The sequence below is a fragment of the Pseudomonas sp. YY-1 genome (assembly GCF_002843095.1).
Classification (GTDB): Bacteria; Pseudomonadota; Gammaproteobacteria; order Pseudomonadales; family Pseudomonadaceae; genus Aquipseudomonas; species Aquipseudomonas sediminis_A.
In genome coordinates, this window is sequence record NZ_PJLX01000010.1 from 1 (window position 1) to 57,671 (window position 57,671).

The window sequence follows — 57,671 nt, forward strand, 5'->3', positions numbered from 1 at the left end:
TTCGATAGTCATGGCATTGATCCTTGTCGGTAAGTTAGGGATGGGTTGGTTTGCTAATCTTTTGTGCGCTAACCGTTTCCATGGAGCGAACTATATTTCGCAAAACATTGGCGCGCAAGATAAATGCATGGAAGATTTAGCTATACCCCCTTGCGCTCATTGGCATAAGCGCGGCGCGGGTCGATGTTTGCTCTGGCGCTCGTCGCGGATATTGAGTGTTTCGCAGGCAGGTCGGTGCGCTGTGTGCACCTGATCAGCTGCCTGGGGCGCCATCTGTGGTAGGCTGTGGCGATTTTCACCGGTCCGTCTTTCGACAGGAGTGTTCATGTCCCTGACCCGTATTTCCCTTGCTCTGGCGCTCGCGCTGGGCAGTAGCGTCGCTCTGGCTGCCGACCCCGATCAGGCCATTCGCCAGTCGCTCAAGTCGCTCGACGCCAACCTGCCTATCGAGGCCATCGCCGAGAGCCCGATGACCGGTATCTATCAGGTTCAACTGGAGGGAGGGCGTCAGCTCTACACCAGTGCCGATGGTCAGTTCCTGATCCAGGGCTATCTGTTCCAGGTCAAGGACGGCCAGGCCGTGAACCTGACCGAGATCGAAGAAAGCCGTGCGGTGGCACAGCAGATCAACGCCATTCCGGCCAAGGAGATGGTGGTGTTTGCGCCCAAGGCGCCGAAGACCCATATCACCGTCTTCACCGATACCGACTGCGGTTACTGCCAGAAGCTGCACAGCGAAGTGCCGGAGCTCAACCGTCTGGGCGTCGAAGTGCGTTATGTCGCCTTCCCGCGCCAGGGGCTGAACAGCCCGGCGGCCAAGGAGTTGGTCAGCGTCTGGTGCGCCAAGGATCAGCAGGATGCGATGAATCGCGCCAAGACTCGCCAGAGCGTTGCTGACGCTACTTGCGATAACCCAGTGGCCAAGCAATATCAGCTTGGTCAGATGATTGGGGTTAACGGCACGCCGGCCATCGTCCTGGCCAACGGCAAGATGATTCCGGGTTACCAGCCGGCGCCGCAGTTGGCCAAAATAGCTTTGGAGTCAAACGACTGAGTGCGGATTGACTAACAAACAGCCGCTTCGTAAGGTGCGGCTCTTTATCTGCGGCCGGGGCATGCTCCGGCCGTTTCGTGCAGTGCTGATGGGGAATTGAGTGTGAAGCCGGTCAAAGTAGGCATCTGTGGGTTGGGCACCGTCGGTGGCGGTACGTTGAATGTACTCAAGCGCAATGCCGAGGAGATTACTCGGCGCGCCGGTCGCGGCATCGAGATTGCCCAGATCGCCATTCGCTCGCCCAAGCCTCAGTACGACACCACCGGCATTACCATGACCAGCGATGTGTTCGAGCTGGTCAACAACCCTGAGATCGATATCGTCATCGAGCTGATCGGTGGCTACACCCTGGCCAAGGAGCTGGTGCTCAAGGTCATCGAGAATGGCAAGCACGTGGTCACCGCCAACAAGGCGCTGATCGCCGTACACGGTAACGAGATCTTCGCCAAGGCACGCGAGAAGGGCGTTATCGTCGCGTTCGAAGCTGCCGTGGCTGGCGGTATCCCGGTGATCAAGGCGATCCGCGAAGGCCTGTCGGCCAACCGCATCAACTGGTTGGCTGGCATCATCAACGGTACCGGCAACTTCATCCTCACCGAGATGCGTGAGAAGGGTCGTGCCTTCGAGGATGTACTCAAGGAAGCGCAGGCGCTGGGTTATGCCGAAGCGGATCCGACCTTCGACGTCGAAGGTATCGATGCCGCGCACAAGCTGACCATCCTGGCCTCCATCGCCTTCGGTATTCCGCTGCAATTCGACAAGGCTTACACCGAAGGCATCACCAAGCTGACTACCGCCGACGTGAATTATGCCGAGGCGCTGGGTTATCGCATCAAGCACCTGGGCGTCGCTCGTCGTACCGAGGCAGGTATCGAGCTGCGCGTGCATCCGACGCTGATCCCGGCCGACCGTCTGATCGCCAACGTCAATGGCGTGATGAACGCGGTGATGGTCAATGGCGATGCGGTTGGCAGCACGCTGTATTACGGCGCTGGTGCCGGCATGGAGCCGACTGCTTCGGCAGTGGTGGCCGATCTGGTGGACGTGGTGCGTGCGTTGACCACCGACCCGACTAATCGCGTGCCGCACCTGGCGTTCCAGCCGGACTCGCTGTCCGATCACCCGATTCTGCCCATCGCCGAGTGCGAAAGCGCTTATTACCTGCGCATCCAGGCCAAGGATCATCCGGGCGTGCTGGCTCAGGTGGCGAGCATCCTGTCGGAGCGCGGTATCAACATCGAGTCGATCATGCAGAAGGAAGTCGAGGAGCAGGACGGCCTGGTGCCGATGATCCTCGTGACCCATCGTGTGGTCGAGGCGCGTATCATCGAGGCTATCGCCGCCATGGAAGCGCTGGATGGCGTGACCTCGCCGGTCATGCGTCTGCGCGTCGAACAGCTCAACTAATCCCGTGTCCACCCGCAGGCGCAGGCCTGCGGGTGCAGCCGAACGAAGGTTTATCCCATGCGCTATATCAGTACCCGCGGCCAGGCGCCGGCCCTGAATTTCGAAGACGTGCTGCTGGCTGGCCTGGCCAGTGATGGCGGCCTCTACGTGCCGGAGAATCTGCCGCGTTTCACCGTCGAGGAAATCGCTTCCTGGGCTGGTCTGCCGTACCACGAGCTGGCCTTCCGGGTGATGCGCCCGTTCGTTGCGGGCTCCATCGCCGATGTCGATTTCAAGAAGATCCTCGAAGAAACCTACGGTGTATTCGAGCACAACGCCGTTGCGCCGCTGCGTCAGCTCAACGGTAACGAGTGGGTGCTCGAGTTGTTCCACGGCCCAACCCTGGCGTTCAAGGATTTCGCCCTGCAACTGCTCGGCCGTCTGCTCGATCACGTATTGGCCAAGCGCGGCGAGCGCGTGGTGATCATGGGTGCCACCTCCGGTGACACCGGCTCGGCGGCCATCGAAGGCTGCAAGGCCTGCGATAACGTCGACATCTTCATCATGCACCCGCACAACCGTGTGTCCGAGGTGCAGCGCCGGCAGATGACCACCATTCTCGGTGAGAACATCCACAATATTGCCATCGAAGGCAACTTCGACGACTGCCAGGAGATGGTCAAGGCCAGCTTCGCTGATCAGGGCTTCCTCAAGGGCACGCGCCTGGTAGCGGTCAACTCGATCAACTGGGCGCGGATCATGGCCCAGATCGTTTACTACTTCCATGCGGCGCTGCAGCTCGGCGCGCCGGCGCGCTCCATCGCCTTCTCGGTGCCGACCGGTAACTTCGGCGACATCTTTGCTGGCTACCTGGCGCGCAACATGGGCCTGCCGGTCAGCCAGTTGATCGTCGCCACCAACCGCAACGACATCCTGCACCGCTTCATGAGCGGCAATCAGTACGTCAAGGAAACCCTGCACCCCACCCTGTCGCCGTCGATGGACATCATGGTCTCGTCCAACTTCGAGCGCCTGCTGTTCGACCTGCACGGCCGTAATGGTGCCGCCATCGCCAGCCTGATGGACAGCTTCAAGCAGGGCGGCGGTTTCAGTGTCGACGAAGATCGCTGGACCGAAGCGCGCAAGCTGTTCGATTCGCTGGCGGTGGATGACGAGCAGACCTGCGAAACCATCACCGAGGTGTACAAGGAATGCGGCGAGCTGCTCGATCCGCATACCGCCATCGGTGTGCGCGCCGCGCGTGAGTGCCGTCGCAGCCTGGCGACGCCGATGGTGGTGCTGGGTACCGCGCATCCGGTCAAATTCCCTGAGGCAGTGGAAAAGGCCGGCATCGATGCGGTCCCTGCATTGCCGGCGCACCTGACCGATTTGTTCCAGCGCGAGGAGCGCTGCACGGTGCTGGCCAATGACCTGAAGACCGTGCAGCAGTTCGTTGCGGCTCACGGTAATCGCGGCAAACCGCTCTGAGGTGTTCTGCTTCGATGAAACCGGCGCCCTTGTGGCGCCGGTTTCGTTTGTGGCTGGCTCAGAGGGCGAAAATCAGTGCCAGCAGCGCCATCAGAATGATCAGGATCAGCCAGATCAGTGCGTTCAGGCGACTGGCTCGCACGACGCCTGCGCCGCGCAGATGCACGGGTGGATCGTCTTCCAGGTATTGATCGATGCGGCGTTCGGCTTCCTGCTGATCGTTGGCCAGGTATTCGCTCAGCAGGTCGATGGCGGCCTGACGTTGGCCTGCATGCACGAGCTGGCGTACTGCGGGTGGGAGTTCATTCATGGCACTGTCTGTCTCTCGGGTTGGCGGTCATAACTGAGACCCGGTTAGCGCTTTTTTGCGTGCGCAACGAAGGTACCTGAGGTTTAATTCGACACTTCGCGAATGGATGCGTTTTAGCCGAATCATGGATGAGCCCAGGTGCCTGCCTCTCTTCTTCCCATTCCAGTCCGCTTTTCGGTTGCCTTGCGCCGAGGATGACGGCTGCGCGCTCGTCTGACGAACGGCATCACATTTATCACATGTGAGTTCTTTACATGTTCACATGTAAGGGTCTAGTCTGCGTTTCATGGACAACAAATCATCAGCCCATTACCAGCGTCTTTATCGTCAGCGTCTGCGTGAGCAGGGGTTGGTCAAGAAGGAAGTCTGGATCTTGCCCGAACATGCACCGTTGTTGGTCGCGTTCGAGCGCAAACTGCGCCAGCCACAGTCACTGCTGGCTTCGATGGAGAAGGAGGAGGGTATGAGCATGCCTCAAGTTTGGACCGCCCAGGCGCTGCATGAAGCGCTGGCGGCAACGGAACTGTTCCAAAGCGCTCAGGCCAGTATCGAACTGATTCAAGGTGCCGATGCCAGCCTGCACATCACCATGCGTGAGTACGGCGACCTGCCGTTGTTCATCGCTGTATTCGGTGAGCAGATCATCGTCGAGGCACTGCTTTGGCCGGCGGCGGACGTCAAGGATGCGGCGACCTTCAACGAAGAAGTACTGCGTACCCACAAGCTGTTCCCGCTGTCGTCCATCGGCCTGGAGAAAATGGTCGACGGGCGCGATTGCTACACCATGTTCGGCGCGTTGAGCTCGTCCTCGACCTTGTCCGATGTGGTGTTCGAAATCGAGTTGCTGGCGGACAACGTGATCAAGGCCACCGAAGCCTATGAAGGCTTCCTCAAGTCCGGCGCCTGAGAGGAGAGAAGACGATGAATGTCTGGAGCAAAATGCTGACGGCGCTGCGTGGCGGCGCCAATGAAGTGGGTGAGGCGGTGGTCGATAGTCAGGCCCTGCGCATCCTCGATCAGGAAATCCGTGACGCTGATGTCGAGCTGCGTAAGTCCAAGGAAGCGCTGGCCGAGATCATGGCCAAGCAGAAGTTGGCCAGCGACAAGGTGAACAAGAGCGCGGCGAGCATTGCCGAGTACGAACAGTACGCGCTGAAGGCGCTGGACGCGGGCAACGAAACCCTGGCCAAGGAAGTCGCCGAGAAGATCGCCAACCTGGAAATCGAACAGGCCAGTGAGCGTGAGCAGGCTGAAGGCTTCGCCGCCAGCGTAGCCCAGTTGCGCAAGGCCGTGACCCAGGCTGAAGGCAACATCAAGCGCCTCAAGCAGCAGGTGGATACGGTCAAGGCCACGGAAAGCGTGCAGAAGGCGCAAATGGCTGTGGCTCAGCGCTACGGTGGCTCGCAAGCCAAGCTGCAGACGGCGGTCGAGTCGCTCGAGCGCATCAAGCAGAAGCAGGCCGAGCGTGCGGCGAAGATGGAGGCTTCGGCTGAACTGGCTGCCACCAGCGCGCCGGACGATTCGCTGGAAGCCAAACTGCGTGCTGCCGGCATCAAGGCCGACAACGCCAGCGCCGACAGCGTGCTGGCCAGGCTGAAGGACAAGTCCAAGGCCTGATCAGAGGCGCATGAACCGGCAGGTGCGAACCATCGCACCTGTCGTATGGATTCGGGAAAAGGAAAGCCATGGAACTCTTCCTGCAGACAGCTCTGTCATTCCCCACCGCTATCTACAGCTTCCTGCTGTGCGTGGCGGTCATCTACTGGTTGGTCGTCGCCGCCGGTCTGCTCGAGGTCGATTTGCTCGACGTCGAGGCCGACTCGATGATGGAAGGCAGCGGCCAAACCGAAGGCCTCGCCGGCCTGCTCTACAAGCTCAAGCTCGACGGTGTGCCAGTCACTCTGGTGCTGACGCTGCTGTTCTTCTTTGCCTGGTTCGCCTGCTACTTCATCGAGCTATGGCTGCTGCGGCACCTGCCGTTGGGCATCCTGCGTTATCCGCTAGGGCTGGTGATCATCGCTGGCGCCCTGGTGCTGGCTGCCCCCCTGTGCGCGGCAATCTGCCGGCCGCTGCGGCCGCTGTTTCACAAAATCGAGGCGGTCAGCAGCAAATCGGTATTGGGCCAGGTGGCCGTGGTGCGCAGCGGCCGTGTTACTGCCACTCATGGTGAGGCGGTGCTGGAAGATGGCGGCGCTGGTTTGATCCTGCGGGTACGTGCCGACGAGGCACTGGGTTTCAAACGCGGCGACCGCGTCGTGCTGCTCGAGTACCTGGCGGCCGAACACGCCTATCGCATCATCACCGAAGAAGAGTTTCGCGGCATCTAGCCGACCATTCGTACGTAACAGAGGGCTGGCAGAGTGGGGCGTTGCCTAACCTGCCTGCACAACTAGCAAAGGAGTAGAGCTGTAATGGAAAACGTCATTCCCTTTATCGTCGGGGCAGGGCTGGTCGTCCTCTTCATCATTGCCCTGATCGCCTTGTTCAAGGCCTTCTACATCAAGGTTCCGCAGGGCACCGCGCTGATCGTCAACGACATGAGCTCGACGCCCAAGGTGCACTTCACCGGCTCCTTGGTTTACCCGGTGATCCACCTCAAGGAGTTCATGAAGATCTCCCTGATTACCCTGGAAGTCGATCGCCGCGCGAAGGATGGCCTGATCTGCCGCGACAACATGCGCGCCGACATCACCGTAGCCTTCTACCTGCGCGTCAACGAAACCCAGGAAGACGTGCTCAAGGTGGCCAAGGCCATCGGCGTGGAGCGTGCTTCCGACCGTGCGGCGGTCAACGAACTGTTCAACGCCAAGTTCTCCGAAGCCCTGAAGACCGTCGGCAAGCAGTTCGATTTCGTCCAGTTGTTCGAGAATCGCCAGGACTTCCGTGATCGCATCGTCGAAGTGATTGGCAACGATCTGAACGGTTACGTGCTCGAAGACGTGGCCATCGATTACCTGGAGCAGACGGCCAAGCACTCGCTGGACCCGAGCAACATTCTCGATGCCGAAGGTATCCGCAAGATCACTGAGCTGACCGCTGCGCAAAACGTCATCACCAACGAACTGGAGCGCAACGAAGAGCTGGCGATCAAGAAGAAGAACGTCGAAACCCGCGAAGCGACCCTGTCGCTGGAGCGTCAGCAGGCCGATGCCGAAGCGCGCCAGAAGCGCGAGATCGAGACCATCCGTGCCCGTGAGGAAGCAGAAACCCTCAAGGTGCGCGAGGAAGAGCGCCTGAAGGCCGAGCAGGCCCGCATCCAGACCCAGCAGGAACTGGACATCCGCGCCGAGAATCACCAGCGCGAAGTGGAAGTGGCGCAGCAGAACCGCCAGCGTGCCGTGGTCATCGAGGTGGAAAAGGTTACCCGCGCCAAGGATCTGGAAGTGGTCTCCCGCGAGCGCGAGGTCGAGCTGCAGCGCATCGAGAAGGAAAAGGCGCTGGAAGAAGAGCGCAAGAACATCGCCGCCGTGGTGCGCGAGCGTGTTGCGGTCGAGAAGACCGTGGCGCAGGAAGAGGAGCGCATCAAGGAAGTGCGTGAAGTGTCCGAGGCCGAGCGTTTGAAGCAGGTCACTGTGCTCAACGCCCAGGCCGAAGCCGAGCAGGAGCTGGTGCGCCAGGTCAAGCAGGCCGAAGCCGACGAAACCCGTTCCAAGCACAAGGCGGTGGAAATCAACAACCTGGCCCAGGCCGAACTGGAAGCAGCCGCCAAGAGCGCCGAAGCCAAGAAGAAACTGGCCGAAGGTATCGAAGCCGAACGCGCCGCACCTGGCCTGGCCGATGCGCGTGTGCGTGAAGTCACCGCTGCCGCCAAGGAGAAGGAAGGTCTGGCCGAGGCTCGCGTGCAGGCCGAGCGCCTGATCGCCGAAGCCAAGGGCGAGCAGGAGAAGGGGCTGGCGCAAGCGCGTGTTACCGAAGCGCAGGCAGCTGCCAAGGAAAAAGACGGCCTGGCCGACGCCAAGGTGCTGGAAGAGAAACTCGGCGCCCAGGCGCGCGGCGAAGAGCAACTTGGCACCGCCAAGGCCAAGGCGACCCAGGATCTGGGTATGGCCGAAGCGCAGGTACTGCTGGAGCGTCTGAACGCCGAAGCGGAAGGTCTGGGCAGGAAGTTCGGCGCTCTGGATTCGCTCAGCGACAACGCCCGCCAGCACGAAGAGTTCCGCATGCAGCTGGAGAAGAGCTTCGAGGAGGCCATGGCCGCCATCGCTGCGAACAAGGACATCGCCAAGGATCAGGCCGAGGTGCTGGCTACCGCGCTGGCCAAGGCGAAGATCGAGATCGTCGGCGGCGAAGGCGACTTCTTTAATTCGTTCGCCAAGTCGTTGTCGGTGGGCAAGGCCATCGAAGGTGTGGTGGGCAAGAGCCCGGTGGTGCAGGACGTGCTGTCGCGCTTGCTGGCCGGCAAGGCGGCGCCCGCAGCGCCGGTGGCCGCGCCAAGCGCAGGGCCTGATCAGGCCTGAGCGCGTTGCCTGTAGGGTGGGCTTCAGCCCACCACTGGCGACACGAGCGGCGGACAAAAAGAGCGTTGTCCACCCTACCGGCCACAGCATGCCGAGCCTTGTGGGAGGGGCTTTAGCCGCGAACCTCCCACGCATTTTCCAGACCCTTGCCCTGCTGATCGGGCGAGGGTGCTCGATGCCGAATATCCAGGAAGAACACGATGTCGGACGCACAAACACAGGACGTATTGGACAAGGCTGTCGCCGAAGGCGGCGCCTACGAGGTGCTGCAGCGGCGCCTGCAGGAGCAGGGTCAGCGCCTGCGCAGTTTGACCGAGACGCTCAATGGTCAGCGTCTGGCCGAGTTCGGCAGCAGCGCCATGGAGGCTATCGGTCGGGTGCGTATCCGCACCGAGAACAACTGCATCGCCCGCGATATCGTCCAGGTCGGTGAATGCCTGCTGTTCGGCTACAACGTGTTCCTGGGGCTGAAGAAGGAAACCAGCGTCGCCGACGTGTTCTCCCTCTACCGCCTGGTGGAAACCCCTGACGGCTTCGATGCCGAGTCAGTGCCGCTGGAGGGCAGCTTCCTGGCTCAGGCCAGTTTCGTCGCCGATTTCAACGAGCTGTACACCTACTACAAGAACACCCGTCTGCTGCAGCTGGCCATCCGTGACGGCAAGCTGCTGGCGAGTTTCCAGATCGGTGAGCGAATCACCGACATCCGCGTGTTCCGCTGGTCGATCTCCACCGACGGCAAGGACGTCCGCTACATCGACAACCGCGGTGAGCGCGATATCGCGTTGCCGGCGCCGTTCGACTTCGAGTGGCAGAAGACCACCCGCGAGATGGTGGTCATGGGCCGCCATCCGCACGTGAACATCCTCGACAGTGTATTCGTCGAGACCGTCGGCGGCGATCTGACCATCAAGGTCGAGAACAATACCCAGGACGGCCAGGGTATCTACCGCGAAGCCGTGGTCGACAAGACCCAGTCGCTGGATGACGCGCAGATCGAATACGCGCGCCTGGGCAGCCTGATCCTTTTGAAGATCCTGCCGTACCGCGAGGAGCAGTGGCGCTACCTGGTATTCAACAGCCTGACCAATCAGGTCGAGCGCATCGACGCCATCGGCCTGGCCTGCGTGCAGCTGCCGGAAGACCACGGCATCATCTTCCCCGGTGGCTATTACCTGCAGAACGGCGAGCACAAGACCTTCGAGCAGTCGATGGTCGGCATGCGCTTCAAGCGCTCGGTGCGCTCGCCCAACGGCGAAGACGTGCAGTACATCTTCTACCACCCGGAAGAAGGCCGCGCGGCGCTGTTCACCTACAACATGATCAATCGCCAGTTGCACAACCCGATCTTCGGCCACGGCTATGCGCGCCTGGAAGACGGGCGCATGGTGATCTTCTCCGCCGAGGGCAGCGAGCCGACCCGCATCCATCCGATGCAGATCTGGCAGACGCCGTTCGAGAGCGAGGACTACGCCGCTCGCCAGCCGGCGCGCAGCGGTTTCTTCGGGCGCATCGGCAATGCTGAACTGGTGCGTGGTGTGTCCGATCTGCTCAACCTCAGTCGCGAGATCGACAGCCGCGAAGTGTCGGTGGCGCGTTACACCCAGCTGTGCCAGAACACTCGTCGTTTGTTCGACATCTATCACTGGCTGGGCGACGCCCAGTGCGCCGAGCTGGCGCCGCTGCTGCGCGAAGTGGCCGCCACTTCCGAGCTGGTGCTCGACGAGTTCGAGAAGGTCGAGAGCATTCGGCAGCAGTCCAGCCGGGCCATGGCCGAGGCCGAGTCGCGGCAGAAGAGCCTGCTCTCGGGTCTGCTGGTCGACAGCTGGGACGAGGTGCAGCACTTCGTCGAGGCGCTCAACGCCATCACTGCGCAGCGCGGCCAACTGCTGACCATCCGCGACTACCGCTATATCGACGTGGCGCGCATCGATGCCATGGAGACCGAGCTGCTCGAAGCGCAGGAACGCGTGGCCACTGCCACCTCGGCTTTCCTCGCCAGCGATGCGGCGCTGCAACCCTATGTGCAGCGCCTCGGCGAGCTGGACACTCTGGCGCAGAAGGCCGAGACCGTCACCCAGCTCAACGAGCCGCTGGTCGAGATGCAGGAGATGGCCGGCAACCTCGACATGCTGTCGAGCCTGATGGCCTCGCTGAAGATCGACGATGCCACCCAGCGCACGCGTATCGTCGAGTCGATTTCCGAGGTCTACGCCCGGCTCAACCAGGCCAAGGCGCGCGCCGAGCAACGGCGCAAGGGCCTGGGTTCGGCCGAGACCGTGGCGCAGTTCGGCGCCCAGTTCAAACTGTTCGGCCAGGGCATCACCAACGCCCTGGCACTGGCGCAGGATCCGGAGAAGTGCGACGAGCAGCTGTCGCGCCTGCTGGTGCAGCTGGAAGAGCTGGAAAGCCAGTTCGGCGATCAGGAACAGTTCCTCAGCGACATTCTCGGCAAGCGCGAAGAGCTGCTGGAAACCTTCGAGGCACACAAGCAGAGCCTGCTCGACGAGCGTCAGCGCCGCGCCCAGGGCGTGCTCGATGCCGCCCAGCGCATCCTCGACAGCCTCGTCCGGCGCACCGCACGCCTGACCCAGATGGAAGAGCTCAACGCCTTCTTTGCCGCCGACCCGCTGATCCTCAAGCTGCGCGAAATGGCCGAGCGCCTGCGTGAGCTCAAGGACAGCGTCAAGGCTGACGATGTCGAAGCGCGTCTGAAGGCCGCACGCGATCAGGCGGTACGTGCCCTGCGCGACAAGAGCGAGCTGTTCGAAGAGGGCGGCAACGTCATCAAGCTCGGCCCGCGTCACCGTTTCAGCGTCAACACTCAGGAACTCGACCTGACCCTGATGCCGCGCGGCGATGCACTGTATCTCCACCTGACCGGTACCGATTTCCTCGAACCGCTGCGCGACGAGACGCTGGAAAGCCTGCGCGATTACTGGCAGGTCTCGCTGGAGTCCGAGTCGTCCGCGCTTTACCGCGCTGAATACCTGGCGGGGCTGGTGCTGGACGCGGCTCTGGGCGGGCGTGAAGGACTGAGCCTGGATCTGCTCAAGACCCATCTGGCGCAACCCGATGACCTGACCCGGCTGATCCGCGACTTCGCTGCGCCGCGCTACAAGGATGCTTACGAGAAGGGCATCCACGACCACGATGCGGCGCTGATCCTGATCCAGTTGCTGCCGCTGCGCGAAAGCGCCGTACTGCTGCGCTACGCGCCGGCCGCGCGGGGTTTCGCCGCGCTGTTCTGGAACCGTTGGGGGCAGGACATCGAGGCCGAGCTGTGGCCGGAGCGGGCGCGCAGCAGCCTGCACCTGCGCCAGTTGTTCGGCAGCGAGGATGGCGTGCAACGCCTGCGCGAAGAGATCGATGCAGCCATGCAGCGCTTTTTGGGCCAGCACCCGCTGCCGGTGGACGCAGCGCAGCGCCAGGCGGCAGCGGTTTATCTGGTGGAGGAACTGGCAGCCAAGCCGGTCGAGTTCAGCTTCAGCAAATACGCCCGGCAACTGCTCGATACCCTGCAGCAACGCATGCAGGCTAGCCATGTCTGGGACGACTACCGCGCTGCGCTGGACAACCTGCGTGGCCGTCCGGTGCAGCGCTGGTCGCTGGCGCAGACCTGGTTCGACGGCCTGTGCGCGCAGGACGCCGCCATGAATGAACTGGCCGACTACGTGCCCGAGGCAATCGCCGTCAGCCTGCTGGATGAAGAATTCCCGCGGCGTTTCACCGAGGTCGATCTGCGTTTCTCCGTCAGCGGCCTGCTCGGCGATCACCCGCGCGTGCAGGACGGTACGCTGCTGCTGGCCATCGACGACTACTTCGCCCGTCTGCGCCAGCATCTGGATCATTTCGTGCCGCAGCTTTCGCGCTACCAGGCGCTGCGCCAGGAGGTCATCAACCGCGAGCGCGATGCACTGCGTCTGAGCGAATTCAAGCCACGGCCGCTGTCGTCCTTCGTGCGCAACAAGCTGATCAACGACGTGTACCTGGGCTTCATCGGCGACAACCTGGCCAAGCAGATGGGCACCGCCGGCGAGAACAAGCGCACCGACCTGATGGGCCTGCTGATGCTGATTTCGCCGCCCGGCTACGGCAAGACCACATTGATGGAGTACGTGGCGCACCGTCTCGGCCTGATCTTCATGAAGATCAACGGTCCGGCCCTCGGTCACGAGGTGCGCTCGGTGGACCCGGCGCAGGCCCCGGACGCCACCTCGCGTCAGGAGCTGGAAAAGCTCAACCTGGCGCTGGAAATGGGCAACAACGTGATGCTCTATGTCGACGACATCCAGCACACCCATCCCGAATTCCTGCAGAAGTTCATCTCGCTGTGCGACGGCACGCGGCGTATCGAAGGCGTGTGGAAGGGCAAGACCAAGACCTACGACATGCGCGGCAAGAAGTTCTGCGTGGTGATGAGCGGCAACCCGTACACCGAGTCCGGCGACGTGTTCAAGATTCCCGACATGCTCGCCAACCGCGCCGACATCTACAACCTCGGCGACACCCTGGGCGGCATGCAGGAGGCTTTCGCGCTGAGCTACATCGAGAACAGCCTGACCTCCAACCCGGTGCTGGCGCCGCTGGCCACCCGCGACATGGCGGACGTCTACCGTTTCGTCGCCAAGGCCGAGGGCAAGCCGTTCTCCGCCAACGAGCTGAGCCATACCTACAGCGCCGCCGAGATCAACGAGATCACCGCCACCCTGCAGCGCCTGATGCAGGTGCGTGACGTGGTCGGTCGGGTCAACCAGCAGTACATCGCCAGCGCCGCGCAGGCCGACAGCTACCGCACCGAGCCGCCGTTCAAGCTGCAGGGCAGTTACCGCAACATGAACAAGATGGCGGAGAAGATCAGCTCGGTGATGAACGATGCCGAGCTGCTGCAACTGATCGCCGACCACTACCAGGGTGAGTCGCAGCTGCTCACCACTGGCGCCGAGGAGAACCTGCTCAAGCTCGCCGAATTGCGCGGCAACATGACGCCCGAGCAGGCCGAGCGCTGGGCGCAGATCAAGCGCGACTTCATGCGCAACAAGGCCATGGGCGGCAGCGATACGGATGTTGGCGGGCGCGTGGTGGCGCAGCTCAATGACCTGGTCGAGAGCGTGCGCGGCCTGGGCGCTACCGGCAAGCCGGCCAGCGAGGCGCCGGGCATTCCCTGGGAGCAGCTGCTGGCTGGCCTGGACAATCTCGGCAAGCTGCGCCCGCAGGTGGAGGTGGTTGCGCCGCCACAGCCGGGCACGCAAAAATTGCTCGAAAGCCTGGCCGATAGCCTGGAAAACAGCTTCCTGCCGCTGATCAGGGCGATGGACAAGAAGATCGACATCGATTTGCGCACCCACAACCGCATGCTGGAAATCTCCACGCAACTACGTGATCTCGGCACGCTGCTCGGGCATGAGCAGCGCAGCGACGCCGCGGACGACGAGGCGCCGTGAGGCGAGGCAGGCTTGTCGAGTTGCGCCCGCTGATCGTGATCAGCGGCGCGATGTTGCTGGTGCAACTGGTCAATGGCGCCCTCGGCGGCGCCTTGAACCTATGGGGTCTGGTGCCCCGGCATATCGAGGCGCTGCCCGGCATTTTCCTTGCGCCCTGGCTGCATGGCAGTTGGGCGCATCTGCTCAGCAACCTCAGCGGCCTGCTGGTGCTCGGTAGCCTGGTGCTGCTGCGCTCGCGCCGCGATTTCTTCTTCGCCAGTGCCTTCATCATCATCGGCAGCGGCATGCTGGTCTGGCTGTTCGGCCGCACCGGCCTGCACGTCGGTGCCAGCGGCTGGCTGTTCGGCTTCTGGGGGCTGTTGCTGGCTCGGGCCTGGTTCGAGCGCAGCCTGCTCGACCTGTTGCTGGCGGTGCTGGTGTTCTTCCTCTACGGCGGCTGGTTCTTCGGCCTGCTGCCGCGTGCCGGCGTTTCCTTCGAATACCACCTGGCGGGGGCTTTCTGCGGTGTGTTGTACGCCGCGCTGACTCGTCGCCGCATTCAACGATAAAAAGGGACTTTTAATGGATTTCAATCGCCTCGATCAGCAACTGCGTGAGAGTTTGGCCGACCTGCGCCTGAGCAATGAGGAGCGCGACGAGCTGCGCCAGCTGGGCAGCGAGCTGAGTAGTGATCAGGTGCGCTTCATGCGCAACCGCGCCTTCGCCCTGGCTCGCGAGTTGATGCGCGAGCCGGCCAACATCGAACCGGTGCTGAAGTGGCTGGAGCAGGTGATCAAGACCCTCGACAGCGTCGGTAGCGCGCCCCGCGTGGAGCATGCCAGCGCTCACTTCAGCCCGGGGGAGAGCTGCCGGCGCAAGATTCGCGAGCTGTGCCGCCAGGCACGCAGCAGCGTGGATATCTGCGTCTACACCATCTCCGACGATCAGCTCAGCGAGGAGGTGCTTGCCTGCCATCAACGCGGCATTGCCGTGCGGGTGATCACCGACAACGAAAAGCAGTTCGACGAGGGCAGCGATATCCAGTGGCTCCGCGACAAGGGCGTGCCGCTGCGCATCGATGCTGGGCCCTTCCACATGCATCACAAGTTCGCCCTGTTCGACGGGCGCCTGCTGCTCAACGGCAGCTTCAACTGGACGCGCAGCGCCACCACCAGCAACGAGGAAAACCTGCTGGTGATCGATCATCCGCAGCTGGTCGCGGCCTATGGCCGTGAGTTCGAAGCACTCTGGGCGCGCTACGCAGGCAACTGATGGATCACCCTCACGCCCGCCAACTGCTCGGCTTCTATCGCAGCTGCTACCTGGCCGATAGCCGCGACCTGGATCTGGACAACCTGAGCAAGCTGCCCGCCAATCGCTGGGCCTGGCTCGATGGGCGCGAGGAGCTGGCCAGCGGAGGCTTGCCGCTGCTGCCATTGGCGGCCGAGCTGGGCCGCAGCCTGGCCGAGGCGCAGGCGCTGTATCAACGCGAGCTGCAACTGGTCTACGGCGTGTTGCCGATCTGTGGCCGGCTGCAACTGGAAACCGGCGCCGCGCAGACGATTTGCGGTCCGCTGTTCTATTACGAGGCCAGCCTGCAGACGACGGCCGACGGGCAGAGCCAGATGTTCGCCATCGACGTGCAGCGCGCCCATGGCAACTGGCGGCTGCTGCGCCGTCTGTTCGATGAGAGCGGCAGTGCTAGTCTCGATGATCTGCCGCTGCCGAGCGGCATGCTGGACGGTGCCTTGCTGGGGCGACTGCTGGCCTGGGTAGAGCGCAATACGCGGGTGGGCGAGGTGAGCGAAGCCGCAGGCTTCCCGCTGTTGGCCGAGGCCGATACCTTGGCCAAGGCGCAGCGTCGTCGCAGCCTGTCGCTGCAGTCCGGTGCCTTCGTCGCCCTGGTGCCGCGCGGCAGTGGCAGTCGCGGTATTGCCCATGAGTTGCAGCTGCTGCAGGAGGCCGAGCAGCTGTCGCCGGCCTTGTTGCAATTGCTCGGTGAAACGCCAGCCGTGCAGACGACCGGCTCGATCAGCACGCCGCAGCGCCTGCCGGCGCAGCTCAGCACGGCGCAATGCCGGGCGCTGGATAATGCCGCGCGTTATCCACTGAGCCAGATTTCCGGTCCACCCGGCACCGGCAAGAGCTACAGCCTGGCGGCCCTGGCGCTGGATCGCTACCTGCAGGGCGAGACGGTGCTGCTGGTCAGCCGTAGTGCGCAGGCGGTGCGAGTGATCGCGCACAAGCTGCGCGAGGATTTCGGCCTGCGTGACGGCGTGCTCGAAGGCGATGGCCAGAGCCTGCGCCAAGCCCTGCGTGAGCGACTGCAGCGCATGCTGCAGGGCGAGATTTCCGAGGTTTCCGAGCAACTGGAGGCGCGTCAACGTAGCGAGCTGGAGGTGCTGACCCAGGCCGAGGTGCGCCTGTCGGCTGATTTTCGCAAGCGCTGCGAGCAGGCCGTGCGCTGGAGTCGCCTGCTGCTGCGCGCCGAGCGCGGCAGTCTGGCGTTCTGGCAGCGCTGGCTGCAGGTGCCCTGGGTACGCAAGCGCATCGATAACAGCGTCTGGCCCTGGGTGTTGCTGGATGAGTTGCGCGATTGTCAGCGCCGTCGGCAGGCGCTCAGCCGCGAGCACCTCAACAGCCATCGCAGTCTGGCACTCAAGCGTCTGCTGGTGGCTGACCGTGGGTTGTTCGTGCGCTACAACCAGGCCATCCGCGCGCGCAATTCGCAGCGTCAGCTGGCCCTGTTCGAGGATATCGACCCGGCGCGCCTGCTCGCTGCCTTCCCGATCTGGGTGGTGACATTGGACGAGCTGCATCGGCTGCTGCCGCTGCGCCCGGAACTGTTCGACGTGATGGTGATGGACGAAGCGACCCAGTGCGACATCGCCTCGGCGCTGCCGGCCTTCCAGCGCTGCAAGCGCGCGGTGGTGACTGGCGATGCGCGTCAGTTACGGCATATCTCCTTCCTCTCCCGCGTGCGCGAGACGCAGCTGCTGCAACGCGCCGGTCTGCAGGCCGAGGAGCGCGAGGCCTGGAGCTACCGTGACAACAGCGTGCTGGATCTGGTCGGTCTGCAACTGGCCAGTCAGGACGCCGTGGTCTTTCTCGACGAACACTTTCGCAGCCGCCCGGCGCTGATCCGCTTCAGCAACGAGCGGTTCTACGACCAGCGCCTGCGGGTGATGAAGGAGCGCCCTGGCTTCGATGCCTGTGACAGCCTGCAATTGCTGCGCATCGAGGGCCGGCGTGGGCGCAACGGTGCCAACGAGGCGGAAGTGGAACGGGTGCTGGAGCTGATCGCGGCGCATCTGGCCGAGTATCGCGGCAGCCCGCTCAAGCCCAGCATCGGCGTGCTGTCGCCGTTTCGCGATCAGGTCGAGCGCATCCGCGCGCGTATCGGCGAAACCCTGCCGCTGGAGCAGCTGCGCGAGTTTCGCCTGCTGGTGGATACGCCTTATGGCTTTCAGGGCGAGGAGCGCGATCTGATGATCCTCAGCTTCGCCATCGATAGGGAATCGAGCCAGGCTGCGGCCTACCTGAATCGTGCCGACCTGTTCAACGTCGCCATCACCCGCGCCCGCGAGCGCCAGGTGTTGCTGTTCAGTGGCGACGAGCACCAGTTGCCAGCCACGCACCTGCTGCGCCGTTATCTGGAATACCTCGAGAAGCCCGGCGCGCTCTGGCAACCCGGTGCCACCGACGCGGCACGGCAGACCCTGTGCGAAGCGCTGCAGGCCCAGGGCGTCAGCGTCTGGAACCACTATCCGCTGGCTGGCCAGGTGCTGGATCTGTTCTGCCGCCGTGGCGACAAATGCCTGGCCATCGACCTGATCGGTTTTCCGGGGGAGGGCGAGGGCTTCCTCGAACTGGAGCGCTATCTGGTATTGACGCGCGCCGGCCTGGAAACCCTGCCGTTGAGCTGTGGCCTCTGGCATGAGGCGCCGCAGCAGGTGTTGGAGGCCGTATTGGCAAGGCTTTGACCGTGTTCCCGGGGTCGCTTTCAGCTATCGTACAGGCCATGTCTGGTAAGTCAGGAAGGCTTACTGAAAAGCCCTGGAAGCTCTTCGATGTCGATGTTGCAGTTGCACCTGCCCACCCTGTTAGTCGCCAGTACGGCGGTAATCGGCTTGTGCGGGTTGTTGTTGATCTTCAGCTGGTTGCAGGGGCGCCAGCAGCGGGCCCTGTTATGGACTGGCGCGATGATGCTGTTGGCCGCGCTGGGGCTGGTGCTCAATGCCTTGCGCGGTGGAGGCTTCGATTGGGTGCCAATTGTGCTGGGCAATATCGTGCTGCTGCTGTGCATCGCCATGAACTGGTCGGTGATGCGCGTGTTCTGCGGTCGCCCGCCATCCTATCCCTGGGTCTGTGCGGGGGCTGCGTGCTGGGCGCTGTTGTGTCTGTGGCCGACCTTCTACACCAGCCTGCCGGCGCGGGTCGCCGTGCATACCCTGATTGCCAGCCTATACCTGCTGGCCGCCTTGGTCGAACTTTGGCGTGCACGGGGCGGACTCGAGGTCTCGGTAGTGCCCATGGCGGTGCTGATCTGCCTGCACTTGCTATTTCTGCTGTCTCGCCTCTTCCTCGGCCCCAGCACGACGACCCACGGTGATGTTCAATCGAACCCGCTGTTCACGTTCGTACTGATCGAAAGCATGCTGTATGCCGTCGGTGTCGCCTTCATGGTGCTGTCGATGGTCAAGGAGCGCGCTGAAAAGCAATTCCGCCAGGCTGCCTATTCCGACGAGTTGACCGGTGTCGGTAATCGGCGAGCCTTCTTCGAAGCGGGCGAGCGCCTGCTCAGCCTGTGTCGGCGTCAGCGCCGTCCTGTGGCGCTGCTTTCCTTCGACCTGGATCATTTCAAGGCGATCAACGATGAGCTCGGCCACCAGGAAGGCGACCGGGTGCTCAAGGCCTTTGCCTGCGGTGTTGCGCAGAACCTGCGCCGTAGCGACGTGTTCGGGCGCATCGGTGGCGAAGAGTTCGCCTGCCTGATCGACGGCAGTGGTAGCGATGCCCTGGCGCTGGCCGAGCGTATTCGTGTCGGCTTCTCCGCGCTGGCGCCCAAGGGGCGTGAGCAGAGCGTGAGTATCGGCCTGGTGGCGCTGGAATGGGGAACCCATGACCTGCAGTACCTGCTGACCCTGGCTGACAAGGCGCTTTACCAGGCCAAACGCGACGGGCGTAACCGGGTCGAGATCTATCAGTGTGACGCTGGCGCTTCAGCGGGCGGCGCAGAGGTGCGCTAATCGCGGTAGACTTGCCGCCTTTCCGACCAGCCAAGAAGCCCGCCATGGCCCTGCCATCGACCACCTACAAGATCGACCTGAACCTCACCGACATGGATCGCAGCGTCTACGAGAACCTGCGTTTCACCGTTGCCCGTCACCCCTCGGAAACAGAAGAGCGCCTGGCCGCGCGGCTGATCGCCTACGCGCTGTTCTATCACGAGCAACTGGCGTTCGGCCGCGGCCTGTCGGATGTCGACGAGCCGGCGCTGTGGGAGAAGAGCCTGGACGATCGCGTGCTGCACTGGATCGAAGTGGGCCAGCCGGACAGCGAGCGCATCACCTGGTGCTCGCGGCGCACCGAGAAGTTCAGCCTGGTGGCCTACGGCAACCTGCGCGTCTGGCAGACCAAGTGCCTCGATCCGGTGCGCAGCCTGAAGAACATCAATGTAGTCGCCCTCGCCCAGGAAGCGCTGGCCGACCTGGCCCTGGACCTGCCGCGCTCACTGACCTGGAGCGTGATGATCAGCGATGGCGAACTGTTCGTCACCGACGAGCGTGGTCAGCATGAGATCCCCATTGAGTGGCTCGTTGGCGAGCGTTGAAGCCGTAACCCGGTACGGTTCAGTTCCCTCTCCCCTTGGGGAGAGGGCTAGGGAGAGGGGGATTTCGGCGACGCGGTGTTGCAGGATGAGCCCTCTCCCCCAGCCCCTCTCCCATAAATGGGAGAGGGGAGAAAAGCCACTCCCATGCGAACATGAAGAAGCACCATGCGTATCGAAGCCCGTCCCTTACCCACACAACTGCCTGACCTGGGCAATCTGCCGCCTTTGCTGACCCGTCTCTACGCCGCTCGCGGCGTGCAGTCTGCCGAAGAGCTGGACAAGGGGCTGGCGCGGTTGATCCCTTACCAGCAGCTCAAGGGCATCGACGCCGCGGTCGAACTGCTGGTGCAGGCGCTTGAACAGCGCCAGCGCATCCTCATCGTCGGTGACTTCGATGCCGATGGCGCCACTGCCAGCTCGGTCGGTGTACTCGGCCTGCGCCTGCTCGGCGCGGCGCATGTGGATTACCTGGTGCCGAACCGTTTCGAGTATGGCTACGGCCTGACCCCGGAGATCGTCGCCGTGGCTCTCGAACGCCAGCCTGATCTGCTGCTGACTGTCGACAACGGCATTTCCAGCGTCGATGGCGTGGCAGCCGCCAAGGCCGCCGGGCTGACGGTGCTGGTCACCGACCACCATCTGCCTGGGCCGGAACTGCCGGCCGCCGATGCCATCGTCAACCCGAACCAGCCAGAGTGCAGCTTCCCGAGCAAGGCCATGGCCGGCGTCGGGGTGATGTTCTACGTGCTGCTGGCACTGCGCGCTCGCCTGCGTGAGACCGGCTGGTTCGCCAGCCGTGTGGAGCCGAATCTGGGCGAGCTGCTCGACCTGGTGGCGCTGGGCAGCGTCGCCGATGTGGTGCCGCTGGATGCCAACAACCGCATCCTGGTCCATCAGGGCCTGGCGCGTATTCGTGCCGGCCGGGCAAGGCCGGGCCTGCGTGCGATTCTCGAAGTAGCCGGGCGCGATCATCGGCGTATCACCTCCACCGATCTCGGTTTCATCCTCGGCCCTCGGCTGAATGCGGCAGGGCGGCTGGATGACATGAGCCTGGGCATCGAATGCCTGCTTTGCGACGACGAGGCGCTGGCGCGCGATATGGCGGTGCAGCTCGACCAGCTCAACCAGGATCGCAAGGCCATCGAGCAGGGCATGCAGCGCGAGGCGCTGGCCCAGCTCAAGGACCTGTCACTGGACGACATGCCATTCGGCTTGTGCCTGTTCGAGCCGGACTGGCACCAGGGCGTGATCGGCATCCTCGCTTCGCGCCTGAAAGAGCGCTATCACCGTCCGGCCATCGCCTTCGCCGATGCTGGCGAGGGCATGCTCAAGGGCTCGGCGCGTTCGGTGCCGGGGCTGCATATCCGCGATGCGCTGGACGCCGTGGCGGCGCGTCATCCGGGGCTGATCAGCAAGTTCGGCGGGCATGCCATGGCTGCCGGGATGTCGCTGCCGCAGGAGAATTTCGGTGCGTTCGCCGTCGCCTTCGATGCCGAGGTACGCCGCCAGTTGTGTGAGGATGACCTGACTGGCCGCCTGCTCTCCGACGGCCAGCTCGATGCCACTGAGTTCCACCTGGAACTGGCCCGCGCTCTGCGCAACGCAGGGCCCTGGGGGCAGCATTTTCCCGAACCGCTGTTCCATGGCGTGTTTCAGATCGTCAATCAGCGCATCGTCGGTGAGCGTCACCTGAAGCTGGTACTCAAGACCGAGTGCGGCAGCGTGCAGCTCGACGGCATCGCCTTCAACATCGATCGCGAGGTCTGGCCCAATCCGACGCTGCGCTGGGCCGAAGTGGCATACAAACTCGACCTCAACGAGTTTCGTGGCAATGAAACCGTGCAACTGATGGTGGCGCATATCGCCCCGCGTTAATCCGCCAGGCCGGCCAGCACCTCTCGCAGTCGCTCGCGTGTTGCCGCCGTGCAGGGCAGCAGCGGTGCCCTCGGTTCCTCGCCGATCAGGCCCTGAAGCGCCAGCGCCGCCTTGATCGCCGATGGGTTGGCTTCGGCAAAGGCGGCTTGCATCCAGGGCAGCAACTGATAGTGCAACTGACGGGCGCCCTGTAGGTCACCGGTAGCTACGCACTGTTGCATGCGTACGTACAGATCGGCGCGGACATGTGCCGACGCTGATATGGCGCCAGCGCCACCCAGGCACAGTGTGTTGAATATCTGCGTGTCCTCGCCGGCCAGCACCTGCACTTGGCCTTCGGCGATCAGCGCCATGGTGGTTTCGGCGTCCCCCGCACAGTCCTTGATGGCCTGGATATTGGGATGGCTGACGATGCGGCGCAGCGTGTCGCGCTCGATACGTATTCCGGTTCGATAGGGAATGTCGTAGAGCACCAGCGGCACCTCGGCTGCATCTGCCAGCGTGGTGAAAAAGTGCTCCAGCCCGGCCTGGGACGGACGGATGTAGTAAGGCGCCGGCACCAGCAGGCCTGCCAGCGGGCGCCGCTGGATTTCCCGTTGCAAGTTGAGCAGGGCATTCAACTGGTTGCCAGCCAGGCCCATGATCACCCGGTCTGGGGGTACCCGCTGGAGCACGGCATCCAGCACGGCGAGCTGCTCGCTCTGGCTGAGCGCAGCGGCCTCGCCGGTGGTGCCACAGACCACGAAGCCAGCGACGCCATCTTCCAGCAGCTTCCCCAGCAGGCGGTCGAGGCTGGTGAAATCGATCTCACCGTTACGCAGTGGGGTGACCAGCGCCACCCAGATACCCTGAAAATTGGACATGCAAAAAACTCCTTGCGACTGACCGTCTGGTCGCCGTCAGGGAGGGTGCGGGAATCGAGCGGGAGGGGAGATACAACCTGGCGCTTGTCCTGTCAGCCCATCTGACGGGACAGTGCCCCGGTCAAATGAGCGACTGTTTCTTGGATTTCTTGGCAACGACGACGCACGCGCACTGGCAGGCAGTGAAGCCTGGGCTCAGTGGTAGGTGGTCGTAGGTGGCGTACATGGAGAGCCCGTTGCATAAATCGTTCGGCGATGGTGCTTGTCCGGCAACTCGGCTGTCAAGGCGGCTGTCGGTAATATCTGGAAGCATTCAGCTGGCTGCTGGGCCAATTGCCGAAGCCTACACTCGGCGAAATTTCCTCTGGAGGATGCTTGATGAACACTCGTGGCTTGCTCGATCAACTGCTCAAATCCGGGCAGGACTTGCTGCAACAGAAAGGTGCCGGTGGTTCGTCCTCCGGACTGGGTGGTGCGTTGGGTGGCTTGCTCGGCGGTGGCGGCGGTGCAGGCAAGACGGGTGGTAGCGATCTTGGGGCGATGCTCAAGGGCGCCGGTGGCGGTGCCGCGTTGGCCATGCTGCTGGGCAACAAGCGTGTGCGCAAGGTAGGTGGCAAGATGGCCGTTTATGGCGGTCTGGCCGCGCTCGGCGTGATGGCGTACAAGGCCTATGGCAACTGGCAGGCGCAGCAAGCCCAGCAGGGTGGTGCGCAGCCGGTCGAGCCGCAAACCCTGGATCGTTTGCCGGCGCCGCAAGTCGAGCAGCACAGCCGCGCCATTCTCAAGGCGCTGGTGGCGGCGGCCAAGGCCGATGGTCATGTCGATGAGCGTGAGCGTCAGTTGATCGAAGAGGAGTTGGGCAAGCTGGCACAGGACGGCGAACTGCAGACCTGGCTGCACACCGAACTGAACAAGCCGCTGGACCCTGCCGATGTGGCACGCGCCGCAACGACCCCGGAAATGGCCGCCGAAATGTACCTGGCCAGCGTGCTGATGGTCGACGAAGAGCACTTCATGGAGCGCGCTTACCTCGAAGAGCTGGCGCGTCAGCTGCAGCTGGCGCCTGCGCTGAAGAGTGAACTGGAAGCTCAGGTGCGTATCGAGGCGCAGCGCGTCTGACGCGCTGCCTCAGACCAAAAGATCATTCATCCTCGCACCCGGCTTGTTTTAGGCTATTGGCCAATGACAAGAACGACACGCGAGGATGCTTATGTCGCAAGCGCCACTGGATGCCTATGACTATCTGATCGTCGGCGCCGGCCCGGCCGGCTGCCTGCTGGCCAATCGACTTTCCGCCGACCCTGGCGTCAGCGTGCTGCTGATCGAGGCGGGTGGGCGCGACAACTATCCCTGGATTCACATCCCGGTCGGCTACCTCTACTGCATCGGCAATCCACGCACTGACTGGTGCTACAACACCGAGGCCGATCCCGGCCTGCATGGCCGCTCGCTGAAATACCCGCGTGGTCGTGTGCTCGGCGGCAGCTCCTCGATCAACGGCATGATCTACATGCGCGGCCAGGCTGCCGACTACGATGGCTGGGCCGCCGCGGGCAATCCCGGTTGGGCCTGGCGTGGTGTGTTGCCGTTGTTCAAACGCTCGGAGAATCATTTTTCCGGCACCGGCGAACTGCACGGTGGCGACGGCGAGTGGCGGGTGGAGCGTCAGCGCCTGTCCTGGGAAATTCTCGAAGCCTTCCGTGGTGCCGCGGCGCAAAGTGGCATTGCCAGCGTCGAAGATTTCAACGGTGGGGACAACGAAGGCTGCAGTTACTTTCAGGTCAACCAGAAACGTGGCGTGCGCTGGAATGCCTCCAAGGCGTTTCTGCGAGATATCCGCCAGCGCCCTAATCTGCAGGTACTGACTGGTGCCGAGGCCGAGCGTCTGGAACTGGAGGACGGGCGCGCCAGTGCGCTGCACCTGCGTTGTCAGGGCCGCGCGCTGCGCGTTGCGGCGCGTCGCGAGATCGTCCTGTGTGCCGGCGCCATCGGCTCGCCGGCCTTGCTGCAGCGCTCCGGTATCGGCCCAAGGCCGCTGCTGGAAAAGCTGGGCATCGGCGTCAGGCACGAGCTGCCAGGTGTTGGCAGCAACCTGCAGGATCACCTGCAGTTGCGCTTGATCTATCAGGTGGAGGGCGTGAAGACGCTCAATCGCATCGCGGCCACGCCTTGGGGCAAGCTGGGCATGGGCCTGGAATACCTGCTCAAGCGCAGCGGGCCGCTGTCGATGGCGCCCAGCCAGCTTGGCGCCTTCGCCAAGTCCGACCCCGGGCAGGCGCGCGCCAACCTGCAGTATCACGTTCAACCCTTGTCACTGGAGCGCTTTGGCGAGCCCTTGCACGACTTCCCGGCGTTCACCGCCTCGGTGTGCAACCTGCGCCCGCACAGCCGTGGTAGCGTCGAAATCGCCTCGGTCGATGCCAGCGTCGCCCCGCTGATTCGCCCCAACTACCTCAGTGACGAGCGGGATTTGCGTGTGGCCGCCGACGCCATTCGCCTGACCCGGCGTATCGTCGCTGCACCGGCATTGGCCGGTTACCGACCTCAGGAGTACAAGCCCGGCCCGGACTATCGCAGCGAGGAGGATCTGCAGCGTGCGGCAGGCGAGATCGGCACCACCATCTTCCACCCGGTGGGTACCTGTGCGATGGGGCAGGGGCGTGAGGCCGTGGTCGATGCCCGCTTGCGCGTGCATGGCATCGCCGGTTTGCGCGTGGTCGATGCGTCGATCATGCCGAGCATCACCTCGGGCAACACCTGCTCGCCGGTATTGATGATCGCCGAGAAGGCAGCGCTGATGATCACTGAGGACGCGCAGCCGCAACGACAGGCGACCCGGGTAACCGAGCCCGCGCTCAGCTGAGGCTGGTTTCCTGGCTGCTGTGGAATATCGCGCGGTTACGCCCACCGTGTTTGGCTTTGTACAGCGCCTCGTCAGCCAGTTGCAGGACGACGCTGAGCTCGATGTGGTCCTCAGGCCAGAGTGCTCCGCCGACGCTGCAGCCGATGCGCACCTCGCCGACTTCCAGCAGTACCGGCTGGCCGAGTGCGGTGATCACGCGCTCGGCCACCTGGTGGGCGTGATGCTGTGCATCCTGTCCCGGCACTTGCAGCACCATGAGAAACTCGTCGCCGCCCAGGCGCGAGACCATGTCGCCGTCACGCAGGCAGCCGCGCAGACGTTGGGCTACCTCCCGTAGCAGATGATCCCCTGCTGCATGGCCATGGGTGTCATTGACTGGTTTGAAACCATCGAGGTCGAGATAGAGCAGGGCCAGGCAGCCATGCTGCAGGCGGCTGCGTTGTTGGGCCTGAGGCAGAAATTTCTCCAGCGCCATGCGGTTGGGCAGGCCGGTCAGCGCGTCGTGGTGAGCGAGGCTTTCCATCATGCCCAGCGCGGTCTGCTGCAGGGTCAGGCTTTCCACCAGGTGACGGATGGATTGACTCAGCTGATGAATTTCACGGCTACCCCGCAGCTCGGGGATTTCGGTGATTTCACCCGCGCTGAGACGGTCTGCTGCGTTAGCGATGTCGCGCAGTGGCCGGGTGAAGTAGCTGCTGACCAGCCAGCCGATCACCGCGAATACCAGTGCCAGGCCGCTGCCCCAAAGCAAGATGCTTTGCAGCAGGTTCTGCGCTGGGGCATCGGCGACCTCGAGCGATTGCCGCGCCACCACTGTCCAGCCCAGCCCTGGGTAGTCCTGATGGCCCTGGCTCAGCGTCAGGCCGGTGAGGTAGTCGTTACCGTCCGGCCACTGCTGCACTTGCCAGCGACTTTGTCCAGGTTTCAGCCCTTCCAGTGCCGGTAACTCCAGTTTCTGACCGATCATTTCCTGCGGGCCAAGCAGGATGCCGCGATCCTGACCAATGACGAAGAATTCGACCATATGCCGATCCTGGCTCGGGCCGAGAATCGACTCGCGTACCTCGTCGGCCCAGGCCCAGGACAGGTGGCTGGCCAAAACGCCGGCCAGGCTGCCGTCGCTGGCGAAGATCGGCAGGCTGATGTCGACGAATTTCATCGCCTCGCCGCTTGGGTTGGGCAGCAGCTTGGCCAGCAGTACCGCTTCATGCACGTCACCGATGAACAGTCCGTTGCGCCCCTCCAGATAGACCGGCCTCTGCGCAATGCTGACGCTCTCCAATATGCCGTTGCTGGAGGCCAGCACCAGGCCGTGCGGGTCGGTGAAGCCGATCCAGGCGATGCTGGGGATTTCCTTCTGCAGGCTGTCGAGCAGGCGCCGCACCTCGGCGATGTCATCAGGCTGACGCAACGCCTGCAGATTGCCGAGCACCTTCAGCACCGCGGCGCGCGAGGCCATGTCGCGATCCAGGCGATCAACCATTGCGTAGGACACCTCGGCCATGTCACGGCCCACGTCCTCGCGAATCTGCTGGCTGGTGTACTGGCCGATCAGTGTGCCCAGAAGCCAGCTGAGGGCGCAGACCAGAAGGGCAACGAAGAGGGCGATATGGCTACGCATGCTTTGCGCTGGGGGCATGTTTTGATTCCCGGGTAGGCCACTGCAATCGGCTGTGTGACCAGTATAGTGCGCCGTTGATCCATTGAGCTGTGATCACCTGCCGATAGTGGGCTGCCAGCCTGGGCTGGCTCGGGTATAATCGCCGGCTTTTCCGTCCGATTTGCCGCGAGCGCCGACTACCATGGAAATCAATCCGATCCTCAACGCCATCAAGGACCTGTCCGAGCGAACCCAGTCAATTCGGGGGTATCTTTGACTACGATCACAAGCATGATCGTCTGGTCGAAGTAAACCGCGAACTGGAAGACGCCAGCGTCTGGAACAAGCCCGAGTACGCGCAAGCGCTGGGCCGTGAGCGCGCCATGCTGGCGCAGATCGTCGAAACCATCGACGACCTCACCGGCAGCCTGGTCGATTCCAAGGACCTGCTGGAAATGGCTGCCGAAGAAAACGACGAAGGCGCGGTGAGCGATATCGTCGCCGAAGTAGACCGCCTGCGCGAAATCCTCGAGAAGCTGGAATTCCGCCGCATGTTCAGTGGCGAGATGGACCCAAACAACTGCTATCTGGACATCCAGGCCGGTTCCGGCGGCACCGAGGCGCAGGACTGGGCCAACATCCTGCTGCGCATGTACCTGCGCTGGGCCGACAAGCGTGGCTTCGACGCCACCATCATCGAGCTGTCCGAGGGCGAGGTCGCCGGCATCAAGGGCGCCACCGTGCATATCAAGGGCGAGTACGCCTTCGGTTGGCTGCGCACCGAGATCGGCGTGCACCGTCTGGTACGCAAGAGCCCGTTCGACTCCGGCGCCCGTCGTCACACCTCGTTCTCGGCGGTGTTCGTGTCCCCTGAGATCGACGACAAGGTCGAGATCGACATCAACCCGTCCGACCTGCGTATCGACACCTACCGCTCCTCCGGCGCCGGTGGTCAGCACGTCAACACCACCGATTCGGCGGTACGTATTACCCACGTGCCGACCAATACCGTGGTGGCCTGCCAGAACGAACGTTCCCAGCACGCCAACAAGGACACCGCCATGAAGATGCTGCGGGCCAAGTTGTACGAGCTGGAGATGCAGAAGCGCAACGCCGCCTCGCAGGCGCTGGAAGACAGCAAGTCCGATATCGGTTGGGGTCATCAGATCCGCTCCTACGTGCTCGATGACTCGCGCATCAAGGATCTGCGTACCGGCATCGAGCGTAGCGACTGCCAGAAGGTTCTGGATGGCGATCTCGACCAGTATCTAGAGGCCAGCCTCAAGCAGGGCCTTTAACCGCAACCCTGTAGGAGCCAGCGTGCTGGCGATGCTCTTCGCGGCCAGCTGGCTCCTACCAAACCTCATTTGCATATACACGCCAGGCAGATAAAACGACCATGAGCGACCAACAACTCGACCAGAACGAACTGCAACAGGAAGAAAACAAGCTGATTGCGCTGCGCAAGGAAAAGCTTGCTGCCATCCGTGAGCAGGGCAACGCCTTCCCCAACGACTTCCGCCGCGACAACTACTGCGCCGACCTGCAGAAACAGTACGTCGACAAGACCAAGGAAGAACTGGAAGCCGCTGCCATTCCGGTCAAGGTTGCCGGGCGCATCATGCTCAACCGCGGCGCTTTCATGGTCATTCAGGACATGACTGGCCGTATCCAAGTCTACGTCAACCGCAAGACCTTGCCGGAAGAAACCCTGGCAGCGGTCAAGACCTGGGACATGGGCGACATCATCGCCGCCGAAGGTACCCTGGCCCGTTCTGGCAAGGGCGACCTGTACGTCGAGATGACCAGCGTACGTCTGCTGACCAAATCGCTGCGTCCGCTGCCGGACAAGCATCACGGCCTGACCGATACCGAACAGCGCTATCGCCAGCGCTACGTCGACCTGATCGTCAACGAAGAAGTGCGTGACACCTTCCGGGTGCGTTCGCAGGTCATCGCTCATATCCGCAAGTTCCTTGCCGAGCGTGACTTCCTCGAGGTGGAAACGCCGATGCTGCAGACCATCCCTGGCGGTGCCGCAGCCAAACCGTTCGAGACCCACCACAACGCGCTGGACATGGCCATGTTCCTGCGCATCGCGCCGGAGCTGTACCTCAAGCGCCTTGTGGTCGGTGGTTTTGAAAAGGTCTTCGAGATCAACCGCAACTTCCGTAACGAAGGCGTCTCGACCCGGCACAACCCCGAGTTCACCATGCTCGAGTTCTACCAGGCCTACGCCGACTACGAAGACAACATGGACCTGACCGAGGAGCTGTTCCGCGAGCTGGCTCAGGCTGTTCTCGGTAGCACCGACGTGCCATACGGCGACAAGGTGTTCCACTTCGGCGAGCCGTTCGCGCGCCTGTCGGTGTTCGATTCGATCCTCAAGTACAACCCCGAGCTGACCGCTGCCGACCTGCAGGATGTCGACAAGGCCCGCGCCATCGCCAAGAAGGCTGGCGCCAAAGTGCTTGGCCATGAAGGCCTGGGCAAGCTGCAGGTGATGATTTTCGAAGAGCTGGTGGAGAGCAAGCTGGAGCAGCCGCACTTCATTACCGAGTATCCGTTCGAGGTATCGCCGCTGGCCCGCCGCAACGACCAGAACCCCAACGTCACCGACCGCTTCGAGCTGTTCATCGGTGGCCGCGAGATCGCCAACGCCTACTCCGAGCTCAATGACGCCGAAGACCAGGCCGAACGCTTCCTGGCCCAAGTGGCCGAAAAAGACGCCGGTGACGACGAAGCCATGCACTACGACGCCGACTTCGTCCGCGCTCTGGAGTACGGCATGCCGCCTACCGCCGGTGAGGGCATCGGCATCGACCGCCTGGTGATGTTGCTGACCAACTCGCCGTCGATCCGCGACGTCATCCTGTTCCCGCACATGCGCCCGCAGGCTTGATGCCAGACAGAAAGCCGCCTTCGGGCGGCTTTTTGCTATTTGTCGTTATGCATTTCGCGGCGATTTCGCTGGGTGCCTGGCCTGGAAGCGAAACGGAGCCTTTTGCTTGCATGTCCAAGCCATTACTCTCCCTGTCATAACTAGAACGTAGAGGGTCGACCCACCGTGAGCTCCGTGTCTGCGCCCCCCAATGCCACACAGGCAGCCAACGCTGTCGCCGAAAGTGTCCAGTATCAGGGCCGCAAGGCCAGTCGCCAGGGCAGTGAGCAGCGCCGCCAGGCGATTCTCGATGCCGCCATGCGCATCATCGTGCGCGATGGCGTGCGCGCCGTGCGTCACCGCGCGGTGGCGGCCGAAGCGCAGGTACCTCTGTCGGCCACGACCTACTATTTCAAGGATATCGATGATCTGATCACCGATACCTTCGCCCAGTTCGTCGAGCGCAGCGCCGCGCAGATGGCGGCGTTCTGGAGCGGTACTCAGGGTGCGCTGGAGGCGATGGTCGGGCGTCTGGATGGCAGCGAGCAGGCACGCAGGCAACTGGCCGATGAGATCGCCGGGCTGGCGGTGCAGTACGTGCAGCGCCAGTTGTGTGAGCGTCGTGATCACCTGATCGCCGAGCAGGCGTTTCAGCAGGAAGCCTTGCTCAATCCACGACTGCGCGAGCTGGTGCGAGCTCACCGGCAGATCCTGCAGCAGGGTGTCACCCACTTTTTCGAAGTGCTGGGTTCGCGCCAGCCCGAACAGGATGCCGTGCTGTTGACGGCCGCCATCGTGCGGATGGAGTATCAGGGCCTGCTAGACGGCATAGAGCACTTGGACAGCCAAGGAATGCTGGCCATCCTTAAGCGTTACATGAATCTGGTTCTGGGGTTGTAAACCGTCGATCATCGGGTCGAACGGTCTTCACAAGGAGAGCGTAATGAAAGCCTGGCGCGCATTGGTCGCCCTGTCCTTCCTGCTGTTGAGTGGCTGCCTGGTCACCTTCAAGGACCCGATTCCGGCCAACGAGGCTGCGCCCATACCGCTGCTGGGCGTATGGACCCGGCAGGACGAGTGGGGCGATCAGTTGTTTCTGGAGATCACCCGTGCCGGCTCCAATCTCTACCTGGCGCGCATTTACGAAGGTAGCGCGGACAACCTCGGCAGCCTCGAGGAGTTCGGCTTCACCGTCGCTCACCATGGTCGCCGCTGGTACCTCTCCGCGGGCTTGCCGAAGAGCCTGGGCGCCAACTTCGCCATCGCCGGTTTCGAGTTGACCAAGGACAACGAACTGGTGCTGTACAACCTCGACACCGACCGCATTCTTCAGGATATGGAAAAGGGCCTGCTGCAAGGGCAGACCGTTTCCATGCCCGAAGCTGATGGTGCATTGATCACCAGCCCGCTGGACAAGGTGTTTGCCTATCTCGACGACCCGGCCAATGCCGACCTGTTCGTCGAGGTGGCGCGTTATCAGCGAGCCGCCGAGTAGGAACTGCAATGAATAGCCAGCAAAAACTGGACGACTATCAGCTCTGTATCCGTGCCCTCAGTGACCGCATCGTCGATGCGCAAACGCCCATCCGCGTACTCGATGCGGTGAAGTGGGATGATGGCATCCGTGATGGCTTTCTCAAGGCCAAGGGCAAGCAGCCGCCAGCCGTGGATCGCGACTACTACCTGAGTCGACCGCTGGCTTTCGATGCCACTGCGAAGAAGTTGGAATTCCAGAACATCGAGCGCGACATCACCCGTCAACTTGGCCAGTTCAATCCGGTCGGGCAGATCATGCGGCGCATGTGCAAGGAATACCGCATGGTCATCCGCATGCTCGAGGCGCGTGGCACCGAGGACTTCGGCCTGATCAGCCAGGAACTGTATGGCGCTGCCTCCGACGCCTTCCATGCGGGTGATCCGACCTTGGCCGATCTCGGCCTGATGCTTTCGGACTACCTCAACAACATCGCCGCGCGTGGCGACCTGGAAGACGAGGCCAAGACCCTCGGTGCCAGTGATGCGGTGAACATCCTGCAGCAGCGCCTGGCTGGCGTATTTGGCGACGAAACCATTCGTGTGTTCGAGTCCGACGGTATTCTCGCCGATGCCGCCGCTGGGGCCGACTACATCAAGATCCGCAGCGACGCGCGTTTCAACGAGCGTGACGTCAAGGCGCTGGAGGTGCACGAAGGTCTGGTGCATGTCGGCACCACGCTCAATGGGCTCAACCAGCCGATCTGCACGTTTCTGGCCAAAGGGCCGCCCTCATCGACGGTGACCCAGGAAGGTTTGGCCATTCTCATGGAGGTGATCGCCTTTGCTTCCTACCCCACGCGTTTGCGCAAGCTGACCAACCGCACCCGCGCTATCCACATGGCCGAAGAGGGCGCGGATTTTCTCGAGGTATTCGAGTTCTTCCGCGAGCAGGGCTATGGCCTCGAAGGCGGCTACAGCAACGCCAGCCGGGTGTTCCGTGGCTCCTTGCCGACGGGCCTGCCGTTCACCAAGGATCTTTCCTACCTCAAGGGTTTCATCCTCATCTACAACTACATCCAGCTGGCGGTGCGCAAGGGCAAGCTGGAGCAGATTCCGCTGCTGTTCTGCGGCAAGACCACCCTGGAAGACATGCGCACGCTGCGCAAGCTGGTGGATGAAGGACTTGTGCAGCCACCCAAGTATCTGCCGCCGCAGTTTCAGGACATGAACGCGCTGTCGGCCTGGATGTGCTTCTCCAACTTCCTCAATCACTTGAGCCTGGATCGCATCGAAGCGGACTACGCCAATATCCTTTGATCGCAGTCCGGTAGGGTGCGCTGCGCGCACCGCTGCCGTAGCCCGGATGAAATCCGGGAAGCCTTGGAGACCGCCCCGTGCCCAGCCATCAACTCGAATACGAAATCCTCGGCGCTTCGGCGCAATCGGTGGAGATCATTCTCGACCCCGGTGAGACGGTGATCGCCGAAGCCGGGGCGATGAACTACATGACCGACGGCGTGCGCTTCGAGACGCGCATGGGTGATGGCTCGTCAAATGGTCTGCTGGGCAAGCTGTGGAGCGTCGGCAAGCGCATGCTCACCGGTGAGTCGCTGTTCATGACCCACTTCAGCAATGCCGGCAAAAGTCAGGCACGGGTCGCCTTCGCCGCGCCTTATCCGGGCACCGTGGTGCCCATCGACCTGGCAAAGATCGGCGGTCGCTTGATCTGCCAGAAAGACGCCTTTCTCTGCGCCGCGCATGGCACCAGCATCGGCATCAGCTTCGCCAAACGCCTGGGCGCCGGTTTTTTCGGCGGCGAGGGCTTCATCCTGCAGAAGCTCGACGGTGACGGCCTGGCTTTCGTGCATGCTGGCGGCACCGTGATCCGCAAGGAGCTGAACAACGAAACCCTGCGCCTGGACACCGGTTGCCTGGTGGCTTTCAGCAGCGGTATCGATTACGACATTGCCCTGGCTGGCGGCCTGAAAAGCATGCTTTTTGGTGGCGAAGGCATTTTGCTGACCACGCTCAAAGGTACCGGTACGGTGTGGATTCAGAGCCTGCCGTTCTCGCGCCTGGCCGAGCGCGTCTATGCGGCGACCGTTCAGGCTCGCGAAGAGGTGCGCGCCGGTGGCAAGTAGCCTGCGGGCGCTGGTGTTGCTGCTGGCCAGCCTGTGGCTGGCTGGTTGCAGCGGCCTGCTGTTCTACCCGGAACCAGGGCTGCCGATTACCCCGGAGCGTGCCGGGCTGGAATACCGCGACATCGAGCTGCGCGCCGCCGATGGCACGCGTTTGCACGCCTGGTGGCTGCCTGCCAAGGCTGGGGTGAGGGTCAAGGGCACGGTACTGCACCTGCATGGCAATGGCGGTAACCTGGCATGGCACCTGGGCGGCGTTCACTGGCTGCCGGAACAGGGCTATCAGGTGCTGATGCTGGATTACCGGGGGTATGGCCTGTCCGCTGGCAAGCCGCGTTTGCCCGAGGTTTACCAGGATATCGACGCGGCCTTCACCTGGCTCGATCAGGCGCCGCAGGTACAGGGCACGCCGCTTTTCGTGCTCGGGCAGAGCCTCGGCGGCGCCCTGGCCGTGCATTACCTGGCGCAGCATCCTGAGCGCCAATCGGCCTTGCAGGCCATGGCGCTCGATGGTGTGCCGGCCAGTTATCGCGATGTGGCTCAGCATGCGCTTAGCACGTCCTGGCTGACCTGGCCGCTACAGGTGCCGCTGTCCTGGCTGGTACCGGACGGCGACAGCGCGATTCGCAGCATCGAGCAACTCGAAGGTGTGCCCCTGCTGATTTATCACAGCATTGACGATACGATCGTGCCGCTTTCCAATGGCCAGCGCTTGTATCAAGCTGCGCGTCCGCCGCGCGCCTTTCAGGCGACCCGTGGCCCGCACGTGCAAACCTTTGCCGAGCCCGCCTGGCGCCAGTCACTGCTGGCGTTCTTCAGTGCGCCGCAGGCTTTTGTCGAGCGCCAGGCGCCGACCATCGAATCCGCAACAGAGAGTCCGCAATGACCGAACGCAATCCTATCCCTCTGATCCTCACAGGTGTCGCCAGTATCGTTGGTACCATCGGTGTGCTCTGGTTCTACGGCTATGTGCATTTCGCCAAACCGGAGGATGCACTGCTGCTCTCCGACTTCACCATGCTCAAGACCATTCCCGGCGAGGACTACAAGGTCTCGCTGAAACCGGCCGATCAGGTGGCGCAGTGCATCGATGGCGTGCTGGTGTTGTTCGATCTGCAGCAGAAAGGGCTGACTGGCGTGCTGGTGGACAACAAGAAGCAGGCTGTGCGTTGCATCGGTCAGGAAACTCCGGCGCTGGAGCAGTAAGGCAAAACGCTTACGTAGGGTGTCGCGGGGCCGCCTAGGCCGTGCGTATCGAAACGTCGGCGTGAGTCTCGGTTGCACCAAAAAAGAAACCCGCCTGATGGCGGGTTTCTTCATTGCAGCGGTGCTATCAGGCGCCGGCAGACGAGCGCGGAGCGACCGGCTGGTTGTCGTTGGAGATGGTCACCTCCACGCGACGGTTCTGCGCACGACCAGAGTCGCTGGAGTTGTCCGCGACCGGATACTCCTTGCCATAACCCTGGGCGACGATGCGCGTCGGCTCCACGCCGGCGCGAATCAGTGCGCGACGGACGGATTCGGCGCGACGCTCGGACAGACCCTGGTTGTAGCTGGCCGAGCCGACGCTGTCGGTATAACCCTCGACGATCACCTGACGCTCCGGGTTTTCCTGGAGAAAACGCGCCAGTTGGGTGACGTTGGGCAGCGCGCTGCTCTTCAGTTCGGCCTTGTTGAAGTCGAACAGAACGTCACCGAAGGTCACCAGCGTGCCGCGTTCGGTCTGCTTGGCGTTGAGGCTGTCCTGCAGCTTGCGGATCTGTGCGTCGCGAGCATCGAGCAGAGCCTGGGCGCGCTGCGCCGAGGAGTTCTTCAGCTCGGCTTCGGCGTTACGCAGCACGATGGTCTGCTTGGCCACGTCGACGCGCTTGTTGGTCAGGTAGGCCAGCTGGTCGACCTTCTTCTCATCTTCCTTTTCCATATAGGCCTTGTCGGCCTTGTTCAGCCATTCCTGGGCTTCCTTGGTTTCCAGCGCCGCGACCTTGCTCGCCTGCGGATCGCTCTGCAGTGAGGAGAAGTTGCTACGCGCCGACTCCAGGTTGGCGTTGGGCTGGTGCGAGCAGGCGGCCAGGCCGACGCTCAGGGCCAGAAGGGCGGGGATCATCACGTGTTTACGCATGGCGTTCATCCTTTGATCTGTCAGCGAATGGGTGGGGTGCATGGCGCTCACTGAGCGTTACGCATGCCTTCCTCACGCAGTTCCTGAACACCCTGGCGGGCGTCCTGCAATGCTTGTTCGGCTTTGGCGGCCTGAGCCTTGCGCTCGGCGAGACGAGCATCCCATTCAGCCTGTTCGGCCAGGCGGCGGGCTTTCTCGTACTCTTTCTCATGCATGGCCAGTTCGGCCTCTTTGAGCTTGTCCTGCGCAGACTTCATTTCTACGGCAGCAAACTCGGTACCACCGGCGCTGATCGCCGAGTTCACGGCCGATTGCGTCACGGCATATTGCTCGCTGGGCGGGTTACCCGCGCAGCCAGCCAGTACCAGGCTGCTACCCAGTACCAAGGCGGCCAGTTTGATCCCGTGCAGGCGGCTGCGCGGGGCTTTTTCGGTATGGGTCTTCATGGCGGCTAACTCCATTTGAAACACTCCTATGAACGACGATATCCGTAGCGATTGGCCTCTCGTGTTGTCCGTCTACCAAAGGTGTTGGTGATGTCGGCTGGTCACGATGGCCTGTAAGTGGGACCGGCCGGTTTTTCGAATAGTTCAGAAAAAAACACAGTCTGCTTATGGCTTTCTGGATGACTGGTTAGTCAACTATTGGCGTATGGAAAGGCCTCGGCGTGGTTTTTTATGCGCACCTAGAACGCTCCTAAACCCTTCTATATAGGTGGTTTTATGGGTTTTTTCGGGGTGAGGTAGGCCGGCGCGCCAGCGCATCGGCGAAGGCGGAGGGAGGTGCTGCATCGATGCAGAGATGGCTGCTCGGCAGGCGTGTTATCAGCCTGAGCGTCCGAAATTGAACAATATGTCGAACACGACGGCCCGTTCAGGGCGTCAATGGCTCGTCTCTTTGCTCGTGTCACTCAGTTCGCGCAGGTATTTGCGCGACAGCGCCAGGAAACGTGGCGTCGGACCGACGTCCTCGTACAACGGGTCGCCTTGCTCGTCCAGCGCCACCACTTTGTTGCCGCGCACGTAAGGCAGGCTGGCCTCGAGTTCCTCGAGCGCCGCGCCGATCAGCTCTCCGAGCAGTTCCTCGCTGTGATGCTTGGGGTACATCTCGGTGAGCGCCGCCAGGCGTGCTGCCGATTCGATATCCAGGTGGATGTGATAACGAGTCGGTGTCAGGTGGCCCTTGGCATTTTGTTCCCAGTGTTTTGCCAGTTCGCGAATTCTCATGTCGTAGCTCCTCACAGGTGGCGCTGGCGGTGCCCATTGGCGAAACCGCAGCGCCCATCGACAAGCCTAGACCCAGCACGCAGGCTCGCCCTGGTGCACGTCGCACCCTTGTAAGAAGTTGGCGCGCTGGGCACTCTGTTGACACTGGATAGGAGAAGGAGTGCGACATGGCGGAAATCGATGCGCGCCTGCGTGAAGAGGTGCACCTGCTCGGCGAGTTGCTCGGGCATACCATCAGCACCCAGCTGGGCGACGAGTTTCTCGACAAGATCGAACGCATACGCAAGTCGGCCAAGGCCGGTCGTCGTGGCTCTGCCGCGGGTGCCGAGCAGTTGACCAGCACTCTCGGGGACCTGGATGACGACGAACTGCTGCCGGTGGCGCGGGCCTTCAATCAGTTCCTCAACCTGGCCAATATTGCCGAGCAGCAGCACCGTGTGCGTCGTCGCCGTGCCGGTGAGCCCGAGCCGTTCGAGCTGCGTGTGCTCGACGAGTTGCTCGAACGTCTGCTCGCCGCCGGGCAGGGCAGTGATGAGCTGGCGCGTCAGTTGGGGCGCCTGGACATCGAACTGGTGCTGACCGCACACCCGACCGAAGTGGCGCGGCGTACCCTGATCCAGAAATACGATGCTATCGCCGCGCAACTGACGGCACTGGATCACAGCGATCTATTGCCAACAGAGCGTGAACGCATCGCCCAGCGTCTGCAGCGGTTGATCGCCGAGGCCTGGCACACCGAGGAAATTCGCCGCAGTCGGCCCAGTCCGGTAGATGAGGCCAAGTGGGGCTTTGCCGTCATCGAACACTCGCTTTGGCAGGCCGTGCCGCAGTTCCTGCGTCGTGCTGATCAGAGCCTGCAGGCCGCCACCGGCTTGCGTCTGCCGCTGGAGGCTGCGCCGATTCGTTTCGCCTCGTGGATGGGCGGCGACCGTGACGGTAACCCCAATGTCACCGCGCGCGTGACCCGTGAGGTGTTGCTGCTGGCGCGCTGGATGGCCGCCGATCTCTACCTGCGCGACGTCGACAACCTGGCCGCGGAGCTGTCCATGCAGCAGGCCAGTGACGAACTGCGCGCGCAGGTAGGCGACAGCGCCGAACCGTACCGTGCACTGCTCAAGCAGTTGCGCGAGCGCCTGCGCGAAACGCGCAGCTGGGCGCAGCAGGCGCTCACTGCCGATGTGGCGCCCAGCGCTGCAGTGCTGCGCGACAACCATGATCTGCTGGCGCCACTGCAGCTCTGCTACCAGTCGCTGCATGCCTGCGGCATGGGCGTGATCGCCGATGGTCCGTTGCTCGATTGCCTGCGCCGGGCAGCCACCTTCGGTCTGTTCCTGGTGCGTCTCGACGTGCGTCAGGATTCCTCCCGGCACGCGGCCGCGATGTCGGAAATCACCGACTATCTTGGCCTCGGTCGCTACGCCGAATGGGATGAAGAGACGCGCCTGAGCTTCCTCCAGCGTGAGCTGGAAAACCGCCGGCCACTGCTGCCAAACGACTATCGCCCCTCGGCCGATACCGCCGAAGTGCTCGCCACCTGCCGTGAGGTGGCTGCCGCTCCTGCCGCCTCGCTGGGCTCCTACGTGATCTCCATGGCAGGTGCCGCCTCCGACGTGCTGGCCGTGCAACTGCTGCTGAAAGAGGCCGGGTTGCGCCGGCCGATGCGGGTGGTGCCACTTTTTGAAACCCTGGCCGATCTTGATCATGCCGGGCCGGTGATCGATCGCCTGCTGGGGTTGCCCGGCTATCGCGCGCGCCTGCATGGCCCGCAGGAAGTGATGATCGGTTATTCCGATTCGGCCAAGGACGCCGGTACAACCGCCGCAGCCTGGGCGCAGTACCGCGCTCAGGAGGAGCTGGTGCGTCTGTGTCGCGAGCATCAGGTCGAACTGCTGCTGTTCCATGGTCGCGGTGGCACCGTCGGCCGTGGCGGTGGCCCCGCTCACGCGGCCATTCTGTCGCAACCCCCTGGCTCGGTGGCGGGGCGGTTCCGCACCACCGAGCAGGGTGAAATGATCCGCTTCAAGTTCGGCCTGCCGGATATCGCCGAGCAGAATCTCAACCTCTATCTGGCTGCAGTGCTGGAAGCCACGCTACTGCCACCGCCAGCACCGGAGCCGAGCTGGCGGGCGATGATGGACCGCCTCGCCGATGCCGGCGTGAAGGCTTATCGCGACGTGGTGCGCGAGCATCCGCAGTTCGTCGAATATTTCCGCCAGGCCACGCCGGAGCAGGAGCTCGGCCGCTTGCCGCTGGGCAGTCGCCCGGCCAAGCGGCGTGAGGGGGGCGTGGAAAGCCTGCGGGCCATTCCGTGGATCTTCGCCTGGACGCAGACACGCCTGATGCTGCCAGCCTGGCTCGGCTGGGAGCAGGCGCTGGGGCAGGCTCTGCAAGGCGGTGATGCTGAACTGCTGAAAAGCATGCGCGAGCAATGGCCATTCTTCCGCACCCGCATCGACATGCTGGAAATGGTCTTGACCAAAGCGGATGCCAATATCGCCGCCCTGTATGACGAGCGTCTGGTCGAACCGGCCCTGCAGCCGCTGGGGGCGCAGTTACGCGACCTATTGTCGCAGGCGTGCGCTGCCGTGCTGGAATTGACCGGGCAGTCTCGGCTGCTTGCGCACAATCCGGAAACCCTGGAATCGATCAGCGTGCGCAACACCTACCTCGACCCGCTGCACCTGCTGCAGGCCGAGCTGCTGGCGCGCTGCCGGCAACGTGAACAGGCGCCGGAGAGCCCTCTGGAGCAGGCGTTGCTGGTCAGCGTGGCAGGTATAGCTGCAGGTTTGCGCAACACCGGTTGAAGGGCGGCAGGTGCTGGCCGGCATATGCCAGGCCAGCGTCATATGCCGGATTCAGGCCGCCAGGAGGAGGGGTTTTATCCGACTTTTGGCGGCTTGTGCGCCTGGGGTGCGCTGTGTATCTTGAGCAGCCTTTTGGCCGCTACGGCAGCCGCACTACATTCAAGAGATTGGCCCCACGAGGCGAGTCCGACCGATTACTACATAACTCTTGAGGAGCACATCGATGCGCGTGATTCTGCTGGGGGCGCCCGGTGCCGGCAAAGGTACCCAGGCTCGCTACATCACCGAGAAATTCGGCATTCCGCAAATCTCCACTGGCGACATGCTGCGTGCTGCGGTCAAGGCTGGCACCGAGCTCGGCCTGAAGGCCAAGAGCGTGATGGATGCCGGTGGTCTGGTCTCCGACGACCTGATCATCAATCTGGTCAAGGAGCGCATCGCTCAGGCCGATTGCGCCAATGGTTTCCTGTTCGACGGCTTCCCGCGCACCATTCCGCAAGCCGAAGCGCTGCGTGATGCTGGCGTCGCTCTGGATCACGTGGTCGAGATTGCCGTTGAAGACGAAGAGATCGTCAAGCGTCTGTCTGGCCGTCGCGTTCACCCGGCTTCCGGCCGTGTCTACCACACCGAGTACAACCCACCAAAGGTTGCCGGCAAGGACGACATCAGTGGTGAGGAACTGGTCCAGCGCGAAGACGACAAGGAAGAAACCGTGCGTCATCGCCTGTCCGTCTATCATTCGCAGACCAAGCCGCTGGTGGACTTCTATCAGAAGCTCTCCGCTGCATCCGGTACCCCGAAATACAGCCATATCCCGGGTGTCGGCAGCGTCGAAGAAATCACCGCGAAGACCCTGGCAGCCCTGGGCTGAGTCCAGCTCGCCGAGTGTCATCGCAACAAGGCCCCGAAAGGGGCCTTGCTCGTTTATGGAACCTGATACGTTCTGGTCGCTCTCAAGCATGGCCGCGCAATGCGGGCCGACTAATATCGACGATGCAGCCTCCGGCCGGCGCCGGGGCGTGTCGATAACCTATAAGGAAGAGGGCATTCAATGACCGAGAAACGCATCTGGCTGGGCCTTGCGGTATCGCTGCTGGCCACTCCGCTGGCATTTGCTGACAGCAAAGAAGATTGTTCCGTCGCCGAATTCACCATGGGTTTGCGCTTTCAGCAGCAGTCCGCTGAGGTTCAGGCGCTGCAACTGCAGGCCTACAACATCGCCACGGAGAAGCTCGACAAGGCTGTGGCGGCGGCGAAGGATCCCTCGAAGCTGGCCATCGTCACCGACCTCGACGAAACCGTGATCGACAACAGCGCATTGCTGGCGCGCGATCTGGCCAACTGTCATCAGTACGATGCCTGGGACACCTGGCTGCCATGGGAACGTGACGGTACGCCTGAGCTGATCCCAGGCGCGAAGAAGTTTCTCGAGCATGCCGACAAGCTCGGCGTGACCATCCGCTACGTCTCCGATCGTGCCGACGAGCAGAAGAAATACACCCTGGCCACCCTGAGCAAACTGGGCCTGCCGCAGGTATCGGAAGAGAGCGTGCTGCTGCTCGGGCCGCCCAAGGTCGAGCGTCGCGCCATCGTCAGTGCCGATCACCAGATCATCATGCTGCTGGGCGATACGCTGCATGATTTCGATGCGCGTTTCCGCAAAACGCCGCTCGATGCGCAGCGCAAGACCGTTGCCGAAGAGTCGGACAAGTGGGGTGTGGAGTGGATCGTGTTCCCCAATGCCGGATACGGCACCTGGTCCAAAGCGCCGCTCAAAGGTTGGGAAGCCGAGCCGGTGGTCGAGCCTTGGTAAGGCAACGCTGATCCCCGTCGGTCGCTCGGCGCAAGCCGGGCGCCGACATGGTGCTGGAAAAAATATCGTCGAGCCGGTCTAATGCCGGCTCTTTTTTATTCAACTGTCCGAATGCAATGACCACTCTCCTGGCCCTCGATACCGCCACCGAAGCCTGCTCCGTCGCGCTGCTGCATGATGGTCGCGTGCTCAGCCACTACGAAGTCGCCCCGCGTATGCACGCGCAGCGTCTGTTGCCGATGATTCAGCAACTGCTGGGTGAGGCGGGTATCGCCGCTTCGGCACTTGATGCCATTGCCTTCGGCCGTGGTCCGGGTGCGTTCACCGGGGTGCGTATCGCTATCGGCGTGGTACAGGGCTTGGCCTTTGCACTGGATCGACCGGTGCTGCCGGTTTCCAATCTGGCCGTGCTGGCCCAGCGCGCGCTGCGTGAGCAGGGAGCGACTCAGGTTGCCGCCGCCATCGACGCGCGCATGGACGAGGTTTACTGGGGTTGCTACCGCGCAGAAGCCGGCGAGATGCGCCTGCTTGGCCAGGAAGCGGTGTTGCCGCCGGAGCAAGCTGAAGCGCCGCGTGGCTGCGATGGTGAGTGGTTCGGCGCCGGCACGGGCTGGGGCACCTTTGCCTCACGTATCGCCCTCAAGCCTGTGGGCATGGATGGCAGCCTGCTGCCGCATGCCGAAGACTTGCTGAGCCTGGCTCGTTTTGCCTGGGCGCGTGGCGAGGCGTTGCCGGCTGATCAGGCGCAACCGGTGTACCTGCGTGATCAGGTCGCCACGCCGAAAGCACCACCGGCATGACAGCTGGTCGGATGCTTGGCGCCAGTATTCTCTTGGCATTTGCCAACGACGCAGGCCGCCGCTACATTGCCAGCACTGTCCCTTGTTCAGCCGAGCCCACCGAGCAGTCCTAGATGCGGATCGACGGTTACTTACCCTCCTACTCGCCAGATCGTGGCCCCCGTTCGGGCACCGCGGTCACGCCCTATCGCGAGGCGCAGCGGGAGGTCGAGGCTCAGCGTGAACAACCGGCTGCACCCGCCAGTAGTCAGGGGCTGGAGCAGGCGCCGCAGATTCGCCGCGTACAGGCCAGCAGCAGTAACACCGACAGCCTGCCGACCCGGTCGCAGGATCTCGGTTATCAACAGCCTGCGCTGAGCAACCGTGCTGCACAGGCGTTGGCCAGCTACAGCACCACCGCCGCTTACGCCAGCGATTACGATGCGCAGGAAGTGCTCGGGCTCGATCTCTACGCGTAACCCCGTTTCACACCCTCTCAGCCAGGCCCGCTAAACCGATCGATGAGCGCTGCGCTTCCCTATTACCTCGGTTGTCCATCCTGGAGCGAAGCGGCCTGGCGCGCCACGCTGTATCCGCAGGATACCCGCCCAACCGAGTTTCTCAGTCGCTACACCGAGGTATTCAACGCGGTGGAGGGCAACACCACGTTCTATGCCAGGCCCAGCGAGCAAACGGTGGTGCGCTGGGCGCAGGCCATGCCGGCGCACTTTCGTTTCTGCGCCAAGTTGCCGCGAGACATCAGTCACAGCGAGGATCTTTGCCAGCAACTGGATGAAGTCACGCAGTTTCGCCAGTTGCTGGCGCCGCTCGGCGAACGGGTGGCGCCTTACTGGCTGCAACTGCCGGCCAGCTTCGGCCCGCCGCGGTTGGCGGAGCTGGCGGCGTTCATCGAGCAGTGGGGGGACTGGCCTCTGGCGGTAGAGGTACGCCATCCGGAGTTCTTTGCCAAGGGCGATGCCGAGCGCGTGCTCAATCGCTTGCTGCACGAGCGTGGTATAGAGCGCATCTGTCTGGATTCGCGTGCGCTGTTCAGCTGCGATTCGCAGGAGCCCGCCGTGCTGCATGCGCAAGCCAAGAAGCCGCGCTTGCCGACTCGGCCTACCGCGTTCAGTCAGGGCCCGCAGTTGCGCTTCATCGGTCATCCCGAGTTGCTGGCCAACGACCCCTTCATGCTGCCCTGGCTGGACAAGGTTGCCGGCTGGATCGAGCAGGGGCTCGCTCCCTACGTCTTCGCGCACACCTCCGACAATCGCCTGGCGCCCGAGCTGGCACGGCGTTTTCACCAGCAACTGATGCAACGCCTGCCGGGCTTGCCCGAGTTGCCGGTGCTGCAGACGGAATCTGAACTGGAGCAGCTCGGCCTGCTCTGATAGAGGATGGATATGCTGATACGGATAATCGGCCGTTTGCTGTTTCTCGCCCTGCTGCTGTGTGCGGCGCTGCTGGTGGCGCTATGGCGTGGCTGGGTTGAGGTGGCGCCGCGGCTCAACCCCTGGGCTCCACTGGACGTGCGCGAAGCGCCGAACCTGCTGACCCCCTTCAAACTCTGGCGCCTGAGTGAGGATCGTGAGCTGTGCGACTTGGCTCTGGCGACTTCTGACCTGCGTTTTACCCGTCTGCCCGACAGCACGCCGCATCCTGGCTGCCCGATTGAAAATGCCGTGCGTATTCAGGGGGCCAGCGTTGGTCTGAGCAGCAGTTTCATGGCTACCTGCCCGTTGGCGGTGAGCTTCGCTTTGTTCGAGCAACATGGTTTGCAGCCGGCTGCGCAGGCGGTGTTCGGCCAGCCGGTGACCCGTGTCGAACACGTCGGCAGTTTCGCATGTCGCAGCATTGCCGGCAGTCAGCGGCCCAGCCAGCATTCCTATGCCAACGCGCTGGACATGGTCGGCTTCCGTCTGCGCGACGGCCAGCACATCAGCGTGCTGCGCGACTGGCCGGGGCAGGGCGACAAGGCGCGCTTTCTGCGCCTGGTACAGGAAGCGGCCTGTGACAGCTTCAATGTCACTCTGGGACCTGAATACAACGCTGCGCACCGCGACCATTTTCACGTGGACATGGGCATGTGGCGGATGTGCCGCTAACGTTTGGCCAACAGCAGGTCGGCCGCTTGGCCGCTGCGCCCATCGGCGAATTCGAAGCGACCCAGCTGCGCGATCTGGTCGTAAGCGCCAAGGGCGATGTTGACGTCGCGGGCGCGCAGGTCGATGGCGCTGACGCCTGCCTCACCAAGCGTTTGCAGCTGCTGGCGGCCTTGTGCGTCGAAACGCAGCAGGCGCAGTTTGTCGAACACGGCATCGGCCGTATCGATACGGCCGTCGCCGTTATCGTCGAAGCGCGCCAGTTCGGCGAAGCCATTGGCAGCCCCATGCTGATCACCGAACAGTTCGCGGCCATCGTCGATGCGCCCATTGCCGTTGCGATCCAGCGCCAATAGCGCATCGTCACCGGTGGGCGCGCTGATCGAATCCATACGGCCGTCGGCATCCAGATCGAAACGCACCGGACGGCCAAGGCCACTGGTGGAGAAGCCGTTGCCAGCCATATCCAGTACCAGCGGGTCGACCTGCTGGGGCGCCTGGCCCACGCTGACATTTAGTTCCAGGCCGCGTTGATCGATTACCGCCTGGCTGACCTCGGCGGCGCTGCTGGACACGGCAGGTGGCTCGACGGTTTCCCGCAGCTCGCGAGCGATCTCACCGGGTTTCTGCTCGTCTTCGATACCCAGGGTGCGGCGCAGAATCTGATAGTTGATGGATTCGTGCGCCGCGCGGTCGAGTTCGTCATCGAGAGGGCGAGCGCTGGTGGGGCTGCTGTTTGGGCGTGGGGCGGAGAGGGCGTCGAACATGTTCACTCTCGATGCGGCTGTCGGCGGCCGGGTCTGGCAGAATGCCGCTTCTTCGATATCGGCCGTGTGGCCGGTGCTTTGAGTGATTTTTGAGCAGAACGAGCCAATGACCGACGAGCGGCACAACGCCAGCATCCGCATCCAAGCCTTGCATCCTCAGTACGCCGAAGCGGCCGCCCGGTGGGCGTCACGTCTGGGTCTGGCGCAGGAGGGCGAGACTGAGTTCGCTCTGCAACTGGGTGACGACGGGCTGCAACTGGTCGAGCTGGGCGACAAGGCGCCTGGTCCGGTGCGGGTGGATTTCGTCGAGGGGGCTGCGGCGCATCGCCGCCAGTTCGGCGGCGGCAGTGGGCAGATGATTGCCAAGGCCGTAGGCGTGCAATCGGGCATTCGGCCACGGATTCTCGATGCGACGGCGGGGCTGGGGCGTGACTCGTTCGTGCTGGCCAGCCTGGGCTGCGAGATGACCCTGATCGAGCGTCAGCCGCTGGTCGCTGCGCTATTGGAAGACGGCCTGCAGCGTGCGGCGCTGGATTTCGATGTGGCGCCCATCGTCGCGCGCATGCGCCTGCTTACCGGAAATGCCATCGAGCTGATGCGCAACTGGCAGGACGAGGCACCGCAGGTGATCTACCTCGATCCGATGTTCCCGCATCGTGACAAGAGTGCGCTGGTGAAGAAGGAAATGCGCCTGTTCCGCCCGTTCGTCGGTGATGATCTGGATGCGCCGGTGTTGCTCGAAGCGGCGCTGGCGCTGGCCACTCATCGCGTGGTGGTCAAGCGCCCACGCAAGGCGCCGGCCATTGAAGGGAGCAAGCCGGGTTATATGCTGGAAGGAAAGTCGAGCCGTTACGACATCTACCCGAAGAAGAAGCTGGAAGCCAGCGCGTAGCGCCTCTCCGGTTCAGGGTCGGTAAGCGCGCAGAAACAGCTGTACCGCGTCCTGCACATGATGTTCCGCGGCTTCACCCTCAAGCGGCTCGCCACAGCCGATCAGCAGGCGGAAATGCGCGCCGCCCTTGAGCAGGCTGAAGAAGTGGTCGGCGGCCAGGTGCGGATTGTCCAGGCTCAGCAGTCCGCGCTGGGCCGCTTTGTGCAGCAGCACTTCCATCTCATCCTGCACCCGTTTCGGGCCGGCTTCGTAGAACATCTGCGACAGCTTGGAGCCCTGGCTGGCCAGGCTCACCATCATCCGGTGCATTTCCACGGATTCGCGGCTATTGACCAGCGCCAGGAAGCCGCGCGCGATGCCCATTAGCTGGCTTTCCAGCGGTACGTTGTCCGGTAGCTCGAACAACAGTTCGGGGAGTTGCTCTTCGCATTTGGCCTTGATCGCCGCGGAGAACAGGGTCTCCTTGTCGGTGAAGTGGCTGTACACCGTGAGCTTGGAAACGCCGGCCTCTGCGGCGATGGCATCCATGCTGCTACCGTCATAACCATTACGCAGGAACAGGCTCTTGGCCGCCTCGAGGATGGCGCGACGTTTGGCGGGGTCTTTCGGACGACCGGGGCCGGAAGGTTGTAACAACTTGTCAGGCATTGGCAGATTTTAATACTGGACTGGCGAGTTTGCTATTTTTACTATACCCGCCAGTACAAATATTCCAAGGGATATCTCCAAAGGCGTCGACTAGGCAGTCAGCTTTGGGGGCAGCCCGAAACCTTCTCCGAAAGGTCTTGCACATGTCTCGCCACGTTCTCCCGCTCGTTGCGTCTTTGGGTCTCGTATTTCTGTTGTCTGCCTGCGGTAATACCGAGCAGGCGGAGCAGCCGATCCGTCCTGCCATGGTGGTGCAGCCGCAGCCCGCTACGGCGCTGGTCGACAGCTATCCGGGTGAGGTGCGCGCCCGCTACGAGCCGGAGCTGGCCTTCCGTATCGCCGGCAAGGTGAGCAAGCGCACGGTGGATGTCGGTGACCGGGTGAAGAAGGATCAGGCCCTGGCCGAACTGGATCCGCAGGACGTGCGCCTGCAACTGGAGGCCACTCGCGCGCAGATGGCGGCAGCCGAGGCCAACCTGCAGACCGTGCGCGCCGAGCGTGAGCGCTACAAGAAGCTGCTCGAGCGCAATCTGGTCAGCCGTTCGCAGTTCGACAACGTCGAAAACCAATACCGTTCCGGCGAAGCACGCTTGAAGCAGGTCAAGGCCGAGTACGACGTGGCCCGCAATCAGACCGACTATGCCGTGCTGCGGGCCTCGCAGGACGGCGTGATCGCCCGTCGTGCGGTCGAGGTGGGGCAGGTGGTGGCGGCTGGTCAGACGGTGTTCACACTAGCTGCCGACGGCGAACGCGAGGTGTCGATCAGCCTGCCGGAACAGAGCTTTGGTCGCTTCGAAATTGGTCAGGTGGTCGAGGTCGAACTGTGGTCGCAGCCTGATCAGCGCTTCCCCGGCCGCATCCGCGAGATGGCCCCGGCGGCCGATCCGCAGTCGCGCACGTTCGCCGCACGTGTCGCGTTCACCGAAGGCAAGGTGCCGGCTGAGTTGGGGCAGAGCGCGCGGGTGTTCATCGCCAGCAATGGCGAGGTACCGCTGGCGGTACCGCTGTCGGCACTCAGCGCCGAGCAGGATCAGGCGTTCGTCTGGGTCGTCGATCCGAAGGAACACCGCGTGCAGCGCCGTCCGGTGCGTATCGGTGCCTATGGTGATGACCGTGTGCCGGTGCTGGAGGGGCTGACCGCTTCCGATTGGGTAGTCGCCGCCGGGGTGCAGATTCTTCGCGAAGGCCAGCAGGTTCGCCCGGTTGATCGGGACAATCGCAACGTCGAACTGGCCGCCAAGGAGTAAGCCCGCATGAGCTTCAACCTGTCTGCCTGGGCGCTGCGTCATCGTCAGATCGTCCTCTACATCATGCTGCTGTTCGCCGTGGTGGGGGCGCTTTCCTACACCAAGCTGGGCCAGAGTGAAGACCCGCCGTTCACCTTCAAGGCCATGGTGATTCGCACCAACTGGCCGGGCGCCAGCGCCGAAGAGGTATCGCGCCAGGTCACCGAGCGCATCGAGAAGAAGTTGATGGAGACCGGCGAGTACGACCGCATCACCAGCTTCTCCCGCCCGGGAGAGTCGCAGGTCACCTTCATGGCGCGCGACTCCATGCGCAGCTCCGAGATTCCCGAGCTGTGGTATCAGGTGCGCAAGAAGATCAGCGACATTCGCCACACGCTGCCGCCCGGTATTCAGGGGCCGTTCTTCAACGATGAATTCGGCACCACCTTCGGCAATATCTATGCGCTGACCGGTAGCGGTTTCGACTACGCGGTGCTCAAGGACTACGCCGACCGTCTGCAGCTGCAACTGCAGCGGGTCAAGGATGTGGGCAAGGTCGAGCTGGTGGGGTTGCAGGACGAGAAGATCTGGATCGAACTGTCCAACACCAAGTTGGCCACCCTCGGTTTGCCACTGTCTGCCGTGCAACAGGCGCTGGAGGCGCAGAACGCGGTAGCGGCTGCCGGCTTCTTCGAGACCCCCAGCGAACGTATTCAGCTGCGCGTGACCGGGCGTTTCGAGTCGGTGGAGGAAATCCGCGATTTTCCCATTCGCGTTGCTGATCGTACCTTCCGCATTGCTGACGTTGCCGAGGTCAAGCGCGGTTTCAACGATCCACCCGCGCCGCGCATGCGCTTCATGGGCGAGGACGCCCTGGGTATTGCCGTATCGATGAAGGACGGCGGCGATATTCTGGTACTGGGCAAGGCATTGGAAGACGAGTTCGCCCGTCTGCAACAGACGCTGCCGCTGGGCATGGAGCTGCGCAAGGTGTCGGATCAGCCGGCGGCGGTGAAGACCGGCGTGGGCGAGTTCGTCAAGGTGCTGGTGGAGGCGTTGGTGATCGTGCTCGCGGTCAGCTTCTTCTCCCTCGGTCTGCGCACCGGCCTGGTGGTGGCGCTGGTGATTCCGCTGGTGTTGGCGATGACCTTCGCTGCCATGTACTACCTCGGCATCGGCCTGCACAAGATTTCTCTCGGCGCGCTGGTGCTCGGCCTCGGCCTGCTGGTGGACGACGCGATCATCGCGGTGGAGATGATGGCGATCAAGATGGAGCAGGGCTACGACCGCTTCAAAGCGGCCAGTTTCGCCTGGACCAGTACGGCTTTCCCCATGCTCACCGGCACCCTGATCACCGCTGCCGGTTTCCTGCCCATCGCTACGGCGCAGTCCGGTACCGGTGAGTACACCCGCTCGATCTTCCAGGTGGTGGCCATTTCGCTGATCGCCTCATGGATCGCGGCAGTGATGTTCGTGCCCTATCTGGGCGACAAGCTGTTGCCGGATCTGGCCAAACTGCATGCTGCCAAGCACGGCGGCAGCGATTCAGGCCATGACCCCTATTCGACGCCGTTCTACCGCCGCGTTCGCGCCACGGTGGAATGGTGCGTGCGCCGCCGTGGCATCGTGATCCTGCTGACCATTGCGCTGTTCGTTGCGTCGGTGCTGTTGTTCCGTTTCGTGCCGCAACAGTTCTTCCCGGCCTCTGGTCGTCTGGAGCTGATGGTCGACATCAAGTTGGAGGAGGGCGCTTCGCTGAGCGCCACCGAAGCCGAGGTACATCGCCTGGAAAAACTGCTCAAGGAGCAGCCCGGCATCGACAACTACGTGGCCTACGTCGGCACGGGGTCACCGCGTTTCTACCTGCCGCTCGATCAGCAGTTGCCGGCGGCCAGCTTTGCCCAGTTCGTGGTACTGGCCAAAAGCATCGAAGAGCGCGAGCGCCTGCGTGGTTGGCTGATCAAGGTGATGAACGACGAGTTCCCGACCCTGCGCAGTCGCGTCAGCCGCCTGGAGAACGGGCCGCCCGTGGGCTACCCGATCCAGTTCCGCGTCAGCGGTGAGCACATCGCCGAGGTGCGCGCGCTGGCCCGTCAGGTGGCGGACAAGGTGCGCGAGAACCCGCATGTGGTGAATGTGCACCTGGACTGGGAGGAGCCGAGCAAGGTGGTGATCCTCAACATCGATCAGGATCGCGCCCGCGCTCTGGGCGTCAACACCGCCGAGTTATCGCGCTTCCTGCAGGGTTCGCTGTCCGGTACCAGTGTCAGCCAGTATCGCGAAGGTAATGAGCTGATCGAGATTCTCCAGCGCGGCACGCCGCAGGAACGCAAGGCGCTGAGCCTGCTGCCGAGCCTGGCGGTGCCGACCGACAGCGGTCGCAGTGTGGCGCTGTCGCAGGTGGCGACTCTGGAGTACGGCTTCGAGGAAGGCATCATCTGGCACCGCAACCGTCTGCCCAACGTCACCGTGCGTGCCGACGTCTATGGCAAGCAGCAGCCGGCCAACCTGACCCAGCAGATCCTGCCGACGCTCGACCCGATCCGCGCCGAGCTGCCTGCGGGTTATCTGCTGGAGGTCGGAGGCACGGTAGAGGACTCCCAGCGCGGACAGAAGTCGGTCAACGCGGGTATCCCGCTGTTCATCGTGGTGGTGCTGACGCTGCTGATGCTGCAGCTGAAAAGCTTCTCGCGTTCGGCGATGGTATTTCTCACCGCGCCGTTGGGCCTGATCGGCGTGACTCTGTTCCTGCTGATCTTCCGCCAGCCGTTCGGCTTCGTGGCCATGCTCGGCACCATCGCCTTGGCTGGGATGATCATGCGCAACTCGGTGATCCTGGTCGATCAGATCGAGCAGGACATCAGCCACGGCCTGGACCGCTGGCACGCCATCATCGAGGCGACAGTGCGCCGCTTCCGGCCGATCGTTCTGACAGCCCTGGCGGCGGTGCTGGCGATGATCCCGCTATCGCGCAGTGTGTTCTTCGGGCCGATGGCGGTGGCCATCATGGGCGGACTGGTGGTGGCCACGGCATTGACCCTGCTGTTCCTGCCGGCGCTGTATGCGGCGTGGTTCCGGGTCAAGGAGAGCGAGGCGCGTTGAGTCGTGGCATCAGCGGCGCCTGACCGTCGCTGCTTGAGCCCCTTCCACGGGGTTCGTCATGGTAATAAAAAACGGGAGCCATTGGCTCCCGTTCTTTTATGTAGCGGGTAAGGCTTATTCGTCCATCTGCGACTGCAGGTAGTTCTGCAGGCCTACTGCTTCGATCAGGCTCAGCTGGGTTTCCAGCCAGTCGATGTGATCTTCCTCGGAGCAGAGGATTTCTTCCAGCAGTTCGCGGCTGGCGTAGTCACCAATGCTCTCGCAATAGGCAATGGCAGCCTTCAGGTCACCATGGGCCTTGTGCTCGATCTTCAGGTCGCATTCGAGCATTTCCTTGGTGTTTTCACCGATCAGGATCTTGCCCAGGTCCTGCAGGTTCGGAATGCCCTCGAGGAACAGGATGCGCTTGATCAGCTTGTCGGCGTGCTTCATCTCGTCGATGGACTCGTGGTACTCATGCTCGCCGAGTTTTTTCAGGCCCCAGTCTTCGTACATGCGCGCATGCAGGAAGTACTGGTTGATGGCGACCAGTTCGTTACCAAGAATCTTGTTCAGGTGTTGAATGACCTTCTTGTCGCCTTTCATGACCGCTCCTGCAGTTTCAATGACAGTGATAGCCTTGAATTTTCGGCCTCGTTCTTCTTTATGTCAAACCTAAGTGTTTGAAACATAAGTAAAAATAAAACCGAATAAGAATGTTTTTATTCCGCATCATGGCGCCAAGTTATTGAATTGACGCAATAAATAAGTTGCTGAAAGTTCAGGCATGACGCCATCGGGCAACTACCGCCGGTATTTTATTTTTTCGCGCCCATAAAAAAGCCCCGCAAAGCGGGGCATGGGGCACGCAGAATTCAGGCGGCGTGAGCCGAATGCGGATCGCGGCTATTCAGGTAGTCCTGCAGACGTGTCTGCTGCGCCGGGGTCATGAACAGGCCCAGCTTGCTGCGCCGCCAGAGGATATCGGCGCTGCTGCGCGCCCACTCTTCGCGGCGCAGGTAGTCCACTTCGCGGGTGTAGAGCCCGGCACCCAGGTGTTCGCCAAGGTCGGTGAGATTGTGCACGCCGTCGAGCAGACGCCAGGTGCGGCTGCCATAACTGGTTGCCCAGCGTCTGGCCAGGCTGCTGGGCAACCAGCCGTGGCGTTCGCAGAGTGCTTCAACCAGGGCGCTCTGGCTTTGCAGATCTTCGCCGCCTGGCAACGGGGCACTGGCTGTCCAGCTCGGGCCCAGTTTCGTGAAGTGCGGCGCCAGCTGTTGCATGGCGGACTCTGCCAGCTTGCGGTAGGTGGTCAGCTTGCCGCCGAAGACCGACAGCAGAGGCGCTTCACCCGGAGCACCGGAGAGCGACAGGGTGTAGTCACGGGTAATGGCCGACGGCTCATCGGATTCGTCGTCGCACAGCGGCCGTACGCCTGCGAAGCTGTGCAGCACATCGTCGCGGCTGAGCTGCTGTTTGAAATGGTCATTGACCACTTTGAGCAGATAGTCGGTTTCCTCGGCGGTGATCGTGACCTGAGCAGGGTCGCCCTGGTATTCACGGTCGGTGGTGCCGATCAGGGTGAAACGTTCCAGATAAGGGATGGCGAAGACGATGCGGCGGTCTTCGTTTTGTAGGATGTAGGCCTGCTCGCCGTCATACAGCCGTGGCACGACAATATGGCTGCCCTGGATAAGACGAATGCCATACGGCGATTGTTGCTTGAGGTCGTCACGAATGAAGCGCGCGACCCAGGGGCCGGCGGCATTGACCAGCGCCCGCGCACGGATGGACAGCAGGCTGCCGTCGCTGCGTTCCAGGTGGATATGCCACAACCCCTTGCTACGTCGGGCGCTGACGCAACGGGTACGGGGGTGAATGTGCGCGCCGTTTTCCCGTGCGGCCATGGCGTTGAGCACCACCAAGCGGGCATCGTCTACCCAGCAATCGGAATATTCGAAGCCGCGGCTGATTTCCGCCTTCAACGGGCTACCAGCGCCGAAGCGTAGGCCGCGCGAAGCCGGCAGGCGCTCACGCTTGCCCAGGTGATCGTAGAGGAACAGGCCGGCGCGAATCATCCAGGCCGGACGCAAGTGCGGGCGGTGCGGCAGAACGAAGCGCATCGGCTTGACGATATGCGGCGCCTTGGCCAGCAGCACTTCGCGCTCGGCCAGGGCCTCACGCACCAGGCGAAACTCATGATGTTCCAGATAGCGCAGGCCGCCGTGGATCAACTTGCTGCTGGCCGAGGAGGTGTGGCTGGCCAGGTCGTCCTTTTCGCAAAGGAACACGGACAGGCCGCGACCGGCTGCATCGGCTGCGATGCCCACGCCATTGATGCCGCCGCCAACGACGGCGAGGTCATAGACTTCCGCAACGGGGCTGGCGAACTGGTCGTGGGGCATGTGGCACGCTCGGCTATTGGATTCGAATGTATTTATGTTCACTTTCGAAAATATGCTAGACGAAGATGCCCAGCTTCGCTACCCCGGCACGCGATTGCGCGCCGAGCGGTACTGAGGGATGGGGTTTGCTGTAGTTGTAGAGCGGGTGTAATCCGCCGATACGTCGCCGGCGGGTTGCACCCGCCCTACGCGATAGCCGTTGAGAGGCCAGTCAAACCAGGTCGAGCTGAACCTTGTGGCTGTGCAGCAGGCGGGTGATGGCAGCCGACGGTGCGCTATCGGTGAAGACGCGGTCGACCAGGGCGATGGAGCCCAGGCGTACCACGGCGTTGCGGCCGAACTTGCTGGAGTCGGCGGCGAGGAAGACCTGTCTGGCGTTGTCGATGATCGCCTGGGAAACCCGTACTTCCTGGTAGTCGAAGTCGAGCAGACTGCCGTCGTCGTCGATACCGCTGATGCCGACGATGGCGTAATCGACCTTGAATTGCTGGATGAAATCCACTGCGGCCTGGCCGACGATACCGCCGTCGCCGCGCACCGTGCCGCCGGCCACCAGCACCTCGAAGTCGGCCTTGGCGCTGAGCTGGGCGGCGACGTGCAGGTTGTTGGTGATGATCTTCAGACCCTTGTGGTTCTGCAGCTCGCGGGCGATGGCTTCGGTGGTGGTGCCGATGTTGATGAACAGCGAGGCGTGGTCGGGGATCTGCGCGGCTACCGCCTCGGCGATGCGCTGTTTCTCCTCGCGCATCTGCCCCGCGCGCATGCCGTAGGCGGTGTTCTGAATGCTTGACGATTCGCAGGCCGCGCCGCCATGGGTACGGCGCAGCAGGCCGTGCTCGGCCAGCTGGTTGATGTCGCGGCGAATGGTCTGCGGGGTCACGGCGAACGCCTGGGCCAGTTCGTCGATGCTGACGTAGCCGCGTTCACGGGCGAGGTTGAGAATGTCGTGCTGGCGCGGAGCGAGGTTCATGAGCGCTTCCTGTGATGGTCACTCATTATAGGGTGTGGCGGTGGTGGATTTGGGCCTGTTACTGTAAGGCATCTTTTATCGCGTTTTCACATTCGAACATGACTCCCGCAATCGATCTGTTGAAAAAGGCCAAGGCCGAACACCGCGTGCACAGCTACCAGCACGATCCCAAGGCGCCGTCCTACGGGCTAGAGGCGGCCGAGAAGCTGGGGCTGGCACCCGAGTGCGTGTACAAGACCCTGCTCGCAGCGACCGAGAAGGGCGAGCTGCTGGTGGCGGTCGTGCCGGTGGCGGGCAGCCTCGATCTCAAGGCGCTGGCAGCAGCTGCGGGGGCGAAGAAAGCGGACATGGCCGACCCGGCAGCCGCACAGCGCGCCACTGGTTATCTGGTTGGCGGCATCAGCCCGCTGGGGCAGAAGAAGCGCCTGCGTACCTTCATCGACGAGAGCGCACGCCAGCATCCCACCATTCACGTCAGTGGTGGCCGGCGAGGGCTAGAGCTGGAGCTTTCGGCCGAGACCCTGGCGCAGCACACTCAGGGGCAGTTCGCCGCTATCGGCAAAGCCTGAAGCGAGCAGTATGCTGCCAGCAAAATAAGTCACTCTGCGGTCAACAGCCTGCTACTGATAACAACAAGGAATCTTGCATGACCCAATACCTGTTAGCCATCGATCAGGGCACTACCAGCTCCCGCGCCATCATCTTCAATGATCAGGGGCTGCCGGTTGCGCGTGCTCAGCAGGAATTCAAGCAGTACTTCCCTCAGGATGGCTGGGTCGAGCACGACGGTGAGGAAATATGGTCCTCCACGCTCAAGGTTTGCCACGATGCCATTGCCAGTAGCGGTCTGCAGCCCGAGGCGATTGCCGCCATCGGCATCACCAACCAGCGCGAAACCACCCTGGTGTGGGATGCCGTCAGTGGCACGCCTATCCATCCGGCCATCGTCTGGCAGGACCGCCGCACCGCCGACTATTGCGCCGGGCTCAAGGAGCACGGCCACGAAGCGGCGGTCTCGGCCAAGACCGGCTTGCTGATCGACCCGTATTTCTCTGCCACCAAGCTGCGCTGGATACTGGAGAACGTACCCGGTGCGCCGGAGCGGGCCGAGCGCGGCGAACTGCGCTTTGGCACCGTCGACAGCTTCCTGCTGTGGCGCCTGACCGATGGTAAGGTGCACCGCACTGACGCCAGCAATGCCTCGCGCACGCTGATGTTTAACATTCATACCCAGCAGTGGGACGAAGAGCTGCTCAAGCTGTTCGAGATTCCCGCCAGCCTGCTGCCCGAGGTGCTCGATTGCGCTGCCGAGTTCGGTCACACCGACAGCTCGCTGCTCGGCGCCAGTATTCCGGTGCTGGGCATGGCCGGTGACCAACAGGCGGCTCTGATCGGCCAGGCCTGCTTCGAGCCGGGGATGGTCAAGAGCACCTACGGTACTGGCTGTTTCATGATCCAGAACACCGGCGATCAGCCGGTGAGTTCGAAGAACCGTCTGCTGACCACGGTCGGCTATCGCCTTGATGGCAAGGTCACCTACGCGGTGGAGGGCAGCATCTTCGTCGCGGGCGCGGCGGTGCAGTGGCTGCGTGACGGTATCAAGCTGATCAGCCATGCGCGCGAGAGCGAGGCGCTGGCCGAGGCCACCGGTGAAGCCTGCGGCGTCTACCTGGTGCCGGCATTCACCGGCCTGGGGGCGCCGTATTGGGACCCCAAGGCGCGCGGTGCCATCTTCGGCCTGACCCGCGATACCGGTATCAAGGAGATCGTCACCGCCGGCCTGCAGTCGGTGTGCTACCAGACCCGTGACCTGCTCGAAGCCATGCGCCAGGACGGTGCGGCAGCGCCCAGTGCGCTGCGTGTCGACGGTGGCATGGTAGAGAACAACTGGGTCATGCAGTTTCTGGCCGACATTCTCGGCGTCAGCGTCGAGCGCCCGGAAGTCACCGAGACCACTGCGCTAGGCGTCGCCTATCTGGCAGGTCTGAAGCTAGGCCTGTACCAGGACCTGAACGCCATCGCCAGTCATTGGCATCGTCAGCAGCGTTTCGAGCCGCGGATGAACAATGCACATCGCGAACGCCTTTACGCTGGTTGGCTGGATGCGGTGAAGCGGGTGCGCAGCGAAGCGTGAGAACCCCCGCTCTGTTGGGCCGCATCGGCGCTGGCGTGTTGTTGTCGCTGATACTGTGCAGCGGCCTGGCGCGGGCTGAGAAGCTGGTGATCGCTGGCGATCTCTGGTGCCCAATCAACTGTGCGGCAGATGCGGAGAAGCGCGGCATCTTCGTCGAGCTAGCCGAACAGATCTTTGCCGAGTCCGGCATTGAGGTGGAGTACCGCGTGATCAATTGGGCGCGCGCGGTGCACGATACCCGGCGCGGCAAGCTGGATGCGTTGATCGGCGCCGGGGTGCAGGATGCACCGGACTTCATCTTCACGCCCACGGCGCCCGGTGTGTCGCGCATGTGCTTCTACGCCTCCCGCGGTGGTGCTTGGCGTTACCAGGGGCTGAATTCTCTGCAAAGCGTGCGCCTGGGCGCGATCAATGGCTACAGCTACGGCGCCGAACTCGACCTGTATCTGCGCAATCACCATGACCCGTCCCAGGTGCAGTTGATGACCGGTGATCATGCGCTGATCAGCAATCTGCGCAAGCTGCGCCATAGGCGCATCGATGCGCTGGTGGAAAATGCCTGGGTGATGCAGGCGCTGCTCAGTGAGCGCTACCTGCATGGCGACATCCTTGAAGTCGGTTGCCGACAGCCGGATATTCCCATCTATCTAGCGTTCGCTCCGGGTCTGGCTGACAGCCCGCGCTATGCCGAACTGTTCGAACAAGGGCTGCAGCGCTTTCGCGAGGACGGGCGCATGGATGAACTGTTACGGCGCTACGGCATCCGCTGAGGCGCACTGTTCGGGGAAAATACAGGCCCTCTGTACGTGGTTCGCCTGCGCTGAGCGCGGCATGCTCTGTTCTCCCTATCCTGACCAGGAATGCTTCATGCCTCTCGAATTTCACCAGATCGACGCCTTTACCGATCAGCCGTTCGCGGGCAATCCCGCCATGGTCTATCGCCTGAGTGCCTGGCTCGACGATGCGCTGATGCAGCGCATCGCCGCCGAGCACAACCTGGCCGAGACCGCATTCGTGGTGAAAGAGGGCAGTGCCTGGCATATCCGCTGGTTCACCCCGGT

At 62.8% G+C, this 57,671-nt stretch carries 49 protein-coding genes (1 of these 49 running past the window's edge); 38 read left to right on the forward strand and 11 right to left on the reverse strand.

The window, feature by feature from the left end; translation table 11 throughout:
* Positions 1-325: 325 nt before the first annotated feature.
* The 3 genes from dsbC (at position 326) to thrC (ending at position 3,928) form a co-directional block, all read left to right on the forward strand.
* The gene (dsbC, locus tag CXP40_RS14850; RefSeq protein ID WP_106734383.1) at positions 326-1,054 is read left to right on the forward strand and encodes a bifunctional protein-disulfide isomerase/oxidoreductase DsbC; all 729 of its coding nucleotides are present in this window, start codon (positions 326-328) and stop codon (positions 1,052-1,054) included.
* Positions 1,055-1,156: 102 nt separating this feature from the next.
* Positions 1,157-2,461, forward strand: coding sequence for a homoserine dehydrogenase (locus CXP40_RS14855; RefSeq protein WP_106734384.1), 1,305 nt, complete (start codon positions 1,157-1,159; stop codon positions 2,459-2,461).
* A 57-nt stretch (positions 2,462-2,518) separates the two neighbouring features.
* Positions 2,519-3,928 carry a threonine synthase gene (gene thrC / locus CXP40_RS14860; protein ID WP_106734385.1) on the forward strand — a complete coding sequence of 470 codons (1,410 nt, stop codon included), beginning with the start codon at positions 2,519-2,521 and terminating at the stop codon, positions 3,926-3,928.
* A 58-nt stretch (positions 3,929-3,986) separates the two neighbouring features.
* On the opposite strand, the gene CXP40_RS14865 is transcribed toward thrC, so the two are convergent.
* The gene (locus tag CXP40_RS14865; protein WP_099525788.1) at positions 3,987-4,238 is read right to left on the reverse strand and encodes a hypothetical protein; all 252 of its coding nucleotides are present in this window, start codon (positions 4,236-4,238) and stop codon (positions 3,987-3,989) included.
* 286 nt (positions 4,239-4,524) lie between these two features.
* Between CXP40_RS14865 and CXP40_RS14870 the strand changes: the two genes are divergently transcribed.
* The 11 genes from CXP40_RS14870 (at position 4,525) to recJ (ending at position 21,823) form a co-directional block, all read left to right on the forward strand.
* Entirely contained in the window at positions 4,525-5,145 is a 621-nt protein-coding gene (locus CXP40_RS14870) for a YjfI family protein (protein ID WP_092377070.1), read from the forward strand.
* A 14-nt stretch (positions 5,146-5,159) separates the two neighbouring features.
* On the forward strand, positions 5,160-5,855 hold the full coding sequence (locus tag CXP40_RS14875) for a PspA/IM30 family protein (RefSeq protein WP_106734386.1): 696 nt from the start codon (positions 5,160-5,162) through the stop codon (positions 5,853-5,855).
* A 68-nt stretch (positions 5,856-5,923) separates the two neighbouring features.
* Entirely contained in the window at positions 5,924-6,565 is a 642-nt protein-coding gene (locus tag CXP40_RS14880) for an OB-fold-containig protein (RefSeq protein WP_106734387.1), read from the forward strand.
* Between the two features lie 84 nt (positions 6,566-6,649).
* Positions 6,650-8,695, forward strand: coding sequence for a flotillin family protein (locus CXP40_RS14885; RefSeq protein WP_106734388.1), 2,046 nt, complete (start codon positions 6,650-6,652; stop codon positions 8,693-8,695).
* A 200-nt stretch (positions 8,696-8,895) separates the two neighbouring features.
* Positions 8,896-14,136 carry a DNA repair ATPase gene (locus tag CXP40_RS14890; RefSeq protein WP_106734389.1) on the forward strand — a complete coding sequence of 1,747 codons (5,241 nt, stop codon included), beginning with the start codon at positions 8,896-8,898 and terminating at the stop codon, positions 14,134-14,136.
* On the forward strand, positions 14,133-14,684 hold the full coding sequence (locus CXP40_RS14895) for a rhomboid family intramembrane serine protease (protein WP_106734390.1): 552 nt from the start codon (positions 14,133-14,135) through the stop codon (positions 14,682-14,684). Before CXP40_RS14890 ends, CXP40_RS14895 begins: the two co-directional genes overlap by 4 nt.
* 13 nt (positions 14,685-14,697) lie before the next feature.
* Positions 14,698-15,387 carry a phospholipase D-like domain-containing protein gene (locus CXP40_RS14900; protein ID WP_106734391.1) on the forward strand — a complete coding sequence of 230 codons (690 nt, stop codon included), beginning with the start codon at positions 14,698-14,700 and terminating at the stop codon, positions 15,385-15,387.
* Positions 15,387-18,098: a DEAD/DEAH box helicase gene (locus CXP40_RS14905; protein WP_256579457.1), complete on the forward strand. Its 2,712-nt coding sequence runs from the start codon at positions 15,387-15,389 to the stop codon at positions 18,096-18,098. The genes CXP40_RS14900 and CXP40_RS14905 overlap by 1 nt, the downstream gene beginning before the upstream one ends.
* Positions 18,099-18,185: 87 nt before the next feature.
* Complete coding sequence (locus CXP40_RS14910) at positions 18,186-19,364, forward strand: GGDEF domain-containing protein (RefSeq protein WP_106734393.1); 1,179 nt, start codon at positions 18,186-18,188, stop codon at positions 19,362-19,364.
* 44 nt (positions 19,365-19,408) lie between these two features.
* On the forward strand, positions 19,409-19,948 hold the full coding sequence (locus CXP40_RS14915; RefSeq protein ID WP_106734394.1) for a YaeQ family protein: 540 nt from the start codon (positions 19,409-19,411) through the stop codon (positions 19,946-19,948).
* A gap of 165 nt (positions 19,949-20,113) precedes the next feature.
* Positions 20,114-21,823 carry a single-stranded-DNA-specific exonuclease RecJ gene (gene recJ, locus CXP40_RS14920; RefSeq protein WP_106734395.1) on the forward strand — a complete coding sequence of 570 codons (1,710 nt, stop codon included), beginning with the start codon at positions 20,114-20,116 and terminating at the stop codon, positions 21,821-21,823.
* Here recJ and dapA read toward each other — a convergent pair.
* Positions 21,820-22,686: a 4-hydroxy-tetrahydrodipicolinate synthase gene (dapA, locus tag CXP40_RS14925; protein ID WP_106734396.1), complete on the reverse strand. Its 867-nt coding sequence runs from the start codon at positions 22,684-22,686 to the stop codon at positions 21,820-21,822. The two genes, recJ and dapA, sit on opposite strands and share 4 nt — an antisense overlap.
* A gap of 378 nt (positions 22,687-23,064) precedes the next feature.
* Here dapA and CXP40_RS14935 point away from each other — a divergent pair, with 378 nt between their 5' ends.
* Together CXP40_RS14935 and CXP40_RS14940 are read left to right on the forward strand one after the other, a co-directional pair.
* Positions 23,065-23,805 (forward strand): tellurite resistance TerB family protein, encoded by a 741-nt coding sequence (locus CXP40_RS14935; protein ID WP_106734397.1) that lies wholly within the window; start codon positions 23,065-23,067, stop codon positions 23,803-23,805.
* Between the two features lie 91 nt (positions 23,806-23,896).
* Positions 23,897-25,549 carry a GMC family oxidoreductase gene (locus CXP40_RS14940; RefSeq protein ID WP_106734398.1) on the forward strand — a complete coding sequence of 551 codons (1,653 nt, stop codon included), beginning with the start codon at positions 23,897-23,899 and terminating at the stop codon, positions 25,547-25,549.
* Here the strand turns inward: CXP40_RS14940 and CXP40_RS14945 are convergent.
* Positions 25,542-27,188 carry a GGDEF domain-containing protein gene (locus CXP40_RS14945; protein ID WP_106734399.1) on the reverse strand — a complete coding sequence of 549 codons (1,647 nt, stop codon included), beginning with the start codon at positions 27,186-27,188 and terminating at the stop codon, positions 25,542-25,544. The two genes, CXP40_RS14940 and CXP40_RS14945, sit on opposite strands and share 8 nt — an antisense overlap.
* Positions 27,189-27,351: 163 nt before the next feature.
* On the opposite strand from CXP40_RS14945, the gene prfB reads away from it, so the two are divergent.
* The 8 genes from prfB to CXP40_RS14985 all read left to right on the forward strand — a co-directional run bounded on the left by prfB (position 27,352) and on the right by CXP40_RS14985 (position 34,850).
* A protein-coding gene (gene prfB / locus CXP40_RS14950) for a peptide chain release factor 2 (protein ID WP_099525772.1) occupies positions 27,352-28,447 on the forward strand; the annotation gives its coding sequence in 2 pieces (ribosomal slippage) (positions 27,352-27,423 and positions 27,425-28,447; 1,095 coding nt in all).
* 101 nt (positions 28,448-28,548) lie between these two features.
* Positions 28,549-30,051 (forward strand): lysine--tRNA ligase, encoded by a 1,503-nt coding sequence (gene lysS, locus CXP40_RS14955; RefSeq protein ID WP_106734400.1) that lies wholly within the window; start codon positions 28,549-28,551, stop codon positions 30,049-30,051.
* Positions 30,052-30,216: 165 nt separating this feature from the next.
* Positions 30,217-30,930, forward strand: a complete 714-nt coding sequence (locus CXP40_RS14960; protein ID WP_099525770.1) for a TetR/AcrR family transcriptional regulator — start codon at positions 30,217-30,219, stop codon at positions 30,928-30,930.
* A 43-nt stretch (positions 30,931-30,973) separates the two neighbouring features.
* The gene (locus CXP40_RS14965) at positions 30,974-31,525 is read left to right on the forward strand and encodes a hypothetical protein (RefSeq protein ID WP_099525769.1); all 552 of its coding nucleotides are present in this window, start codon (positions 30,974-30,976) and stop codon (positions 31,523-31,525) included.
* 8 nt (positions 31,526-31,533) lie between these two features.
* Positions 31,534-32,823: a flavohemoglobin expression-modulating QEGLA motif protein gene (locus CXP40_RS14970; protein ID WP_106734401.1), complete on the forward strand. Its 1,290-nt coding sequence runs from the start codon at positions 31,534-31,536 to the stop codon at positions 32,821-32,823.
* Between the two features lie 77 nt (positions 32,824-32,900).
* Complete coding sequence (locus tag CXP40_RS14975) at positions 32,901-33,647, forward strand: TIGR00266 family protein (RefSeq protein WP_099525767.1); 747 nt, start codon at positions 32,901-32,903, stop codon at positions 33,645-33,647.
* Complete coding sequence (locus CXP40_RS14980) at positions 33,637-34,530, forward strand: alpha/beta hydrolase (protein WP_106734402.1); 894 nt, start codon at positions 33,637-33,639, stop codon at positions 34,528-34,530. The genes CXP40_RS14975 and CXP40_RS14980 overlap by 11 nt, the downstream gene beginning before the upstream one ends.
* Entirely contained in the window at positions 34,527-34,850 is a 324-nt protein-coding gene (locus tag CXP40_RS14985; protein WP_099525765.1) for a hypothetical protein, read from the forward strand. Before CXP40_RS14980 ends, CXP40_RS14985 begins: the two co-directional genes overlap by 4 nt.
* A 127-nt stretch (positions 34,851-34,977) precedes the next feature.
* Here CXP40_RS14985 and CXP40_RS14990 read toward each other — a convergent pair whose 3' ends face one another.
* The 3 genes from CXP40_RS14990 to CXP40_RS15000 form a co-directional block, all read right to left on the reverse strand.
* Positions 34,978-35,763 carry an OmpA family protein gene (locus CXP40_RS14990; RefSeq protein ID WP_106734403.1) on the reverse strand — a complete coding sequence of 262 codons (786 nt, stop codon included), beginning with the start codon at positions 35,761-35,763 and terminating at the stop codon, positions 34,978-34,980.
* Between the two features lie 47 nt (positions 35,764-35,810).
* On the reverse strand, positions 35,811-36,224 hold the full coding sequence (locus tag CXP40_RS14995; RefSeq protein WP_177429678.1) for a DUF4398 domain-containing protein: 414 nt from the start codon (positions 36,222-36,224) through the stop codon (positions 35,811-35,813).
* A 420-nt stretch (positions 36,225-36,644) separates the two neighbouring features.
* Positions 36,645-36,989, reverse strand: coding sequence for a pilin assembly protein (locus tag CXP40_RS15000; RefSeq protein WP_106734405.1), 345 nt, complete (start codon positions 36,987-36,989; stop codon positions 36,645-36,647).
* A gap of 167 nt (positions 36,990-37,156) precedes the next feature.
* Here CXP40_RS15000 and ppc point away from each other — a divergent pair, with 167 nt between their 5' ends.
* The 7 genes from ppc to CXP40_RS15035 all read left to right on the forward strand — a co-directional run bounded on the left by ppc (position 37,157) and on the right by CXP40_RS15035 (position 44,490).
* Positions 37,157-39,793, forward strand: a complete 2,637-nt coding sequence (ppc, locus tag CXP40_RS15005; protein ID WP_106734406.1) for a phosphoenolpyruvate carboxylase — start codon at positions 37,157-37,159, stop codon at positions 39,791-39,793.
* A 223-nt stretch (positions 39,794-40,016) separates the two neighbouring features.
* A complete protein-coding gene (adk, locus tag CXP40_RS15010; protein ID WP_099525760.1) occupies positions 40,017-40,664 on the forward strand; it encodes an adenylate kinase in 648 nt (215 codons plus the stop codon).
* Positions 40,665-40,844: 180 nt separating this feature from the next.
* The gene (locus CXP40_RS15015) at positions 40,845-41,606 is read left to right on the forward strand and encodes a 5'-nucleotidase, lipoprotein e(P4) family (protein ID WP_099525759.1); all 762 of its coding nucleotides are present in this window, start codon (positions 40,845-40,847) and stop codon (positions 41,604-41,606) included.
* A 116-nt stretch (positions 41,607-41,722) separates the two neighbouring features.
* Positions 41,723-42,406, forward strand: coding sequence for a tRNA (adenosine(37)-N6)-threonylcarbamoyltransferase complex dimerization subunit type 1 TsaB (gene tsaB / locus CXP40_RS15020; protein ID WP_106734407.1), 684 nt, complete (start codon positions 41,723-41,725; stop codon positions 42,404-42,406).
* A 113-nt stretch (positions 42,407-42,519) separates the two neighbouring features.
* Complete coding sequence (locus CXP40_RS15025; protein WP_106734408.1) at positions 42,520-42,864, forward strand: hypothetical protein; 345 nt, start codon at positions 42,520-42,522, stop codon at positions 42,862-42,864.
* 42 nt (positions 42,865-42,906) lie between these two features.
* Entirely contained in the window at positions 42,907-43,776 is an 870-nt protein-coding gene (locus CXP40_RS15030; RefSeq protein WP_106734409.1) for a DUF72 domain-containing protein, read from the forward strand.
* 12 nt (positions 43,777-43,788) lie between these two features.
* A complete protein-coding gene (locus CXP40_RS15035; protein WP_106734410.1) occupies positions 43,789-44,490 on the forward strand; it encodes an extensin family protein in 702 nt (233 codons plus the stop codon).
* Here the strand turns inward: CXP40_RS15035 and CXP40_RS15040 are convergent.
* On the reverse strand, positions 44,487-45,254 hold the full coding sequence (locus tag CXP40_RS15040) for a hypothetical protein (RefSeq protein ID WP_256579458.1): 768 nt from the start codon (positions 45,252-45,254) through the stop codon (positions 44,487-44,489). The genes CXP40_RS15035 and CXP40_RS15040 overlap by 4 nt on opposite strands.
* A 106-nt stretch (positions 45,255-45,360) precedes the next feature.
* Here CXP40_RS15040 and CXP40_RS15045 point away from each other — a divergent pair, with 106 nt between their 5' ends.
* Entirely contained in the window at positions 45,361-46,146 is a 786-nt protein-coding gene (locus CXP40_RS15045; RefSeq protein ID WP_106734411.1) for a class I SAM-dependent methyltransferase, read from the forward strand.
* 12 nt (positions 46,147-46,158) lie between these two features.
* Here CXP40_RS15045 and CXP40_RS15050 read toward each other — a convergent pair whose 3' ends face one another.
* Positions 46,159-46,794 (reverse strand): TetR/AcrR family transcriptional regulator, encoded by a 636-nt coding sequence (locus tag CXP40_RS15050; RefSeq protein WP_106734412.1) that lies wholly within the window; start codon positions 46,792-46,794, stop codon positions 46,159-46,161.
* Between the two features lie 143 nt (positions 46,795-46,937).
* Here CXP40_RS15050 and CXP40_RS15055 point away from each other — a divergent pair, with 143 nt between their 5' ends.
* Positions 46,938-48,041, forward strand: a complete 1,104-nt coding sequence (locus tag CXP40_RS15055; protein WP_106734413.1) for an efflux RND transporter periplasmic adaptor subunit — start codon at positions 46,938-46,940, stop codon at positions 48,039-48,041.
* Between the two features lie 6 nt (positions 48,042-48,047).
* The gene (locus CXP40_RS15060; protein WP_106734414.1) at positions 48,048-51,122 is read left to right on the forward strand and encodes an efflux RND transporter permease subunit; all 3,075 of its coding nucleotides are present in this window, start codon (positions 48,048-48,050) and stop codon (positions 51,120-51,122) included.
* A gap of 114 nt (positions 51,123-51,236) precedes the next feature.
* On the opposite strand, the gene bfr is transcribed toward CXP40_RS15060, so the two are convergent.
* From bfr to CXP40_RS15075, 3 genes are all read right to left on the reverse strand, one after another.
* On the reverse strand, positions 51,237-51,707 hold the full coding sequence (gene bfr, locus CXP40_RS15065) for a bacterioferritin (RefSeq protein ID WP_003462607.1): 471 nt from the start codon (positions 51,705-51,707) through the stop codon (positions 51,237-51,239).
* Positions 51,708-51,976: 269 nt separating this feature from the next.
* A complete protein-coding gene (glpD, locus tag CXP40_RS15070; RefSeq protein WP_106734415.1) occupies positions 51,977-53,506 on the reverse strand; it encodes a glycerol-3-phosphate dehydrogenase in 1,530 nt (509 codons plus the stop codon).
* A gap of 211 nt (positions 53,507-53,717) precedes the next feature.
* Positions 53,718-54,476 (reverse strand): DeoR/GlpR family DNA-binding transcription regulator, encoded by a 759-nt coding sequence (locus tag CXP40_RS15075; protein ID WP_106734416.1) that lies wholly within the window; start codon positions 54,474-54,476, stop codon positions 53,718-53,720.
* 98 nt (positions 54,477-54,574) lie between these two features.
* Between CXP40_RS15075 and ybaK the strand changes: the two genes are divergently transcribed.
* The 4 genes from ybaK to CXP40_RS15095 form a co-directional block, all read left to right on the forward strand.
* On the forward strand, positions 54,575-55,045 hold the full coding sequence (gene ybaK, locus CXP40_RS15080) for a Cys-tRNA(Pro) deacylase (RefSeq protein WP_104728835.1): 471 nt from the start codon (positions 54,575-54,577) through the stop codon (positions 55,043-55,045).
* A gap of 77 nt (positions 55,046-55,122) precedes the next feature.
* The gene (gene glpK, locus CXP40_RS15085) at positions 55,123-56,610 is read left to right on the forward strand and encodes a glycerol kinase GlpK (RefSeq protein ID WP_106734417.1); all 1,488 of its coding nucleotides are present in this window, start codon (positions 55,123-55,125) and stop codon (positions 56,608-56,610) included.
* Entirely contained in the window at positions 56,607-57,380 is a 774-nt protein-coding gene (locus CXP40_RS15090; RefSeq protein ID WP_106734418.1) for an ABC transporter substrate-binding protein, read from the forward strand. The genes glpK and CXP40_RS15090 overlap by 4 nt, the downstream gene beginning before the upstream one ends.
* Before the next feature lie 97 nt (positions 57,381-57,477).
* On the forward strand, positions 57,478-57,671 hold the beginning of the coding sequence (locus CXP40_RS15095; protein ID WP_106734419.1) for a PhzF family phenazine biosynthesis protein. Its footprint extends 613 nt past the window's final position; only the first 194 of its 807 coding nucleotides appear in the window; the start codon lies at positions 57,478-57,480; its stop codon lies beyond the right edge, outside the window.

Excerpts from the sequence above, each read along its gene's own strand:
- dsbC (WP_106734383.1), top strand. The coding sequence starts at position 326 with ATGTCCCTGACCCGTATTTCCCTTGCTCTGGCGCTCGCGCTGGGCAGT.
- thrC (WP_106734385.1), top strand. The coding sequence starts at position 2,519 with ATGCGCTATATCAGTACCCGCGGCCAGGCGCCGGCCCTGAATTTCGAA.
- CXP40_RS14865 (WP_099525788.1), bottom strand. The coding sequence starts at position 4,238 with ATGAATGAACTCCCACCCGCAGTACGCCAGCTCGTGCATGCAGGCCAA.
- CXP40_RS14870 (WP_092377070.1), top strand. The coding sequence starts at position 4,525 with ATGGACAACAAATCATCAGCCCATTACCAGCGTCTTTATCGTCAGCGT.
- CXP40_RS14875 (WP_106734386.1), top strand. The coding sequence starts at position 5,160 with ATGAATGTCTGGAGCAAAATGCTGACGGCGCTGCGTGGCGGCGCCAAT.
- CXP40_RS14880 (WP_106734387.1), top strand. The coding sequence starts at position 5,924 with ATGGAACTCTTCCTGCAGACAGCTCTGTCATTCCCCACCGCTATCTAC.
- CXP40_RS14885 (WP_106734388.1), top strand. The coding sequence starts at position 6,650 with ATGGAAAACGTCATTCCCTTTATCGTCGGGGCAGGGCTGGTCGTCCTC.
- CXP40_RS14890 (WP_106734389.1), top strand. The coding sequence starts at position 8,896 with ATGTCGGACGCACAAACACAGGACGTATTGGACAAGGCTGTCGCCGAA.
- CXP40_RS14900 (WP_106734391.1), top strand. The coding sequence starts at position 14,698 with ATGGATTTCAATCGCCTCGATCAGCAACTGCGTGAGAGTTTGGCCGAC.
- CXP40_RS14905 (WP_256579457.1), top strand. The coding sequence starts at position 15,387 with ATGGATCACCCTCACGCCCGCCAACTGCTCGGCTTCTATCGCAGCTGC.
- CXP40_RS14910 (WP_106734393.1), top strand. The coding sequence starts at position 18,186 with ATGTCGATGTTGCAGTTGCACCTGCCCACCCTGTTAGTCGCCAGTACG.
- CXP40_RS14915 (WP_106734394.1), top strand. The coding sequence starts at position 19,409 with ATGGCCCTGCCATCGACCACCTACAAGATCGACCTGAACCTCACCGAC.
- recJ (WP_106734395.1), top strand. The coding sequence starts at position 20,114 with ATGCGTATCGAAGCCCGTCCCTTACCCACACAACTGCCTGACCTGGGC.
- dapA (WP_106734396.1), bottom strand. The coding sequence starts at position 22,686 with ATGTCCAATTTTCAGGGTATCTGGGTGGCGCTGGTCACCCCACTGCGT.
- CXP40_RS14935 (WP_106734397.1), top strand. The coding sequence starts at position 23,065 with ATGAACACTCGTGGCTTGCTCGATCAACTGCTCAAATCCGGGCAGGAC.
- CXP40_RS14940 (WP_106734398.1), top strand. The coding sequence starts at position 23,897 with ATGTCGCAAGCGCCACTGGATGCCTATGACTATCTGATCGTCGGCGCC.
- CXP40_RS14945 (WP_106734399.1), bottom strand. The coding sequence starts at position 27,188 with ATGCCCCCAGCGCAAAGCATGCGTAGCCATATCGCCCTCTTCGTTGCC.
- lysS (WP_106734400.1), top strand. The coding sequence starts at position 28,549 with ATGAGCGACCAACAACTCGACCAGAACGAACTGCAACAGGAAGAAAAC.
- CXP40_RS14965 (WP_099525769.1), top strand. The coding sequence starts at position 30,974 with ATGAAAGCCTGGCGCGCATTGGTCGCCCTGTCCTTCCTGCTGTTGAGT.
- CXP40_RS14970 (WP_106734401.1), top strand. The coding sequence starts at position 31,534 with ATGAATAGCCAGCAAAAACTGGACGACTATCAGCTCTGTATCCGTGCC.
- CXP40_RS14985 (WP_099525765.1), top strand. The coding sequence starts at position 34,527 with ATGACCGAACGCAATCCTATCCCTCTGATCCTCACAGGTGTCGCCAGT.
- CXP40_RS14990 (WP_106734403.1), bottom strand. The coding sequence starts at position 35,763 with ATGCGTAAACACGTGATGATCCCCGCCCTTCTGGCCCTGAGCGTCGGC.
- CXP40_RS14995 (WP_177429678.1), bottom strand. The coding sequence starts at position 36,224 with ATGGAGTTAGCCGCCATGAAGACCCATACCGAAAAAGCCCCGCGCAGC.
- CXP40_RS15000 (WP_106734405.1), bottom strand. The coding sequence starts at position 36,989 with ATGAGAATTCGCGAACTGGCAAAACACTGGGAACAAAATGCCAAGGGC.
- ppc (WP_106734406.1), top strand. The coding sequence starts at position 37,157 with ATGGCGGAAATCGATGCGCGCCTGCGTGAAGAGGTGCACCTGCTCGGC.
- adk (WP_099525760.1), top strand. The coding sequence starts at position 40,017 with ATGCGCGTGATTCTGCTGGGGGCGCCCGGTGCCGGCAAAGGTACCCAG.
- CXP40_RS15015 (WP_099525759.1), top strand. The coding sequence starts at position 40,845 with ATGACCGAGAAACGCATCTGGCTGGGCCTTGCGGTATCGCTGCTGGCC.
- tsaB (WP_106734407.1), top strand. The coding sequence starts at position 41,723 with ATGACCACTCTCCTGGCCCTCGATACCGCCACCGAAGCCTGCTCCGTC.
- CXP40_RS15025 (WP_106734408.1), top strand. The coding sequence starts at position 42,520 with ATGCGGATCGACGGTTACTTACCCTCCTACTCGCCAGATCGTGGCCCC.
- CXP40_RS15030 (WP_106734409.1), top strand. The coding sequence starts at position 42,907 with ATGAGCGCTGCGCTTCCCTATTACCTCGGTTGTCCATCCTGGAGCGAA.
- CXP40_RS15035 (WP_106734410.1), top strand. The coding sequence starts at position 43,789 with ATGCTGATACGGATAATCGGCCGTTTGCTGTTTCTCGCCCTGCTGCTG.
- CXP40_RS15040 (WP_256579458.1), bottom strand. The coding sequence starts at position 45,254 with ATGTTCGACGCCCTCTCCGCCCCACGCCCAAACAGCAGCCCCACCAGC.
- CXP40_RS15045 (WP_106734411.1), top strand. The coding sequence starts at position 45,361 with ATGACCGACGAGCGGCACAACGCCAGCATCCGCATCCAAGCCTTGCAT.
- CXP40_RS15050 (WP_106734412.1), bottom strand. The coding sequence starts at position 46,794 with ATGCCTGACAAGTTGTTACAACCTTCCGGCCCCGGTCGTCCGAAAGAC.
- CXP40_RS15055 (WP_106734413.1), top strand. The coding sequence starts at position 46,938 with ATGTCTCGCCACGTTCTCCCGCTCGTTGCGTCTTTGGGTCTCGTATTT.
- CXP40_RS15060 (WP_106734414.1), top strand. The coding sequence starts at position 48,048 with ATGAGCTTCAACCTGTCTGCCTGGGCGCTGCGTCATCGTCAGATCGTC.
- bfr (WP_003462607.1), bottom strand. The coding sequence starts at position 51,707 with ATGAAAGGCGACAAGAAGGTCATTCAACACCTGAACAAGATTCTTGGT.
- glpD (WP_106734415.1), bottom strand. The coding sequence starts at position 53,506 with ATGCCCCACGACCAGTTCGCCAGCCCCGTTGCGGAAGTCTATGACCTC.
- CXP40_RS15075 (WP_106734416.1), bottom strand. The coding sequence starts at position 54,476 with ATGAACCTCGCTCCGCGCCAGCACGACATTCTCAACCTCGCCCGTGAA.
- ybaK (WP_104728835.1), top strand. The coding sequence starts at position 54,575 with ATGACTCCCGCAATCGATCTGTTGAAAAAGGCCAAGGCCGAACACCGC.
- glpK (WP_106734417.1), top strand. The coding sequence starts at position 55,123 with ATGACCCAATACCTGTTAGCCATCGATCAGGGCACTACCAGCTCCCGC.